Genomic DNA, 57671 nt, shown 5'->3' with positions numbered 1-57671 from the left:
ACTGTGAATTGCCAAGGGCCAATCCAGCTCAACCAGCGACTCTCAGGCGCAGAGGCGTCTTTGCGATTCAGCCACACGGAGGGCAATGGCCGGGCGTTATTGGACAAGATAAGGCTGGATTGCCAGCCGGGGCCCCACCAGCGATCGATAGCGCCAACGCCAAACACCCAGTTACCTGCAGTGGCTGCGAGATAGGAGCCATCAAAGCGGGCGCTTTCATCGTCATCAGGGTTGTGGGCATAAGCCGGGCTCAGGCCGAACGCCCAGTTTTGCCCCTGCCATTGCACGTCAAGTTTTGCTGTCGCTTCAGCCATTGGCCCGCGATCAAAGCCCTGAACCATGGCCACTTCATTTGTGCCCGCGACTTCAAATTCCGCACGAAAACCAGGGGATGCCTGCCGGGCACGTTCGAACTCAAGGTAGTTACGAGCCAGCCCAGTGACGGCATCAGGTGTGCCCTCCGCCTCATTCAGGCCATTGGTTATGGAACCCCACATTATGGGCCAGCTTGTAACCGGCCGCTGAAGTTGGCCGCGATCCGCAAGCTTCTGTACCGCAAACCGAGCGCGCACATCACCCGGCTCAAGCCAGGGTGCCGCCGTTGCTAAAGTGCTGGTCAGGCACGCTACCGCCCCACCGACCAAGGCCCAGTGTTTTAAGGTCATAGAAATAAATTGCCAGCAATAACAGGAAAAAACGAGGAGGGGACAACACGCTCCCAACTGCATCCCTGTCAGTGTGTGAATGTTCCATGTCTGAAGCGTGCCGATTCTACGGCATCGTATTGCACAAACAAGTGACAAAAAGCCGGACATACAAACCAAACCGCTGCGAGAGCGTCAAAGGTTGTCAAAGAGTCAGAAAGTCACCTAACTCGAACAGCAATCAGCCAGCGCTATCCGTTGCCACTTGGTTTCTCACCGTGGCCGCAAACTCACTCATAAACGCCACAAAAACACCCAACATGCTACCGAGCAATATTGATAGCACAACAATCAAGCTACGCTTTGGGGCAATTTTCTCAGCACTTTGGCGGCTGGTAACAAGCACCTGAATTCCCTGTAGACTTTCAAGTTTACCCTCAAGCCTTGAGCGCCTCTCTATGGCGCCAGCTATCGCTTCACCGGCGTCCTTCTCACCCTTCAGTGTCTCAATGGCACTGTCCAGCGACCCTATCTGCCGCTTAAGGCCCTGACGCTCTCCCTCAATCAAAATTTCTTGATGCCCCTTCACGCGGCTGATCAAGGCACTATGAGCAGCGCCAACGGCTTTTTCATCTCCCTTGATCGCGCTACTGCTGAAACGAATGAGCCCCGTGCTTTCGGGGTTATCGAAAGACACATCAAAAGGGAGTTTTCTGCCATGCTCTTCGCGATACGTGGTTTGTATTTCTGGCAACCAGCGGCTCTCCAACGTTGCCATTATTGTCTCTGGCGGCTGAACAAACTCTTTGCTGTCTTTTTGAGCTATCTGAATAAGGCTTGCATACTCATACTTGTCTGGCATCCACATTGCGTAGGCTAAGCCACCTAGGACAACGGCAATAAAGACCACATAAAAAACCCGGCGCCTGCGGATAAACGTCGCAACAAGATCAACCAGACTGATCTCATCGGAATAATCTGGCCGTTGAACGCCAGAGGACGTGTTTTGCGTGTCATTCATTAGACTGCAGCCCGGAAAACAAAACTTGGAATCGGAATGTATAATCTGGCGAAATCGGATCCAGTGTAGGAACGGTGTACAGTTTACAGTGTATGCCTGACCATTTCCGTTACCGGCCGGTAAGTAATTCTCGATGTCTATCGCTTTATTGCCGAAATCGGGATCTTCACAGACTGTTGTTTCTGCATAAAGCTAATAAGCACAACGGCCCGCTCTTCACCATCATACGCCTGAAAAACAGCATTAAGGCCCTCAAAGGGGCCTTCGCCTAGCTGAACCGCCTCGCCAGACCTGAGCCCACCCTGCTGTGTAACAGCATCAAGACTGTCTTTGACGTGCCGAATCACGTCATCTGCTATTGCGGCAGGCTTGTTCGCGAAACTGACAACACGAATTACACCGCGAGTGGAACGAAGCTTTGCCCATGAGGGGTCCGTCTGATCCAGGTTGACGAACAAGTAACCAGGAAAAAGCGGCTCAAGCCTCTGGATGCGCTTCCCAGCTTTGATTTTTTCTACCTGGATTTTCGGGTAGAAACAGGCGATATCCTGATTCTGCAAATGGGTAAGTGCCCGATCGCCTTGAGCGGGCTTGTGCTGGAGTGCGTACCAAGTCATACGATTCCGGTGTTAGTTAATGATGAGCCGTGATCTTAAAAACGCATCAAAAATACCAGTTTCCTGCAGCGATGAAATACGGGTTTAGCACATCTTCTTTGCCGTATTGCAAAGGCTGCCCCTCCAAAGTGTGCACATTTCCACCAGCTGCAAGCAACACAGCATGGGCTGCAGCGGTGTCCCACTCACTGGTCGGCCCCATGCGCGGATAAATATCGGCGTGGCCTTCTGCTATCCGGCAGAATTTGAGGGAACTGCCGGCCTGAATCGTTTTGTGGGCTCCGAGAGCTTTAATAAAGGTGCGAGTCTCATCATTCATATGATTTTTGCTGGCGACAACGCGCTTGGTTGCCTGGGGTTCTGTTACGCGGATGCGATGAATTCGCCCGGTTCGGTCACGCTTGTGAGCGCCCTCACCTTTAATACCCCAAAATGCTTCCTTTAAGGCCGGGGCTGTAACAACGCCCATGACCGGCTCACCACCTTCAATCAGAGCGATATTTACCGTGAACTCGCCAGAGCGTTGAGTGAACTCTTTAGTGCCATCAATCGGATCAACCAGCCAGAACCGGCGCCAGAGTTTACGCTCCTCCCAAGAGGCCTGGGCGCCCTCTTCCGAAAGAATCGGAATATCCCGGCTTATGTTACGCAGACCTTTTACAATGGTCTCGTGGCTCGCAATATCCGCAGCGGTGATGGGTGATTCGTCTTCCTTGTAGCTCACCTTGAAATCAGACTGGTAGATGTGGAGAACCTTAGTGCTGGCTTCATCCGCCACTTTGATCACTTCCGGAAGTATTGAGCTGTAGTGCATGCCTTGCATCCTGCTTCGCTGGTGTTTCTGAATAGTAGCAAATATTGACCACCGACCGTATTCAGGCTTTTCTGTGGTGGCGCTTTCAGGCAATCTTGTAAAACTCACTTCAAACGCATTCCAACCTAATCGGCAAAAAGGTCCTTTGTATATGAAACTTCGCTTCCTCGGCGGCACCGGCACGGTAACCGGTTCACGCTACCTGCTTTCCGACGACAAGCATCGTGTGTTGATTGATTGCGGCATGTACCAAGGCGTGAAAACCCTGCGCAGAAGGAATTGGGCGAAGTTTCCTGTAGACCCAAGCACTATTGATGCCGTGGTTTTGACCCATGCCCATATAGACCACACAGGTTACCTGCCAGCACTGGTTAAAAACGGCTTCAAAGGCAAAATTTACTGCACTCAGGGCACCCACGATCTGTGCAAAGTGCTCCTTCCGGATGCGGGTTTTCTGCAGGAAGAGGATGCCAAGTACGCCTTCCGCAAGAAATTCTCGAAGCACGAACATCCTGAGCCCCTGTTTACCGTGAAGGATGCCTGGGAAGCCCTGAAACACTTTGAACCCCTCCATTACCACGAAACTTTCGAGCCGGTAAAAGGCGTTGAAGTGACCTTTACCCCTGCCGGGCATATTCTGGGATCCTCTTGCGTGCATGTTCACCACAAAGCGGATGATCGCACGGTGGTATTCAGTGGCGATGTGGGCCGGCAGAGCGACCCGATCATGCGCCCGCCGGAGCCCATCAAGAAAGCCGACGTACTTGTTTGCGAATCCACCTACGGCGACCGGCTGCACGAGGAAACAGACCCGGAGACCGAGCTGGCAGAGATCATCACTCGCACCGCAGGCCGGGGTGGCATTGTATTGATACCCGCTTTTGCCGTTGGCCGTGCCCAGATGTTGCTCTATGTAATTCACAAAATCATGAAAGAAGGGCGCATCCCAAAACTGCCGGTGTTTCTTAACAGCCCCATGGCCATCAAAGCCACGGAGATTTTTTGCAAGCACCACAAAGAGCACAAACTGAGCGCCAGCCAGTGCGAAGAGATCGACAACCATACCGAGTTCGTTCGCACCGTGGATGAATCCATCAAGCTGGATTCCGTGCGCTACCCTTGCATCATCGTTTCCGCCAGCGGCATGGCCAGCGGTGGCCGAGTACTCCATCACCTCAAAACGCTGCTACCAAACCACAGAAACAGCGTGATTTTCGCGGGCTTTCAGGCGCCAGGAACCCGGGGCGATCGATTGGTGGCAGGTGTGGAGTCGGTAAAAATCCACGGGGAATATTGGCCAGTAAAAGCCGAAATACACAACCTGGGCTCCCTCTCCGCTCACGGCGACTATAATGAGATCCTTCAATGGCTTGAGCAGGGTTCCCTTGAGCCAGAGAAAGTGTACGTCACCCACGGCGAGATGCTGGCGAGTGACATAATGCGCAAGCGGATCAACGAACAGTTTGGATGGGACTCAGAGGTGCCGGATTTGTTTGAAGAGGTTGAAATTTGAAGTTCACTGCGCTCTTTTTTGGCTTTTTCTTACTGTTTTCAGCAGTTGGTGCGGTTCAAGCCCAACCCTTCACGCTCCCCGGAATACCCGGGCTTTCAGGCGGATCCTCTGGACAGACAGAGGAAGAGGACGCCTCGCCCGAAGAACTGGAGGCGTCTCTTGAGGTTACCATTCAGGCCCTGCAAGACGACGAGAGCCGGCGCGCTCTGGTAGAGCAACTCAAGGCCATACAACAGGGGCTGCAGGCTGAAGCGTCACAAACCGCAAAAGAGTCCGCCACCGACCATGGGCTACTCGGTGCACTTTCAGTTTTTTTCGGTAAGGCAGCCGGCCCGGATAGCTCTGCAGAAACATCCCTTGGGAAATGGAAAACCCATTTTCACAACGCCTACCTTGCTGCCGATAAACTGTTAACGGGCGTATCATTTCACGTACTGGCTGAAACCATAGCCGGGCTTACGGTGTGGCTAGTGGCACTTTGGGGGCTTTCACGCCTGGCCCGCCTGTTTTTTGCCTGGCGCGACTGGCCTGTGCAAATGCCAAGACAGCCCAAGACGTGGATGCTGGTCGCGCATTTCGCGCGGCGCATTTTACCCTTCCTAATTACCTTTACCGCGCTTCTGGCGGGCCTGCCGACGTTTGGCATATCGGAAAGCGCTCAAACCACGGTATTAATTCTGGCCTATGCCGCTCTCGCTGCCCGCGGGCTGACGTCATTCTTTGATGTGACTATCTCCATTTTCTCCAGTGGCCATCGCCAGACAGCCGTGCTTATCCTACGCCGGCGAATGTTGGTGCCTTTGTTTATTATCGGCGTGCTCTTCGCCCTTGGGGATGCACTTGGTACGCCGGAGCTCACCTCACTGCTCGGCACGGAACTAGCCAGTGCGCTGGCTCTGACCTTCAGCATCGCCGCCGCCCTGCTGAGCTTTTTCCTTATCGTTCGAAACCGCCGCCCTGTTACTCACCTGATCCGCAACCGACCTTACAAGCAGCGCAAGGACCAGAGCGTATGGCGGGAAGTAACCGCCCTGCTGGCCCGGCTTTGGCATATCCCGATGCTGCTGGCCATCAGTGCCTCGGTGGTCGCAGCGTTTGTGAACGATGGAGAGGCAGATGCGGCCTTGGGTAAGGCCATGATCGGCGCGCTACTGCTTGCGGTAACACTCACCATCCAGGGGCTTTTTGGCATTCAGGAGAACAGCCCCAAGCACCAGGCGCTTAGCAAGTTCAGCCAAAGGCTGGTGCGCTTTGGTTATCGCTTGCTTCAGACTGCCGCATGGCTGGCATTTTTTGAGCTGGTTCTGCAGATCTGGGATTTGTCGCTGCTGGGCATAGGTGAAAAACCACCGGTCAGTATCGGCTTAACGAACAGCCTGATCGGTGTAATTCTCACGCTGCTGATTGCCAATATCGTCTGGATTTTTATAGATGAGCTCCTGGAGCGGGCACTGCGCGGCGGCGATCGTAAGAAACGAATCAACCCGGCAAGGGCGCAAACAATTGTTCCCATTGCCCGGAACACCCTCCTGATCACGATTGTAATAGTCGCCATCTTTGTGGGCCTATCCACATTGGGTGTCGACGTAACGCCCCTTTTGGCCGGTGCCGGTATTATCGGTTTGGCTGTAGGTTTCGGCGCCCAGACGCTTGTTCAGGATTTGATCACCGGCCTGTTCATTGTGGTTGAAGACTCCATGTCGGTCGGCGATTTTGTGGAGATCAACGGCTTCATGGGAACGGTGGAAGGATTCAACCTACGAACCGTGCGGTTGCGGGATCTTGAAGGCGTTGTTCATCACATCACCTTCAGCAAAATCAGCTCCATTCACAATATGTCCCGCCAGTTTGGTATTGCGCTGATCAAGATCCGGATTCCCCGTGAACTGCCGATTGATGACGCGATCCTTCTGATGGAAGAAACCGCTGAGGAGCTTCGCACGCAGCCGGACATGCGATGGCTGATCTGGTCACCGCTTGAGATGCAGGGCATTCACTCGTTTGAGGAAGGGTGCCCGGTGTTGCGGATGCGGATGCGGACCAAACCGGAGTGTCAGTGGGATGTTTCAAGGGCTTTTAATCTGTTGCTGAAGCGGAATATGGAGGAGCGGTATATTGATGTGGCGGCGCCTAGGATTAGTGTTCAGATGGATGGGGAGGGTGGTACGCACTCGCCGTTAATAGAAGGCCAGACAAAACGATAAGATTGAGCAGGTCCAAATATTCATTGCCTGGACGACGCTCTAACCGGCTGACACTGCCAATCCAAGGTCATCAGTTTCTTCTAAGGCATTTGATTCGGGTGGCGAGGAAAATTCCCGTGAAACCAGAATCTTGGAAGCGTGCCCGCTGGCACATTTTCGTAATAGAATTCTCGATCACCTTCCATAGCTTTGTAGTATTCCGTCACCTCACTCAGCCAGTAGAGGCATAGCACACTCATGAGCAGCCCGACAAAAACCGCTGCTAACGCCCTTACTTTAGGCAGCTTGGGTGTAACCGGTCGGGATTCAGGCGAAATTAATGCCCAGAACACACAGAGCACCAGAAAACCGATCAACATCGAGCCTGGGGCAATAAATACTGCAGAGACACCAGCATGTAGTAAAGCGGCTGAAACCGATGCCGTGAATGCAGCAATTGGCAGTACCAGGTCCGTTCTTTCGCCGACACGCACTTCATCACGTAACTTCCAAAAACGCCGGACGGCCTGACTCATCAATATTAAAAGAGCACCAATCAGCAGCCAGCCGTACTCTGCGGCCCACATCAAATACATATTGTGGGGATGACCGAACTTAGGAGACTGCAGGTAGCCTTCAGTCAAGACTTCATGGGTCAGCCAAGACTGTGGTCCCATACCGAGGGGGAAATTTTCAAGGCTCATTCGCCAAGCTTCAATGAACAGTGGCACTCGGCCAGACGTATCCGCCTTCAACGCACGCATACTTACTTCATTGAGCAACAATGAAGGGACGAGTACTGAAAGAAACAGCCATGCAATTACGCCATACGTCAGATACCGTAGAAACATCTTCAACCAGGGTAGCGCCGGGCGACCAATCAGCACAATCGCAACAAGCACTCCGAACGCAAGCCCCAACATAGTTCCCCGAGAGGACGAAAGGAACACCACCCACCACCAAAGCGCCGCGCCCAGCGCAATGAAAAATCGCCACAGTCTTTGATTCTGAAGCGGCCCGATAAGCACAGCCAGAGGCAGTAATGGTATGAGCCAAGTGGCGATGTGGCTCCAATAGCGAATACTCACAAAACCCCAAGGAATAAAATTCGACAGATTTGCTACTTGGTCAGAAAGTGCAAACAGGTAAACCGTTATAGTGGCACCACCGTAAGCAGACGTTGAGGCCGCTGCAACACTAACCAAAACAACGACAAAGTATTGCCTATGCTTATCACTTCCCGGCAAACTGCCCGCCAATACGAAACCAAGAAAGAACGCGGCATATAGTCCAGGCTCCGCCCAGTTATGAGGCGCCTCGCCAAACGGCAGTGCCAACAACAAAAAACCACCAGCAACCACGACCACAGACCATACGCGCCCGAGCAAAGCCCAACCGTGCTGATAAATCAAACCCACTACTGAAAAGCTAACCACCAGTGCCAAGAGGCATGCCAATATAAACCGCTGCGAAGCATAACCACCGAACGGCAGCAATAAAAAATCTGCAAACAGAACGCTGGCAAACACCACAGCAACGAATAACCAAAGAGCGGCATTCCAGGCTTTTTGCATCACGTCCTCTGGTGTAAAGGATAAATATTGAATTTGAAATCAGACTGGCAGACTTACAATCGGCAACTGGACGGCAAATAGGACGACATCCAGCTTGTTGCTACTGCTGTATTATCAACGACACACTCCCACCGTCCTGACGCATCGCGATCAAAACGCAGAATCAAACCTGTCAAATTTGGGTGTGCATTGCCGCCCATGGTCACTTGAAGCTGACCTGACCCGTCGGGATTGAGCGTGCCTATATTGACGGCTTGAACGCCGTTAGTAAGATCCGATGGGGTATAGCCAATATCATTATTGGTAACGCTTCCACCGGAACCTGTGCGCTCTTCAAACGGGGCCCTGTAAGCTGACAACTCACCTACAGCGCGGTTTGTTTGGGTTTTTATTATATATCCCTGATAGGAAGGGATAGCAATGGCAGCCAATATGCCGATGACCGCTACAACGATCATCAGTTCTATCAAGGTAAAGCCGGTATTTTTGGTCATCAGCGATCAGTCTCTAGCAGCTGGCTCATATATTGATCAAGCAAATTCAGAGCCAAAACCTGATTGGAGAATAAATTAATACTTGGAGGGCTAACTGGGTTGCAGGATCCCTTTTCTACCACTTAATTTCCCGCTGCGCACTGCGAGAGTGTTTCTGTATGGATAAGACCGTATTACCGGGCTCAGTTACGAACATCGGCGAGCCTGAATAGAAGAACGAATTTACGGTGCCATTAAAACCGCTGCTGGGATTTGAGGGTGTAATTCGTAATGGTTTTCAGCGGGTCTTCCTATTTGCTTTCGAAGACTACCTGGAACTGGTGCACCGCACCGGGCGGATTAGCCGGGAAGACAAGCATGGCGCGATCAACAACAAAGCGCTGCCGATTCTGGAGCGGCTGAATATTGACCCCGACCCGTGGTGCGTTAGAGCAACGCGGTTTGAGACAACCTATCAGAATTACCGGCAGAAGCGGCGGCGGGCAGCCCGAGCAACTCCCCTTCCCTCTGAATACTACCCTCTGTATCTGGCAGGCTTGGCCGGAGCTTTGGCGTGTCTGGCATGCAGCCTTATTGCTGAAATTGGCCATATTTATACATCGGCTTTGACATAGCCCCAGAATACATGCCCCAGAAAAAGCAAAGGCCCGGCGGTCGAAGCCGCCGGGCCTTTGGGAATCAAGTCAGGCTGAGCTGAGCCTATCCATGATGATTAAGTCAGCAAGTAAAAAATTAAGACGCTGGGCAGCCTGCGGGTGCGTAGCTGTCTTTCCAACCATCAGTGCCATCGGTCTTACCAGTTACGGCACAATTCCAGCGACCCGACGCATCACGTGTAATCGTTACCACTGCACCGGCTACCGCAGATGAAGCATCGCCGCCCATTGTAGCTTCAATGGTGGGCGCTGCGGTAGCACCGTCCGTCACCGCCATACCATTTGTTCCAGCAGTTGAATCAAGCAGATTGGACTTGTCAGAATCATAGCCAAGTGCGATCTGGATCGGGCTTACAGTCAGATCGTCACTGTAACCCGTGATAATTGTCGCTCCTCGGTTAAGTGAGTCTTCGATATTAGTCTTGAGCGAATTAACTTCTCCAACTACGCGAGTGACCTGAGAACGAGCGATGTAGTCTTGATACTGCGGAATAGCGATAGCCGCCAAAATACCGATGATCGCAACAACGATCATAAGTTCGATTAGCGTGAAACCCTTCTGGGCGTGATTGATTTTAATGTTATTCATATTCGACCTCTATGATTGTCGTTGATCAACTCGAATTGGCCCGGGGCCGGTGGAGCCTTGCCCCGCAACCGGTTTTCTTGAGCCTGAATAGCCCCAAGCACTCCTCATGCCAACTAACAAAAATAGTATCAAAGCATTATCAATCAAGAGCCTACAATACATCATCACACCTAACGCAACATGTCAGCACGATGACTACAGAGCCGCTCCCCGTCATTCGGTGACAAAATTTGTCACACACCACCCCTTCCTACTCACTTTTGTTTGTCTAACCAATCTCAATTGGAGTCCGCAAATTAGTCACACGCCTTTCCAAACCTAAGCCAGCCATCTAAACTCTTCAATCGACAAAACCCATTTTCAGTCACTTAGGCGGCATTCTTTACTCAGTTTATGGCTACTAACCAAAGTAATATCACGCTTACCGGGCTCGCTCGGCGCTTTGTGGATGACGGGCTTCTTGATGAGACGGTCGCCAAGGACGCGTTTGTTCAGGCGTCTCAGAACCGTATTCCACTGATCACCTACCTTACCCAGAACAAGCTGGCAGACAGCTCAAAACTGGCCTTTTCCGCTGCAATGGAATTCGGGGTTTCTGTTCTGGATCTCTCGGCGTTTCTTCCGGAGATGATGCCGGACAAGGTGGTTGACGAGAAGCTGGTGCGGAAACACAACGCACTTCCACTATACAAGCGAGGCAACAGGCTTTTCATTGCGGTTTCCGACCCCACGAACATTCAGGCGCTGGACGAAATCAAGTTCAACACCGGCCTGAGCACCGACCCCATTCTGGTTGACGACGCCAAGCTCCGTGAAGCTATCGACAAGTACCTGGAGTCTCACGACACCAGCATGGGCGATCTGGATGATGCCGATTTGGAGGGCGTGGAAACTGAGGGCGGCGAGCAGGAAGATGACGGAGCCGTTTCAGCGAGCGATGTAGATGATGCGCCAATTGTAAAATATGTTAATAAGATGCTTTTGGACGCCATTCGTGGGGGCGCCTCAGATGTGCATTTCGAACCTTACGAAAAAATCTATAGAGTTCGATACCGGACAGACGGCATTTTGAAGGAGATGTCGCGCCCCTCCATTAAGCTGGCACCCAAAATTTCTGCGCGTGTAAAGATCATGGCGCAACTGGACATTTCCGAGCGGCGCGTTCCCCAGGATGGCCGGATCAAGATGAAGCTGTCCAAGACCAAGGCCATCGACTTCCGTGTAAACACCTTACCGACGCTCTGGGGCGAGAAAATCGTTCTTCGAATTCTTGACCCTAGCCAGGCAAAACTGGGCATTGACGCGCTGGGCTACGAGGAAGATCAGAAGAAACTGTATATGGATGCACTTGCTCAACCACAGGGCATGGTTCTGGTTACAGGCCCCACAGGTTCAGGTAAAACAGTATCTTTGTATACAGGCTTGAATATTCTCAACACAGCAGACATCAATATTTCCACGGCTGAGGACCCTGCTGAGATTAACCTTGAGGGCATCAACCAAGTCAACGTGAACAACCGGGTTGGCTTGGGATTCGCAGAAGCACTGCGGGCATTCCTTCGTCAGGATCCTGACGTGATCATGGTGGGTGAGATTCGGGACCTTGAAACAGCCAATATTGCCATCAAGGCGGCACAGACCGGACACCTGGTACTCTCTACCCTGCACACCAACAGCGCTGCAGAAACGCTGACCCGGATGATGAATATGGGCGTCCCCGCGTTTAACATTGCCACGTCGGTAAGCCTGATTATTGCCCAGCGCCTAGGCCGACGCCTGTGCAGTTCGTGCAAACAGCCCGGTGACGTTCCAAAAGACGTGCTTTTGACCGAGGGGTTCACACAGGAACAAATTGATACAGGGTTCAAGTTGTACCACCCAAAGGGCTGTGATAAATGCAATAATGGATATAAAGGCCGCGTCGGTATTTACGAGGTGGTCAAGGTTACCGAAAAGCTGGCCAGCATGATTATGGAAGAAGCCAGCTCCATTAAAATTGCACAGCAGGCTCAGGCAGAAGGCTTCCGGAATTTACGCCAATCAGCACTTATGAAAGTGATTGAGGGCGTGACCAGTCTTGAGGAAGCCAACCGCGTGACGAAGGATTAAGCATGGCAGAGAAAGCGCAAAAGCTGGAATCGTACATCTGGGAAGGCAAAGACCGAAAAGGCAACAAGTCCAAAGGCGAGCTTGCCGGCTCTAACCTGGCCTTGGTAAAAGCCCAGCTACGTAAACAGGGCATCATCCCCGATAAGGTCAAGAAAAAGCCCAAGCCATTGTTTGGGGGCAGCAAAAAGATCACACCTTTTGATATTGCTATGCTCACGAGGCAGCTGGCGACGATGATGAAAGCCGGTGTGCCGCTGGTTCAGAGCTTTGACATTGTTACTGACGGCCTCGAGAACAAAGGGCTGCAAGATCTCGTAATGGCTATCCGCAATGACATTGCTTCCGGTACCAGTTTTGCCGGGGCGCTTCGCAAACATCCGAAGCACTTTGACGACCTTTACTGCAACCTGGTGGATTCTGGCGAGAAAGCTGGTGCGTTGGAGAAGATGCTGGACCGTATCGCCACCTACCTAGAAAAAACCGAACTGCTGAAGAAGAAAGTAAAAAAGGCGATGACCTACCCTATAGCGGTTGTCGTCGTTGCAATAGTTGTTACCGCAATTCTTTTGGTAAAAGTTGTTCCGCAGTTTGAAAGTCTATTTCAGGGCTTTGGCGCTGAGCTTCCAGTATTCACCCAGATGGTTGTGCGACTCTCTGAATGGATGCAATCCTGGTGGTTTGTGGTATTGCTGGGTATTGTGGGTGCGATTTTCCTATTCAAGGAAGCAAATCGCCGGTCCCAGAAATTTTCGGATTTTGTGGACAAATATGTCCTTAAACTACCAATTATGGGCGAGATCATAGACAAGTCAGCCGTCGCCAAATTCGGGCGGGTTTTGTCCACGACCTTTGCTGCGGGTGTTCCCCTTGTAGACGCCTTGGATTCTGTCGCCGGCGCCACCGGCAACGCAGTTTATCGGGATGCCATTCAACGCATCAAAAACGATGTCTCCAGCGGTACCCAACTGCAGGCATCCATGCGACAGCAGGATATTTTTCCGGTGATGGCCGTGCAGTTGACGGCTATTGGTGAGGAATCCGGTAACCTGGATGAGATGCTGGAGAAGGTCGCGGAACATTATGAGGGTGTGGTTGATGACATGGTGGATAACCTTACTGCACTGATGGAACCGATGATTATGGCTGTTTTGGGTGTTCTTGTGGGTGGATTGATTATTGCTATGTACCTTCCGATCTTCCAGATGGGGCAGGTTGTTGGGTAGGTTTCCGCCCCGCCCCTCTCCCACTGGGGGAGAGGGGCGGGAGAGAAATAAAGAATCACTTAGAGCTTTTGAATGTCCACATTAAACGTTTTCCTTTCAAGTCCCTGGCTTCTATACCTCACTGTAATATTCGTTTCGTTATGCATCGGTAGCTTCCTGAACGTTGTTATCCTCCGCCTGCCGAAGATGATGCATCAGGATTGGCGATGCCAGTGCGAGGCGTTTCTTGAGATTCCCGAAGCTCAGCATAAACAGGAAGAACGCATAACCCTTTCCAGGCCAGCCTCTACCTGCCCTTCCTGCGGCCATAAAATCCGAGCCTGGGAGAATATCCCGGTGATCAGCTACCTGCTTCTTGGCGGCAAGTGTGGCAGTTGTAAGGCGCATATTTCGATTCGCTACCCGGTAATTGAAGCGGTAACGGCTCTGTTTTCCGTGATCACTTTAGTGGTTGGGGGCCCTTCAGAGTCGACATTGCTAACTCTGTTGCTGGTTTGGGCACTAGTCGCCCTGACCGTGATCGATTTCGATACCCAGCTTCTGCCAGACAGCATCACCCTGCCCTTAATGTGGCTCGGATTGATGTTGAGCTATTTCGGATATCTGGGCGATTTTAACAGCGCTTTCCTGGGCGCGGTTTTTGGTTACCTTTCCCTCTGGTCTGTTTACTGGTTGTTCAAGCTTGCCACCGGCAAGGAAGGCATGGGCCACGGTGATTTCAAGCTGCTGGCCGCTCTGGGCGCCTGGCTGGGGTGGGAGTTGTTGCCCGCAGTGATTCTGTTGTCTTCCGTAGTGGGTGCGGTAGTGGGTATCAGCCTGATGGTCTTCAAGAAGCATGGCCGTGAAGTGCCCATTCCGTTTGGCCCCTACCTTGCCGCTGCCGGGTTGTTGTGTTTGTGGTTTGGCGTTGAGATTCAGGAATTCTGGGACGGGCTGTTAGGGATTTGAAGCATCAGATGAGCATTATCGGGCTTACAGGCGGTATCGGGTCTGGCAAATCCACGGTCGCGCGTCAGTTTGGCGCTTTGGGCGTGCACTGGGTGGATGCGGACGATGTCGCCCGCGAAGTGGTTGAGCCGGGAATGCCTGCGTTGACTGCTATTGCCGATCACTTCGGGCAGGACATTCTCACAGACGACGGAGCACTCGATAGAGCACGCCTTCGGCAGATTGTATTTGAGCAGCCGGAGCAGCGTGTGTGGCTTGAGAGCCTGTTGCACCCGGTCATCCGTGAGGAACTTATTCGCCAGCTTCATCCCACCGATTATACTTTGCCTTACGTTCTGTTAGTGTCTCCCCTGCTGCTGGAAACCGACCAGAACAAACTGGTTGAACAAGTGCTGGTGGTGGATGTTCCTGTTGATGTTCAAATTGCGCGCACCATGGCCCGGGATACCAACTCCCGGGAGCAAGTTGAGCGAATTATCGCTGCTCAAATGCCCCGCGAGCAGCGCATCAGCAAAGCAAGTGCCGTAATTGATAACAACCAGCCCAAAGAAAACGTTGCAGCCGAGGTTCGCGCATTGCATGAAAGGTTCATGGTGGACTTTGGTTGATCAGCTCCGTTTGAGGCAGGGTTCGGCTTTTGCTCTAACAGTTACAGCCTTGCTCCTTTTTATCAGCACAAGCAGTTACGGCATTGAGCCAGTATTCAAGGTTCAGGAACACTCTATAACCGACACCCTGGTGCCTGCGAAACTGCCACCGTCATTCTACACGTTTGATCCGGATGAGTACTGGGCGGAGCCGAGGGACTCCTACTGGATGGGTTTCAGCAACTTCATCCTGCGCCAGGAGCGTCTTCAGGGCCCAAAAGTCCAGTCCCTTGGGAACTGGGCCGACCGAACGCTCTCCGGTGAGAGCCACAGCCTCCCGAATAACGAGAGCTACCTGCGCCTCGGCTTTGCCACCGAATCCGAATACGGCGCCCCGGCCCAATTCGAGCCAGAGATCAAGTTTCGACTGGACATACCAACCACAAAGCGCAAACTGCGACTGGTTATCGAAAGCGAAAGCGACGAGCTTATTCCCCTCGAAGAACGCCAGCGCGATCGACAATTGACGGAACCAGACCGCACAACAGGCACGGCAACAGGCGCTTTGCGGTATCTCTCGCAAATCGGAGACGCCATTAACCTGTCTAACGACATAGGCGCCCGCCTGCACTTTCCGCCGGATGCCTTCTGGCGGGCAACGGCGGAAAAATACTGGAAAGCAAACGAAGACTGGGCCTTTCGAGCACAGCAACGTTTTTACTACTATCACCAGGATGGCTGGGGTGCCCGCACCTGGTTCAGCGCTAGCCGGGATGTTGGCAACGGCTGGCGTTTCTGGACTTCTTCTGAGCTTGAATGGGTGCATAACGACAGCGAATTTGTTGCTTCGCAGATTTTCAGTACCTATAAGCGCCTGAACAATCGCTCAACACTCAATCCGCGCGTGGGCGTTCTCGGCGAGAGCAAACCAGGCTGGCGAACAACTTCGGCGTTTGTTGACCTTACCTGGCGCTACAGGCTCCACAGCGATTGGCTGTTCGCAGAGCTTATACCTGCACTCACCTTTCCGAGAGAGAAGAGCTTCAAAGATCAGGGCTCCGTTCTTTTTCGCGTAGAGATGTTCTTTTCCGGTAGCATTAACCCCGACTTCTAACTCCCAAATCTGAGGAGGCCTGCAAGCGGGGCCTTCCGGGAACCGCTTGCAGGCCTCAACCACGGAGTTCGAACCAGGACCCATGCCCAGACACCACTCTATTCCTGCCTCAGACGCCTTGGCGCTTACACCCATCGCTATTACTCGTTCATGCTTCAAAGACAAATTTGGAGTGCCCCGCCAACCAGGCCTCACTCGCTACGCCAGAGCCGACCTGATTATCCAGCCACCCTATGACCGGGAAGATGCTTTTCGGGGTCTGGAAACCGCCAGCCATCTCTGGCTGATTTTCCAGTTTCACGAAGCCGTGCGGGCAGAGTGGCGACCGGTGGTTCGGCCACCTCGCCTGGGTGGAAACCAGAAAATGGGCGTATTCGCCAGCCGTTCACCGTTCCGGCCAAACAGCCTCGGGCTATCCGTAGTCCGTAACGAGGGCCTTGTGCGCAAAGACGGCCAACTGGCTCTGCAGATAAGCGATCACGATTTGATTGAGGGCACGCCGATTCTGGATATCAAACCTTATCTGCCGTTTGCCGATTCGATACCGGATGCAGGGCTGGGCTGGGCTGAATCGGCGACTACCGAGCGCCTGGAAGTCGCTTTTCTGCCAGAAGCCGAGGCGCAGCTTGCCAACCTGCCACCAGAGCAGTATCCGGACCTGAAGCTTCTCATAACGGATATTGTGAGTTACGACCCTCGCCCTTCCTTTCGCAGGGGCCGTGATGAGGAGCGTATTTACGGAGCGCACCTTTATGATCTGAACGTGCGATTCCGGTTTATGAATGATCATTCACAGAAACGTGTCGAAGTGCTGACGGTCTGTTAGACTTCCGTTGGTGATTTAGTAGTCGACACAGGGAATTTGTGCATTGCTCTCAAATCGGTTTTTCACGCGCATGGGTATCCGGCCGCTGGCAATGCGGCTGCTTGTGTATGTGCTGCTGTTCAGCCTGGTTATTTCTCTGGTTGCCACCGGCGTGCAAATGATCGGTGAGTTTGAACGCCGAAAATCTGATCTTCAGGAGACCCAGCAACGCGCCGCAGGGCTGGTCTCCGGCAGTATGAGCAACAACATCTGGCTGATGAATTTCAGCGAGGTGGCCAATAGCCTGGATGACATGCGAGCGGTAGAGGCCATTCACTACGCCAGAGTCGTGACCTCCACCGGTGAGGAGTTCAGTACCGGCGGCTACCCGGAAGGCCGTGTTATTTCGCAAACCTTCCCGTTGATATTCAATCGCTCAACTTTCCGTGGCCCGGAAGACATGGGCACGCTTACGATCACCTCATCGGTTGAGCAGGTCTATTCGGAGCTACGCAACAGTGCACTGATTAACCTGCTGTTTCAGTCAATTGTTGTGATGCTGGGCACGCTGGGGCTTGTGGTCATCGTGCGCCTCACCCTCTCTCGCCATATGGAATCCATGGCAGACTACGCTGCGCGGCTGAACCTGGATGCGCTGGTGGACCCTCTCAAGTTGAAGCGCAGGCCTCCCAAACACCCGGATGAGCTTTCAGAGCTTGAGCAGGCGCTAAACAAGATGCGGCTTCAGATTCTGGAAGATACCCGATCACTCCGGCAAACCACCCTCCAATCCCAGGGTGAGCGGGATGAGGCGATACGAGCCAACCGCGCAAAAAACCAGTTTCTCGCGAATGTAAGCCACGAGCTGCGTACGCCCCTGCAGTCTGTTCTCGGGTACGCCAATCTGCTGACTGACACGCCACTTGACCAGGAGCAAAGCGAGTACGTACACACCCTGCTCAGCGCCTCTGAAAGCCTTTCTGCCATCATCAACGACCTGCTGGACATTTCCAGCATGGAAGCTGAAAAGCTTGTACTTGAGGACATTCCTTTCGATCTGCGGGAAACCCTCAACGACCTGGTACACATGCTGGGCGACCGGGCACGGGAAAAAGGGCTGGCACTGGAGTTACGCATTGACGAGGAGCTGCCTTGGGCCCTTCGGGGTGACCCGGTGCGGATTCGCCAGGTGTTGCTGAATCTCGTTTCCAACGCGATCAAATTTACAGATTCCGGGCATGTGCTGATCAGTATTGAGGTGTTAGGGCGTCGGGATGAGAAGGTTCGTTTGCGTCTGGCGGTTGAAGACACTGGCATTGGTATAAATCCGGAAGACGTCCCGCTGGTGTACGAGCCTTATGTGCAGCTGGGCCAGAGATTCCAGCGCCAGCTGCCCGGTGCCGGGCTGGGGCTGACCATCTGTCGCCAGCTGGTCAATCTGATGCAAGGCTCTCTGGATCTGGAAAGCCGGCCCGGCGAAGGTTCTACATTCTGGATTGAACTGACGCTGCCCGCAGCGCCCGAGAGTGGATCGCGCATGCGCCCGGATACGCGCATGTTGAAGGGCAAGCGCGTGCTGGTAGCCGATTCCTACGAGCTGTCCCGTAAAATTACGCTGGAAATGCTGTCGCGCCATGATGTCCACATCGAGGCTGTCAAATCCGCCGGAGAGGCCCTGACATCGTTACGCCTGGCGTTCGACAGCCAGGAGCCATTTGACGCGATTATCCTCGACGGCTTTTTGCCGGATATGGACAGCGATCTGCTATGCCGCCAGGTGCGCAGCAACCCTCTATGGGCGGATATGCGTCTGTTGATTCTCTCATCCAACCCGCAGCGTGGCGATGCCGAGCATTTCCGCCAGGCCGGGGCGGATGCCTTTCTCAGCAAGTCCCTGCGGGAATCTTGCCTGAGCCCCATTCTGAACCAACTGTTCGAAGACGCCACAAAGGAAGATCGGTGCTTCCTTACCCGGTTCTCCCTGCAAACCAGCGATGATACTGAAAAGCGCCGTGAGCTCACCTCCCGCCGTATGAAAGTGTTATTGGTCGAAGATAACCCGGTAAACCGGACGTTGACCCGAAGGCTGCTGGAGAAACTGGGGTGTGATGTGATGACGGCAAATGATGGTGAGGCTGCATCCAGCTTGTGGCAATGGCACCCTTTTGATTTGATATTTATGGACTGCATGATGCCCAGAATGGACGGCTTTGAGGCCACCCGGCGCCTGCGCGCCTGGGAAGAAGCCCGCAAGCGACCACGGGTGCCAGTCGTCGCTCTTACCGCCAGCGCTATGGAAGAGGATGAGGAGCGCTGCCGTCGGGCCGGGATGGATTCATTTGTCGCCAAGCCTGTCAATATTGAAATGCTACGGGCAGTACTGGAACAATACGCCCATGGCGCTCCTGCAAAAGCCCCTGTATAACGCCGCCAAGCTCTATGCGGCAACTGCACACACGATTAACGATTTGAAAGGTCCACATGAACGTAGAATGCCCCACCTGCAAAAAATCCGTGGAATGGACGGAGTCCAATCCTTCAAGACCATTCTGTTCAGAACGCTGCAAGCTGATTGACCTTGGCGCCTGGGCCAACGAGGAATACAAGGTTCCGGCGGAGAACGCGTCTCCGGACGATCTGGACCAGGGCGGCGAAACAACGCGCCATTGAGTCTGTAGGCCCATTTGAATAATTCTGTCCAAGGGCTTACATGCTTGTAAGTTGTGGTACCCCGGGTAGCCCGTTACCATTCGCCCACAATCAATACCTGCACGCAATCAAGAAGGTAAAAGAATGAAAGTATCCCGTATTTCCGTGTTGGCTCTTTCTCTGGCTGCTGCGCCTGTATTTGCCAGCGACCTGGACCTGAGCCTGACCAACGATTCCGTAAAGGGCCAAGTGAACTTTTTCGGCAACAACAACGACCTTCAGCTCGGCGCCGGTTATACCTACCATGAAGGTAGCCGCCATATTGGCAACGTGGATTTCCACGCCCAAGGCCGCACCGCGCTGGGCAACCTGCCCACAACCGCCGGTATCGGTATGCGCGCGATAGGCTGGGACGACGATCGCCTGGATGGCGGCGCAGTGGGCCTTGGTGGCTTTGCGACTGTGAACATTCCCAACGTTCCGGGCCTTTCCTTCACTGGCGGCTTGCACTATGCACCACGAATCCTCTCGTTTGGTGACTCGGAAGAGATGACCAGTGTTGAACTGCGCGGCAGCTACCGGGTTATCCGCAACGCTGAACTGTTCGCCGGTTACCGGTACTTGAATACCGAACTGGACTCGCCGTACAGCGGTGACATCAACCTGGATGAAGGCGTTATGGCTGGCATGAAGATTTTCTTCTAAACCCGCTTGCCTATCTGGTACGGGCGCCCTCTCCGGGCGCCCGTTTCGTGTCCTCCCTCACGCTTTCCCGAAACCTGCACTGCTAGACTGGCTACCGTTTTTTAGCACGGACTGCCAAATATGCGACTGAATCCCGGGTTACTTATCCTTTGTATTATTTCGCTAACCACTGCCTGCGGAGGCGGCGAAGACGCCATTGACGACGTCCGCAACCAACCCAACAGCTTTGGCGGCACCAACAACCCGGTGGATGATTTCAGCACCGGCAGCACCGGCGATTCCGGCAACAGCAGCGGGCTCAATGCCAACGAAGTCCGAATCACTCTCGAGGTACCTGGCAATCTCGCGCCAGACGGCGAGCCAACACGGCGCAACCTTCGCATTGTTCAGCCAGACACCATCAGCGTGTACCGAACCAACCGAAACCTTCAGAACCTTGGCACTTTGTCCTACACCACACGCCAGGACAACAACGGATTTACGATAATCCGCTTCCAGAATGGTCAGCCTCAGGCGCCAGACGTGATCATTGAAGCTCAGTATGGCAATACAACCCTGCGGGCTCTGGCGGCCGACGCCGACCGGGATGTGAAGATCAATCCGTTCTCCGAATACCTGGTGCGCAACACCATTCCCCGATACACCCCCGGCGAGTACCAGAGAATCCTTGATTGTGTGATGGAGACCAATAACGCCCTGTGCCTCAATAAATATGTCTGGCCCACCCTGGTTGACCAGGTGCACGATTTCGAGATTGATATTCCAGGCAGCGCCAGCATTGAAAGCGCGCTTGACCTGCTGTCGCTGCGTGCAGACTTTGCCAGCTATGTCGCCTCCATGGCCGATTACGCCTTGCTGGATGACCAGTCCTCCGGAAAAATAGCCGCCAGCTCAGCGGACTATAACTCGGTTTTTATGGGGATCGAGCTGGGGCAGACGTTTCTGGAGAGCAGTTTTACCGGATCTGGCCAGTGGGGCGTACGTCTTGGGCGGGAGGAGCAAACCGGTACCGGTGATGAACCCGCGTATCGATATCCGGGGCTGACCCTGGCGAGCTTTGATATTTTCAACATCAAGGTAACCTCACTTGCCACGCAGATTCCGTACGACCGAAAAACCCTTGTGCACAAACGGGGGAATGAATTCTATACCCGGGGTGCCGAAACCTGGGCCCTGAACACGCATTCGTCCTCGCCTGGTGCCGCCACATTGGATGATGATGCCCGGCTGCTGGCTGGCCGTGCGCTTTACCAAAGCATTACAGACCGGAACAGTGCCAGAACAATCGGCTGGACGCGTAACCCCTACTTTCTGGATGCCTATACCGGTGGGGCCGGCAGTGCCAATCTCGGACCGGATCGCGCTCTGGCCGGCTATTTCAGTGCGGGCAAAGCCATTGCCCTGGAATCGGAGGTCGACAAACTCAAGCGCAAAGAGGAACTGGAAGCTCATTATCTCTCAGCGCTGGAGCTCAACCTGTTGCGGGAAGAAGACTTTGATGCAGGAGTCCTGAATGGCCGTGAGTACAACACGGTTTACCTTGCAGCCCGGTTTTCACAATCAGCGACTCCGGTGCAGGTGGAGGCAGGATCTGGCCTGTGGCAGGTCAGTGCGGCTTCCGGCAGCAGCTCTATCAGCCAAACCCAGGCATTTACCACACTCAGCCGAGACAGCTCTGGCGCCGTCTCGGTGAACGATACAGGCACTCGCACAGATAGCTGGACAATAACCCCGCGCTCCGCCCTTCTGAGCAGTGGCAGCCAGAATATCGGCCGGCTTAATCTCGACGTTAACAACCCGGCAGGACCATTTGGCCAGCCAGACCTGGGCGTGGGTGCCAGTGTGCCAAATGGCTCGTTGCTGGCCTTTGCGCTGGCCGACGCTGCATCTCCTGGTGGTGTGATAGGTGACGGCTTGCTTGTTGCTGCAGAAACAACCAACTCTGCGGCACCGAGTTCCGGGCGTTACAGAGTCCAGGGTTTTGTTCTCGCCATGGAAGACGGCTTCAATCGGCTCGTTCACCTCGATAACGGCGTACTGGAGCTTTCAGGCAGCACCGCAAATCTCGATAGCAACACCCTGGAAGTGCATCATTCTGTGGATGATGAAAGCGTCTCCCCGCCAGCTTCGGGCCAACTGGTTGCCAACTTGGCATACATCGACCAAGGCGCCGGCAAGGTTCGCTTAAGCGCCGGAGACATAATTCTGGAAGGCTTCGTGACGGCCGATCTGAGCCAGTTTTTTCTCACGTACCGGGATCGTGTTAACAGCGAGAGGCAGCTCGGTCTTTTGATCGCAACCCAGCTGCCGTGAACCCTCCGCTAACCCTGCTCGTACAACCTGTTATAATTACCAACACTATCGCCCGAATCGGCCGAAATTGCAGGCTCGCCGGGCACACAGACAGGTTGTGACGAGAGGTTTTATGTCCGCTGCAATGCGTTCGCTGATGCTGGTTGTTCCCTTATTCGCTTTTGCCATCGGGGGCGGCCTTTACGTTCCACCCGAACGCTCAGCCAGTGACAGTAATAACGGTTCGGAGCCCGCCTTGAGCTCACTACCTCCACTGCCCGCATGGGCTCGCGACGACCTCCCGGACTTCTCTGGCTATCAGGACACCACTGAGAGGAAGGCCGCGTTCTTTTCGTTTCTGTACCCGCGCATCGTGCTTGCCAATTCCCGCATTCTCATTGAGCGGGACTATCTTGACAGTCTTGCGAGCAAAACCACGCTGTCAAAAAAGGAGCATATTTGGCTCGCCGCTCAATCCAAACGCTTACGGGTGGAGGAAGAGCCTGGTAGCCCCGAGCAATTTGCCCTGCTGGGAAAGCGCCTGGACGTTATCCCACCGTCACTGATTCTGGCGCAGGCGGCCAATGAGTCGGCCTGGGGTACGTCGCGCTTTGCGCTTCGAGGCAATAACCTGTTTGGCCAGTGGTGCTTCTCCAAGGGCTGCGGCCTGGTTCCCCTTAGCCGTGTAGAAGGTGCCAGCCATGAAGTGGCCTCCTTCCCATCGCCCTACCACTCCGTAAGGGCCTACATCCAGAATCTGAACCGACATACGAGTTATCAGGGTCTGCGCAACACTCGCCTTGATGACAGGCAGTCCGGCGATCCGCTTTCCGGGCTTGCCCTTGCCCGCGGATTGGTCAGCTATTCCGTGCGCGGCGAAGAATATGTTAATGAAATTCGTTCAATGATTCGCTATAACAATCTGGAATTCTACGATACCGAATTCAGGAAAACTCTAAGCGATCGCAGCCCATCGCACCTGAAGGATCTGGCATCGGCAAGTGCCGAGGAAGCCCTGCTCCCGGGTCATATTGCCGGTAAGAACGTGGGTGAGAGCACCCGCACTTCTGCCGAGGGCTGATCTCCGATGAACCTCTGATAACCTGAGACTTTCCCGCATGCTTTATTTTCTGCCTGCGCCGCTGAAGGGAACCCTGGCGGCCCTGTCTGTACTCGTCAACACCCTCGTACTTTTTCCGTTTCTGATGTTGTTCGCGCTACTCAAGCTTGTGCTCCCCGTGGTTGCTATTCGCAAGGGTTGCACCGTTGTGCTGAATAACATTGCCAGGTTGTGGATCGGGGTCAACAATCTGGTGATGGATGTTCTGCACAAGGTTGAGTGGGATGTGCGGGGTGCGGAACACCTCAGCCGTGAGCATTGGTATTTTGTCACCTGCAATCATCAGAGCTGGGCTGACATTCCGGCCATACAGTACGTGCTCAACAGCCGAATCCCCCTGCTTAAGTTCTTTCTGAAAAAACAGCTGATATGGGTCCCCTTTCTGGGGGTTGCCTGGTGGGCGCTGGACTTTCCATTTATGCACCGCCACACCAAAGAACAGATTGCCCGGAAACCGGAACTGAAAGGCAAAGACATTGCCGCTACCCAGGCTGCGTGCGAGAAGTTCCGTTATACACCAGTGACCATCTTCAATTTCATGGAAGGGACACGCTTCACCCCCACCAAACACAAACGTCAGAACTCACCTTACAAACACCTTCTCAAGCCAAGAGCGGGTGGCACGGCGTTTGTTCTGGGTGCCATGGGCGACATGCTGCATACCATGCTGGATGTGACGATTGTGTACCCCGGTAAGCAACGTAGCATAGGCATCTGGGATTATCTGAGCGGGCGTATCCGCACCATTGTGATCGACATCCGGGTGCGGGAAATTCCAAAGCAGTTTCTTGGAATGGATTATGAGAATGGGCGCGAAACGCGGGTGGAATTCCAGCGCTGGGTCAGTGGATTATGGGCCGAGAAAGACGCCCGCATAGAAGCCATCAAAAACGAGAACCGGGCCCAGCCTTGATCCGGTTCATCATTGCGCCTCTTGGGCTTTACAGCAGCCCCAGCTCCCGGGCACGAACAGTCGCCTGGGTGCGGGAGCGCACGTCCAGCTTGGCGTTTATACGCCGGGCGTGAGTCTTTACCGTGTGCAGCGAAATGTGCAGCTTGTCGGCGATTTCCTGATTCGATAAACCATTGGCGATCAGCTCGAGCACGCCCTGTTCCCGATCACTGATGGGTTCGGCCAGCAACGCAGGCAAGGTCTTTCCCGCCATGCCAAACAGCCGGCCCAAGGCATCCCGGAACGGGGTGTCAGGCAGCTGGCTGTAGGTCTTCTCCATTAGCTCCTTGAGCTCAAGGTTGAGCTCTGCGAACGGACTTATGAAGTGTTCCTTTTCCGCTTCGAATACCACACCTACAAGAATTTTCTGAGCCGCAGTAACGCCCTTATCTTCGCTGACGAGCAGAGCATTCAACAGCCGCATGTGTATGTCTACGCCCCAGGGAATCGCCTCATCATAGCGTTTACGTATGTTCACGAGCGTTTCACGGGCCCTTACGGTTTCGCCGCGAGCGAGATCCAGGCGTACCTGAAGGCAGTCCAGCAACCCGGGCATCATCGGGAAGAGCTCCGGAACGCATTTGGCTTTCCGGTAGGGCTCCAGCCTCGCAAGTGCCTGAGCGACACTTTCAAGCTGATTCTGAGCCAGCCAGCAACTGGCTTTCAGGGCTTCAAGCACTGGAACATAGAGGGATTCATCCACCTGCCAGGTGTGCATGGTGCGCTCGGCCCGTCCGATCCACACAAACGCATCCTCCAGCCGGCCCTGAGAGCGACACATTAACACCCGTATCGCCATCGCCAGCAGTAATCCGAGATCCCGGGTCTGCTCCGCATGGCGACCACAGGTAACCAGCAGCCTATCGGCCTCCGCGTCGCGCCCCTGATGCCAGAGTACGAGCACCAGATTCAACTGGAGCCGCGTTTCGCCGATTCTGGCGGGTCGGGCGAGCTCCTGTACAACGGTATCCAGGCCGGTCCGCAGCAACTGCTCTGCATGCCGGAGCGCACCTTTGCCCAATTCAATCCGGGCGTGCGCGTACACCGCCAATGCTTCCGAGCCGGAATCTCCTGCCTCCCTGGCCAAGCGCGACGCTGCTCGATTGGCTTCCCGGGCTTCTGTGAAACGCCCGGATGCGCACAACGCACTGGCACGCACCATCTGAGTGACCAGCTGGCCCTGGGTTGAAAGCTCTCGCCCTGAAAGCGCACGTTCAGCCATTTCCAGAGCCGGTGCAACCTGCCCTTCGCCGCGCAGTATAAACGCTCTGAGCGCGCAGATTCGTGTTTCATGCTCTTGTCGGGTTTCATCGTCCATGCCCTCAATAAGGGCCCGCGCCTGCTGGAACTGGCCGCCAATGGCGTGCACCCAACTGTAGACAATTCTTAGCCTGGGGCTGCGTTCAAGCAACGGTGCAGGAAGGCTTTTGCGCAAGCGTAGCAACGATGCCGTGTCCTGCCCCAGCAACAACGCCTCGGAACCCTCAGATGCAATGCGGATAACTTCTTCCGCATCCCCTGCCAACAACGAGTACTTCAGAGCTTCGGGAAACTGGTTGCGGCTGCCAAACCATCGGCTCGCTGCCGCCATCCTGTCGGAATAGCCCGCCATTACAGGTGTTCTGAGCCACTCCATTAACAGCGGGTTGAGCCGGTACCAGCGACCCCAGCCCGGCATGATCTTTACGGGCAGCCCGCGTTCAAATGCCTCGGATGGCAGCAACACACCGTCTGGAATCAGGGATTCAAATGCGAGTAGCAGCTCGTCTGAGCACAGCCCGAGCTCTGATATGGCTCTGAGGGAGCGGACCTGCCCGGGTGTCAGGCTGCCCAATACGGATTCCTTTAAAAAGCGCTCAACACTGGGTGTATCTGCAACAGCGTGTCTCTCCGAGCTTTGACGGATATCCCGGCGATAAAGCGCAAGTGGCGTGGGCCAACCCTCGGTAAGATCGTACAAATGATCAACTGCCACACTGGTTAGCTGCTGATCACCCAGAACATCCCGGAAGAACTCAAAGGTTTCGCTTCGGCTGAACTCCAGCTTTTCGGTACCTAGGCGGGTAAACCGGTTTTCCAGCTCCAAAGCGTGGGTTTCATAGGGCAACGCCTGCCGGGAAAGCATCACAACTGAAAAATGAGGCGGTATATCGGCTACCAACTGCTGAAGCAAGGCAACAACCGCCGGGTTCGTGATGTGATGAAGGCCATCCAGGACCAGAATGGAAGGCTGCGGCGCCTGCACTTTTCTCAGGCCCATGAGCATTATCGCAAGCGCATCAGGAAAGGTAGCGCCGCCTTGCAGGCTGCTTTCAGAGGATTCGGGAATATCCAGTGCTACGGACAACAGATTAAGGAAACGGGTAGGCGCGTTGTCCTGTGAGTTCAGGGGCAGCCAACGGACATTTTCCCCACTGATCCCGGTAGCCTGGATTCCCATGGCCAAGGTATGGGATTTCCCATACCCGCAGGGGGCTTCCACAAAAATCACACCGCGCGGCATTAATGCATCGGCAATCAAAGCATTGAGGTGATGGCGCGCCAACGAATCAGCTGGAACGATCGGTGCCTGTAATCTTTGCTTCAGCAAATCTCTTACCAGTTCGCCACGCTGAAGTCCGCTGTTTGCTGACTGGAATTCGTCATTGGCTGCATAGCCATCGTGGAATGATTTCACACACTGCCCCGGTACGCCTTTAGTATGATAGTGAGGTTAAACCAATTGAGGGGCTGGCTGCAAAGTTTTGACATGAAAGGTGTTTTTTTGGCGGCAGTTTTTTATCACAGAAACATAAACGGCGGGCCGAGGCCCGCCGTTTATGTAGATCAACACGCCCGTTTAACGGGTTCCGGCCCTGCGCAAAGCAGCCGGTGTGTAATCTCTGGACTGGCGCTTGACGCCAAACTGATACGGATCGACTTCCTCGTTTGTCAGACCCAGAACCAGATAGCGGCCAGACAATAGATCGTACAGGGTTTCAACCGCATACCAGGGAACGATCTGATCATAGAACTGCATGGAGTGGGCTTCTGCCACACGCCAGAGCTCACCACGGCCGTCATAGTGGTCAATGACCGACGCCTGCCAGGTGTCTTCGTCAATATAGAAGTCACGCTTGGCGTAGATATGACGCTCGCCCTCTTTCAGGGTTGCGCGCACGTGCCACACACGGTGAAGCTCGTAACGGGTCAGATCCTGATTGATATGGCCAGGCTTGATGATCTGCTCGTAGCTCACACTCCGGTCAACCAGCTTGTAGGAGTTGTACGGAATGTACATTTCCTTCTTGCCAACCAGTTCCCAGTTGTAACGGTCTGGTGCGCCGTTGAACATATCGAAGTTATCTGACGTACGCATGCCGTCAGACGCAGTACCCGGTCCGTCGTAGGCAACCTGAGGTGCACGGCGAACACGACGCTGGCCAGCGTTGTATACCCAGGCGCGACGTGGTTCTGCAACCTGATCGATGGTCTCGTGAACCAGCAACACGTTACCAGCCAAACGCGCCGGAGCGGTGATGGCCTGCTTGAAATAGAACAGTACGTTGGCATCTTCACCCGGGCTGTAATCTTCCAGATAGGTCCTCCAGGTCAACTCATCCTGAAACTTCACGATCGAGTAGGCGCCGTTGGCGGTAGGCGTTGCCTGACCTACGTTGCGCTGTACGGAACCACCACGATATCGCGTAATGTGGTTCCAGATTGCTTCCAGACCATTCTGCGGAATCGGGAATGGCGTTGCATTCTGGTAGTTGCCCAGACCGTTGCCGTCCTTGATCAGCTCTGTACCGGTCGCATTCTTGACCGTTTCATCCATAACGTCTTTCGGGTAAGCCGCTGTACGGTGAGTCTCGTAAACCGGAAGCACGTAGTTCGGGTATTGCTTGATCATTGCTACCTGCCCGGGGGACAGCTTGTCTGCATATTCAGCAACGTTGCTCTGATCAATAGTGAACTGGGGCGTCTCATTCGGGAACGGGTTCACATAGATCCCGTCTCCCTTATAGCCGGCAGGAGGCGTTGTCAAACCACCTGTCCAGGCAGGAATAGCGCCGCCGTTACCGGCCTTTTCCGCGCCCATTGGTGTCAGGGAATCACCGAGTTTGGCGGCTTCTTCGGAAGAAACTGCACCCCAAGCCTGGCCTGCGACAAGACTCGCGGCCAAAACGCCTGTAGCCAGTAATTTCTGGTTTAGTTTCATTTAAATTACCTCGTTAAACGAATTCTTGGCGATTCAGAATGAGTAGGAAACGCTGGCACTCACGAAATCACGATCAGTCAACTCATTATACGGCTTGCCGCCGAAAAAGTTCGTGTAACCGATGTTGCCTGTAATCTTGTTCTGGTAAACCGCTTCAAGGGATAGACCGATAGCCTTGCTACCCTCGTTGAAATTGCCACCCGGCTGTGGGCTGTAACCTTTTACATCATGACTCCACGCCAGTTGCGGCGACAGGTTGATGCCTGCAAAGGCATTCTGGTAGTTCCAGACCAGACGGGAGCGGTAGCCCCAGGAGAAGTCTGTGGTGAAGCCGTCATTGGTGCAATAGCTAGTATTGATGTTTTCAGCCGTACCGCCCTCGCCTTTGCACAGGTCGCCATTGGCAAGAGGCAGAGTGCCGATACCGAAGGTGCCTGAACGACCGTAACGGGCCTCATCGAGGCTTGGCAGATCATGAACATACGTTGCACCAAACTCCGTGATCAGAGACAGGCGACTTGCACCCATTACCTGGTCGAAGAACTTGATCAACGTAAACTGAGCTTGAGATACACCAAAGCGGTCATTACCGGAAACCTTCGAGCCCGGTACTATAGCTCCAAGCTCTTCCAGACGCTGCTGTTCGAGTTTGCTCAGTACTTCTCCATTGGGACCACGTTTCTGCAGACCACCGAAGATCAGCTCGAAAGCGTTCCATTGCAGCGGTACATTGTCACGATAGGAGTATTCTGCACCCAAAGACCAGCCACCCGGGGTGTTGGTGTTGATGCTGATACCATAAAGATCGATATTTTCGGGGTACTCTATGAAGTACGATGGGAACGGGCTACTTCCGTCCTTGATGGTGCCACTCACATAGGGTAAGCGGCTATTATACTTGATGTAATAAAAGCCAAGCTCGGAATCGTTCAACGCAGGAACATACCAGCGCATTGCAACCCCGAACTGATCTTTCGAATCTGCTTCAACATCTCCAAGGCGCGGCGCTATGAAACCCTGGGCCTGAGCCTGGGAATCCGGCAACTGGCCCGCAAGTAGTACAGGTCCACAACCATCGGAGGCAAAGTCGTTGGTGGAGAAGAAAGTGCCGCAATCATCCGGGCGAACGGGTGCCCAGTCTGTTTGCACAAACGCCTCAATCGATATATTTTCCGTGACACCCGCCGACATGTAGAGCATTTCAACTGGTAACAGAGCATCTTTAAGCTCGGAACCTGGAGCACGAAATGCTGGCACGTCAACAGGGTTGATTGTGTTTATACCACCCTGAATAAAGGTACTCTCGCCCCAACTGACGACCTGCTTGCCATAGCGAACGCTCAGGGGGACATTACCAAGGTACCAATCAGTGAACACGTATGCGTCAAGGATTTCACCACCCGACGCATTAGCTTTCGCCTCGCTGTTCAGTTCCCGTTGCTGCCCCACGTAATCGACAGCGCGGTTCTCGTCTTTGAGTTCAAAATCATACCAGTAGCGACCTCGAACCAGCGCACCCACACGAGTCAGGGTATCGCTGTTCACATCGTAGTTCAGGAACAGCTCGCTGTTGCCTTTAACGATCTTGGAGTAGGTATCGCCTTTATCGAAGTTCAGGTTGCCATCGTCGTAGTTGTTCGTCGACGCACCTGTGGTGGTGTTGGCAAACTGCGGACCAAGGTTGCCCTGCGCAATCAGGCGTTTGTCGCGCTCAGAAACCCTCCAGCCGACACCGGCGGACAGCGTGGTGTTAAACTGGGTTTCTACATCCCCGAGGTAAAAAGAATAAGCAGATGCTTGACCAGACATACCGGCCGCCACTGCCACGGCGAGCGGTAATTTTGTCCAACGCTGCCATTGATGGATTTTTCTTGTCATTGGAAGGCTACTCCATTTGTTGTTCTGAGTCGCTGCTCTGATTATTGGTGTTCACGATGTATAGGAGGCTTCATGCACAGTGCTCGTGATCTAGGCACTATAGCTAACGCTGTCCAGTGCTTTGATCAGTCAAAAGTATGATTTTGCCCTCACCACCCGCTCACCACCCCGATCGACGCCGGGTTTCTTCGTACTGCGTTCACTATAGACAACAATTCTGGATGCAACCACTTTGCTTTTGATCGTTTTTTGCTCCAGCTATGGCTTGTGTGGAGCCTCCAGATATTCCTGGGACTGCATTTCCAGAAGACGCGATTCGGTGCGTTCAAATTCAAAGCTCAGACGCCCGCCGGAGTATAGTTCTGTTATCGGAGCCGCCGCTGAAATAATAACCTTCACATTGCGATCGTAGAACTCGTCTATCATATTTACGAATCGGCGCGACTGATCGTCTTTTTCACCGCCGAGGACGGGGACATTACTGACAATGATCGCGTGGAATTGGCGAGCCAACTCAATGTAGTCGTTCTGGCTACGGGGGCCGTCGCACACGTCTTTGAAATCAAACCAGACCACATCATCAGCGTGGGCCTGCGCGGGAATCTTGCGTCCGTTGATCTCCATGGACTTGCTGTGTTTACCCGCCTCAACTGCCAGAGCATCAAAACTACTGCGCAGGCTGGCATCGGCTTCTTCGTCCAGGGGCGAGTGGTAGAGCTCCGCCTGCTCCAGAGTCCGCAGGCGGTAATCAACGCCGCCATCAACGTTCACCACATCGGTGTATTTCTTTACGAGCGCGATGGCCGGCAAGAAGCGCGCCCGCTGCAGGCCATCTTTATAGAGGCCGTCGGGCACTATGTTGGAAGTGCACACCAAAGTGACGCCACGCTTGAACAGGCCACCCATGAGAGTTGCGAGAATCATGGCGTCGCCAATATCGGACACAAAAAATTCGTCGAAGCAGATCACGCGGGTTTCATCGGCAAACTTTTTAGCCACAAGATCCAGCGGATTCTTTTCGCCTTTGAAGTTTTTCAGCTCCTGGTGAACCCGTTGCATAAAACGATGAAAGTGCACGCGCATCTTGCGCTTGAACGGCAAGGACTCGAAGAACGTGTCCATAAGATAGGTTTTGCCACGGCCAACACCACCCCAGAAATAAAGGCCTTTGACTGGCTCTTCCCTGCCCTTTCTTAACTTGCGCCGCAATTTGGCCATTGCTTTGCCGCGTTCGCTTTCCGCTTCCACCAGTTTGTCGTAAAGTGTCTGAAGGCGTTGCACAGCATCAGCCTGAGCGGCATCCTTGAGAAAGTCCGAGCGCTCAAGATCCGTTTGGTAGCGCTGCCATGGCGTCTGGTGCGCAGGCGTTTCAGAAGGCATAGAAGCTGTCATCAGGAAATCCCGGGGTCTGATCGTTGATTTTGGGCGGCGAATTATCGCGTATTTCCGGTTTTTTCGCCATGCTGAACAGCGGCTGGGCAATACGACGATTGGCGCAGCACTCAAGCATGGGCTGATGAGGCTGCGAGCGTTATACTGACTCACATAGTTTGGTTCATTTTTTCGGCAACAGGACGACACAGCATATGACAAACCTGATTCTGGCAGCGATTGCCGCACTGATTGTTGGCATTGTCATCGGAGCGATTGTTGGCCGCTCGGGGCAAGGATCCACGCTCCGGCAACGCCGTGCGGAGCAACAGGCAGAAGAACTGCGCAACGAGTACACCCGTTATCAGGCCCAGGTGAACGAGCATTTTATGGAGTCAGCCCATTTGTTGCGCCAATTCAATGACGCGTACCGCGATGTGAACCAGCATATGGCTCGCGGTGCGAATCGCCTGTGCAACGATGAGGACTGGATGGCCGAACTTGCTGAGCAAACATCCCGCAAGCGCCTGGAGGAAGTCAGCGAGGATGGCGCTGAGCCACCCCGGGATTACGCCCCCAAGACTTCGGGCACGCTTTCTGAAGACTTCGGTTTAAAAAAGGGCGAGAAAGCAACGCAGGCTTGATCAGACTGGATTATCGCAATCGATAAACCGATGACTGATACCAAATCCCTTTTCTAACGCTGCACCGAGCGCTTTTACACCGTAGCGCTCGGTCGCGTGGTGCCCGGCGGCGTAATAATGAATGCCACACTCTCTGGCGGTGTGGGTTGTCGGTTCGGAGATTTCGCCGCTGATGTAGGCATCGAGGCCTGCATCAATCGCGGTGTTGATAAACCCTTGCGCCGCCCCGGTACACCACCCTACCCGTTTGATATCTGCTTTGCCGTCGCCAACGATTAACGGTTCGCGGTGGAGCGCTCTGGCAATGTGCAACCCGAACTTCTCACGGCTCATTGCTTCCTGAAGCTCTCCCTCCCAGACCAGCCCGTTTAACGGTCGCGGGTTCCTGACATCGAGGATATCTGCAAGCTGCCGGTTGTTGCCGTATTCCGGGTGATCATCCAGCGGCAGATGGTAGGCGACGAGGTTGATGTCGTTATCCAGCAGGCGCTTGAGGCGTTCACGCTTCATGCCTTGAATGCGCTGGTCTTCGCCTTTCCAGAAGTATCCGTGGTGAACAATTAGCATGTCTGCGTTTGCGGCGATGGCAGCTTCGATCAGTGCGCGGGAGGCGGTTACGCCGGTGACGATGATATTAACGTCGCGCTTGCCTTCAACTTGCAGACCATTTGGACAGTAGTCTTGAAAGTTCTCAGGCTGGAGCCATTCATTGAGTTTCGCGAGAATGCTGTCACGATTTGCCATGTGCTTTCTCCTCCTGTTTTGACCTGGACTCTGGAGTTACCGGCCGGCAGGGAAAGGTCTTCCGGGAACCGCTACAAGCACATCCGTGTGCGCTTGACTCCGGCCATCCATGGCCTCCGACATTCCCGGAAGACCCTTCCCTGCCGGCCTCTATCGAACTTTTCTCGTTTACAGGGAGTTAAGGCCTGAAATCAGTGAATTGTTCTGTTCAGGAGTGCCAATGGTTATTCTCAGGAAGTCGCTAATTCTGGGCTTGTTGAAGTGGCGAACAATGATGCCTTGCTCCCTCAGAGCTTTTGCCAGACTTTCACCAGACTTCGCCCTGTGACGGGCGAACACGAAGTTCGCTTTAGAAGGTAAAACTTCAAAGCTCAGGCCTTCCAGACTTTTCGTCACGCGTTCGCGTTCGGATATCACACCTTTGCAGGACTTCTGGAACCAGGCTTCGTCTTCGTAAGCGGCTTTTGCGCCAGCCAGGGCAAGCCTGTCCAAAGGATAGCTGTTGAAGCTGTTTTTAACCCGGTTCAGAGCTTCGATCAGATCCGGATGACCGATGGCGAAGCCAACGCGCAGGCCCGCCAATGAACGGGCTTTGGACAGCGTCTGGCTGACCAGCAAGTTGGGATATATGTCGACGAGCTTGATGGCAGATTCGCCACCAAAATCCACGTAGGCCTCGTCCACCACGACCACGCGCTCCGGGTTGGCCTGCAAGATTGCTTCTACGTGCTCGAGCCCGAGGTAACGGCCGGTGGGCGCGTTGGGGTTGGGGAAGATGATTCCGCCGTTGGGTTGTTTGTAGTCTTCCGGGTTGATCTCGAAGCTGTCTGTGAGGGGTACAGTTCTGCCTTCTATCTTGTAGAGGCCGCAGTACACCGGATAGAAGCTGTAGGTGACATCCGGAAAGAGAACGGGCTGGCCGTGCTGGAACAGGGCGTAAAAAATGTGGGCCAGAACTTCGTCGGAGCCGTTGCCCAGGAATACTTGCTCGCGCGTTACGCTGTGATATCCGGCAATGGCCTGGCGCAGGCTTTCGCCTTCCGGATCCGGGTAGAGGCGCAGGCTGTCATTGAGTTCGGCCTGTATGGCTTCGATGACTTTTGGTGAAGGGCCGAAGGGGTTTTCGTTGGTGTTCAGCTTTACCAGATTAGCCATTTTGGGCTGTTCGCCTGGTACATAAGGAACCAGGCTGCTGACCAAAGGACTCCAGAATTTACTCATCGTTTTTAATCCTGTATTCAGCTGAACGAGCGTGAGCCGTCAGCCCCTCACCCCTTGCCAGAACAGAAGCGACACGCCCCATTCGGTCGGCGCCCTTAGCGCTGAACCCGATAATTGAGGAGCGTTTCTGGAAGTCGTAGACACCCAACGGAGATGAGAACCGGGCTGTTCCGCTTGTGGGCAATACGTGATTTGGTCCAGCGCAGTAATCGCCTAAGGCTTCGGCTGTGTAGCGGCCCATGAAGATAGCGCCCGCATGGCGGATTTCTTCCAGTAGGGCTTCCGGATCCTCCACGGATAGTTCCAGGTGTTCCGGAGCTATGCGATTGGATACTCTGGCGGCTTCGCTGAGGTCGGCAACGTGAATCAGGGCTGCGCGATCGGTCATGGAGGTGCGGATAATGTCGGCGCGCTCCATGGTGGGCAGCAGTTTGTTGATGCTGGCTTCAACCGCATCAAGGAAGTCTGCGTCCGGACTGACCAAGATGGACTGGGCCTGTTCGTCGTGCTCGGCCTGGGAGAACAGGTCCATGGCGATCCAGTCCGGGTCGGTTTTGCCGTCGCAGATCACCAGGATTTCCGAAGGGCCGGCGATCATGTCGATGCCGACGGTGCCAAAGACTTCACGCTTGGCGGTGGCAACGAAGATGTTGCCGGGACCGACGATTTTGTCTACAGATGGAATGGTTTCTGTGCCGTAGGCCAGAGCACCAACGGCCTGTGCGCCACCCACGGTGAATACACGATCAACACCCGCGATGGCTGCTGCGGCCAGTACCAGATCGTTCACCACGCCATCCGGAGTGGGAACCACCATAATAACTTCTCTCACACCGGCTACTTTCGCAGGAATCGCGTTCATCAGAACAGACGATGGATAGGCCGCCTTGCCGCCGGGAACATAAAGCCCTGCGCGATCCAGCGGCGTTACCTTTTGGCCCAGCACAGTGCCGTCTTCGTCTAGGTACTGCCAGGATTTCTGGTTCTGCCGTTCGTGGTAATCCCGAACCCGGTCCGCAGCCTGTTCCAACGCCACGCGCTGATCTTCCGGGATTGCTTTCAGAGCCTGCTGCAAACGGCTCGGGCTCATCTCCAGCTCTGCAACACTGTCCACGTTCAGCCGATCAAACTTTTCCGTGAACTCCAAAACCGCCTGATCACCGCGGGTTTTCACTTCATGCAGGATATGACGCACCGATTCGTTCACCTGATGATCAACACTGTCATCCCAAGCCAGCAACGTAGCCAGCTCACTGTCAAAGTCACTTTGGGAAGCGTTCAATCGTTTGATGCTAACGGTCATTTCTCAAATCCTGCTTTGGATTACAAACTCTATCTGCGTTTTTCGACGGCAGCCGCCATCTTCTCAATGATGGGGTTAATCTGCTCGTGTTTCATCTTCATAGAGGCACGATTCACCACCAATCTGGTGCTGATATGGTCGATCAACTCCCGCGCTTCCAGACCATTGGCCTTCAGCGTATTACCAGTATCCACAATATCGACAATCTCGTCGGCCAAACCAAGAATCGGCGCCAACTCCATCGCGCCGTAAAGCTTGATGATATCGGCCTGCCGCCCTTGCGCAGCGTAATAGCGGCGAGCCATGTTCACGAACTTGGTGGCTACACGAATACGCCCTACCGGCGGCGCTTCACCTTTGGGGCCAGCGGTCATCAGACGGCAGCGAGCGATGTTAAGATCCAGAGGCTCGTAGAGGCCTTCCCCGCCATGTTCCATCAACACGTCTTTACCCGTAACGCCCAAATCGGCACCGCCATACTGCACGTAGGTAGGCACGTCGGTCGCGCGGAGAATGAGCACGCGCACACTCGGATCCGTGGTGGGAAACACCAGCTTGCGGGATTTCTTGATATCGTCGACCAGTTCAATCCCGGCTTCTGCCAGCAGCGGCAGGGTTTCTTCCAGGATTCGCCCCTTCGACAAAGCGATGGTGATGGAATCTGTCATGCGTCCTTCCGGTATCCCGTTTGTGTCGGTCACGCTGGCAGGCGGCGAATACTTCCACCAAGCAGCTGCAGTTTCTCTTCAATACACTCATAGCCACGATCGATGTGGTAGATACGATCGATAATGGTATCGCCGTCTGCCATCAAACCTGCAATGACCAGGCTCGCGGAGGCACGCAAGTCGGTTGCCATCACTGGCGCACCGGTCAGATGGTCAACGCCTTTAATAATCGCGGCATTTCCTTCCAGGGTGATATCGGCACCCATGCGAGTCAGTTCCTGCAGGTGCATAAAGCGATTCTCGAACACCGTCTCGATAATCGTGCCAGTACCCTCTGCCACAGCATTCATGGCGGCGAACTGGGCTTGCATATCCGTCGGGAAAGCCGGGTAAGGTGCCGTACGAATATTGACCGCTTTTGGGCGCTGACCTTTCATATCCAGCTCAATCCAGTCAGGACCAGAGGTGATATGGGCGCCGGCTTCTTCCAGCTTGAGCAGCACGGCGTCGAGAAGGTCCGCGCGGGTATCTTTCAGTTTTACACGGCCGCCGGTCGCAGCTGCCGCCACCAGATACGTGCCAGTTTCGATACGGTCTGGCAACACGTTGTAGTGGCAACCGTGCAGGCGCTCAACCCCTTCAATTTCAATGGTTGAGGTGCCGTGCCCGGTGATCTTGGCCCCCATGGCAATCAGGCACTCGGCCAGATCCACCACTTCCGGCTCGCGGGCAGCATTTTCGAGGATGGTTTTGCCATCCGCCAACGTTGCGGCCATCAACAAGTTTTCCGTGCCGGTTACCGTTACCACATCCATGAAGATGTGCGCGCCCTTCAAGCGCCCGTTGGTTTTCGCCCGGATGTAACCGTTTTCCACCTTGATATCTGCGCCCATCTGCTCAAGGCCCTGAATATGAAGGTTTACCGGCCGGCTACCAATGGCACAGCCACCGGGCAGAGATACTTCTGCTTCACCAAAGTGCGCAACCAGAGGTCCAAGTACCAGAATGGAGGCACGCATGGTTTTGACCAGCTCGTATGGCGCGTGGAAATGCTTGATGGTGTTGGCGTGAATCTCCACGCTCATTTTCTCATCAATCATCAGCTCCACACCCATGCGGCCAAGCAGCTCGATCATGGTGGTAACATCGTGCAGATGCGGCAGATTGCCTACGGTAACCGGTTCGTCGGCCAGCAGCGTTGCCGCAAGAATAGGAAGGGCAGCGTTTTTTGCACCGGAAATCCGGATTTCGCCGTCCAGAGGCTTACGGCCCCGGATCAAGAGTTTGTCCACAATAGTAATCCTGTCGTGTGCGAGCGGTTCAGCCCCAGTGTCCTGTCTGGCTAATTACTTAACCTACTGAGCCACTGAGGGCTTTGAGAGCTAGGCGCGGTGGCGAAGATTTGGTGGTTCCAAATCGAGACGGCGCAACGCGGCTATCAAAGCCCTCAGCGCTACGCAGTAGGTTAAGTAATTAGCCAGACGGGACACTAACGCGCGGCCCATTCAGCCGGTGTAAACGGTTTCGGGTGAAGGGCGTGAATAGTGCCATCCATGATTTGCTGGAATAGCGCCTTGTTGATCAGTTGCTGCCGCTTGATGCTCGACAGACCTTCAAAAACCTCACCTATGACCACTACCATATAATGGTTACCGTCGATCTTTACCTGCACCTCACAATCGGGCAGTGCTTTTTTGACCAGCTCGGTGACTTCGGTGGCGTCCATAGTAAATCCTCAGGTATTTTTGAAATCAGGGGCGGGATTGTAACCAATCCTCGAGGTTGCTCAAAGCGGCAAGAGAAATGAGGCGCTCGGGCGCATCGCTGAAAGACAGCGAAACACCCTGTTTTTCAGCCAACCGACTCCAGCACAGAAGCATGGAGAGAGCAGCACTGTGGGTGGTAGACAAGCCTGACAGATCAACCACCAGACTTTTCAGGTTCTCGCTGGCCGTTTTGATCAGTCGCTCGCCCTCAGCCCGCAGCGGTATCACTGTGTGGGCATCGATAGCGCCGGAGACCGAGAGCACGCCCTCTTTTAACTCGGCCGTCGGAAGCTGTGCTTCCGCGTTCATGACTTGCCCACTTCTTCTTCCAGGTTGAGGGATTTTACCGCATCGCTCCATCCGTCAATCACTACCTGAACCTGCCCTCGGTTGGCTTCCATTTCCTGCGTAAAACGATCCCGGAAAGAAAGGCCGATGTTGACCCCTTCTACAATCACGTTCTCCATCATCCAGTTACTGCCTTCCTTTCGGTACATGGAATAAGTGACTGAGTGGCGATTGCCGGAGGCAGTAATTACCTCCATGGCCACAGAGGCGCGGTTGTCGTCCTGCGGGTTAATGGTGGCGTCGTTAACCTTGATTTTGAAATCTTCAGCGCTCACCAATGCCTGGGCGTAGCTGTCAAACAGGCTGCGTTTGAACTGGACTACAAACTCGTCGCGCTGCTCAGGTGTTGTCTGGCGTGCATAGCGGCCCATTACCCGGGCGGCAATCCTCCGAAAATCCACAAAGCCTTCCAGCGCGTCATCCATGCTCTGGTAGAAGGCTTCCGGGTCACGCTCGTAGAGCCCGCGCTCGGCATTGAGTTGGTCTACCAGGCGCTGGGTGTTTTCATCCACATACCGCTGCAATTCGTCTTCTGGGCCCGCCTGAACCGATGCCACGCATAATGCCATCAGTGTCAGTGCGAGAAAAAATCGCTGTGTTAAAGCAATCACGTGGTTTCTCCTGTTCTGTCGCAAAGCCGGCTTACTTGCCAGACGCAAAGTTGCTGATCAACCGCTCAATGTTCATAGCGGACTGGGTGGAATAAAATGTATCGCCCGGCTTGAGGGAGTCCATTTCGCCGCCGATCGATATATCAATGTACTGCTCACCCAGTAGGCCGGATGTACGTATTACTGCAGCGCTATCGGCTGGAATATTATCCACATCGCCATGAATGGACATGGCAACCCGCGCCTGGAAGGTTTCCTTGTTCAGGGTGATGGAGTCGATGCTGCCCACCGTCACGCCCGCCATGGAAACTCTGCCCCGGGGCGTAATGCCACCAGTGTCGTTAAAATCCGCGTAAATGGTGTAGGTGCTTTGGGCCGACTTGGGGGACAGCCCGCTGACCTGAAGCGCCAGAAAAAGCAGTGCAGCCAATCCGGCAAGCATAAACAGGCCAACTGTGATGTCCGTTGTTCTTTGTGTCATTACCGGCTCCCGGTGTTATCTCGTCAATCGTTAATCAGAAGTTGCCGAACATTACGGCAGTCAGCACAAAATCCAGTCCCAGCACAGCCAGCGAAGAGTACACCACGGTTTTCGTGGTGGCCGAGCTGATTCCCGCTGATGTGGGCACGCAATCGTAGCCCTGGTAAACCGCAATCCACGCGCAGACAAAACCGAAGACCACACTTTTGATCACGCCGTTTACTACGTCGTCCCAGAAGTCCACAGAGGCCTGCATGTTGCCCCAGTAGGAACCTTCAAATACACCGAGCCACTCCACGCCTACCAGCATACCGCCCCAGATACCCACCATCGAAAAAATGATGGCCAGCACGGGCATGGCTATAAAGCCCGCCCAGAGTCTGGGCGCAATAACCCGGCGCAGGGGGTCCACGCCCATCATTTCCATACTGGAGAGCTGCTCGGTCGCCTTCATCAGGCCGATTTCAGCGGTCAACGCAGAACCTGCGCGCCCGGCAAACAGCAATGCGGTCACCACAGGCCCGAGCTCGCGCACCAGGGTGAGCGCAATCATCTGCCCAATAGCCGCTTCGGAGCCAAAATCGCTAAGAATGGTATAGCCCTGAAGGCCCAGCACCATACCGATAAACAGACCAGAAACCACTATGATCGCCAGCGACAGTACTCCAACCGAGTACAGCTGTTTCATCAAAAGCGGAAAACCGGTTGCCGGGCGCGGAACGCCTGACAGCACGCCAGCGAGAAAACGCCCGGCGCGCCCGAGGGAAATAATGAGATCTGCCCCGCTGCGCCCGAAGGAAGCGATTCTGTCGATCAAGAAACACCTCCAGAAAGACCAAAGTCCTCAGAAGCCGCCGAGGATGGGTAATGGAACGGCACTGGGCCATCCGGATGCCCATTCAAAAATTGCTGCACCTGCTCCGACGGGTGATCCTGCAACTCGGCGGGAGTACCTGCTCCAATCACTTTTCCATCCGCGAGGATGCAGGCGTAGTGGCAGATGCTCAGGGATTCTTTAACGTCGTGGGATACCAGAACGCTGGTGAGCCCCATGGAACTGTTGAGATCGCGAATCAGCTTCACCAGCACGCCCATGCCAATCGGGTCCTGCCCAGCAAAGGGCTCATCGTACATAATCAGCTCCGGGTCCAGAGCGATACTGCGGGCCAGGGCCACGCGCCTGTTCATGCCGCCGGAAAGCTCCGACGGCATGAGTTTGCGGGCGCCGCGCAAGCCAACCGCTTCCAGCTTCATCAACACGATGTCGTGAATCATATCTTCCGGCAGTTTGGTGTGCACGCGCATCGGGAACGCCACGTTCTCGTATACGCTCAAATCGGTAAACAATGCACCGCTCTGAAACAGCATGCCCATTTTTTCCCGGAATTTGTAAAGCTCCTTGCGGCGAAGGTCAGAAATCGAGTGACCATCCACCATGACACTGCCAGAGTCTTGCCGAAGCTGGCCGCCGATCAGGCGCAACAAGGTGGTTTTCCCGGTGCCGCTGGGACCCATAATGGCGGTAATTTTGCCACGGGGAATCTCTACGGAAACGCCATTAAAAATACGGCGACCAGAGCGGGAAAATACAACATCCTTCAATGAAATGTACGAGCTCAAACCCATATTCCTTACCTTTCAGCCCATAGCCTTTAGCTTTCGGCCCCTTGCGTTCAGCTCTTCAAGGCACACCACTTGGCTCTCAAAGAGCGGCTACATTATGCCAAGGAGCCCTCAAGCTCAATCAGTGGTACCCAAAATGAATTGATAGCAATGATCAAATTGGCTGATCGTTCCAATGAACTTGCCGTAACCAGGCGGCGCTGGTCACGGGAAATGTTATACTTCGCCAACTATATCGCAATCCCGTACCTTAACGAGAAAGCAGGCCCTTTGCCCGATGACTGAGCAAAAAACATACGACTTCCGGAACCCCGCACTCCAGGCCATTCGCATTGAACGCGATGCAATAAGCGCCCTGGAAAACCGCATTGATGATCACTTTATACGTGCATGTGAAGTCATCATGGCATGCAGAGGCCGGGTTGTAGTGACCGGCATGGGCAAATCCGGTCACATTGGCCACAAAATTGCCGCTACTCTGGCCAGCACCGGAACACCTTCGTTTTTTGTTCATCCCGGGGAAGCCAGCCACGGCGATATGGGTATGATTACCAGCCAGGATGTGGTTATTGCCATTTCGAACAGCGGTAATACCAGCGAAGTGGTTACCATTTTGCCACTTATCAAACGCATGGGTGCGCCGTTGATCAGCATGACCGGCAATCCAACTTCCACTCTGGCGAAAGAAGCGGTTGCGAACCTGGACGTCAGCGTTGAAACGGAGGCTTGCCCGCTCGGCCTGGCGCCGACATCCAGCACAACCGCAACGCTGGTGATGGGCGACGCCCTGGCGGTGGCCTTGCTGGAAGCCCGGGGCTTCAGCGCAGAGGATTTTGCGTTTTCGCATCCCGGCGGCAGCCTGGGCCGTAAACTCCTGCTGCGCGTATCCGACATCATGCATACCGGTGACCGCATACCCATGGTAGATGAAGGCACCACTCTGAGCGGTGCTTTGCTCGAGATATCCCGCAAAGGGCTGGGCATGACCACCGTCGTGAACGCTTCCGGCGCGATGACTGGCATTTTCACAGACGGCGACCTGCGTCGCACCCTGGACAAGTCCATTGATGTGCACACCACCCCAATACGGGATGTGATGACACGCAATGGACGAACCATTCAGCCGGACCAGCTGGCTGCGGAAGCTCTCAACGTTATGGAAGGCCTCAAGATCAGCGCACTCCCGGTTACCGACGGGAACGGCGCTCTCGTGGGCGCCATCAACATGCACGACCTGCTCCGCGCGGGCGTCATTTAAGAGGCAACATGATGGGAGAACTGAAAAGCCCTCTTCAGGAAGCCTGGCCAGAAGCCCTGCTGGCTAAAGCTGCGCGCATCAAGCTTGTTGCCCTGGATGTTGATGGCATCATGAGCGATGGCAAGATCTACTTCAGCGCCAAAGGCGATGAACTGAAAGGCTTCAACATTCTGGACGGCCTGGGCCTGAAGCAGATTATGGCCGCAGGCATTACGATAGCCGTGATCACTGGCCGCAGTTCACCACTGACTGAAAAACGCATGGGAGACCTGGGGATTCCCCATCTGATGCAAGGACGGGAAGACAAGAAAGTCGCTTTGCAGGAGCTGGTGGACAAACTGGACATTCTTCCGGAAGCTATCGCCTATATGGGCGACGACTTGCCGGACCTGCCCGCCATTCGCTACGCAGGCCTCGGAGTTACGGTGCCGAACGGATACTGGCTGGTGCGGGAGCACGCGGATTACTGCACCCTTGTTAACGGTGGCAGCGGCGCTGTACGCGAACTTTGTGATTTGCTGCTGACAGCAGGAAATCACCTCAGCGCAACCCTGATGCCTTACCTGGAATCATAACCATGGCAACGAGCAAAAAGACCAGCCTGCTTTCCGCACTGGCCATGGCAAACAGGCCCCGGCTTCGTATGTTGGCGCTTGCGACCACAATTGTGGCTGCAGTTTTCCTGCTGTGGCAAAGTGACGAGTCGCCAATGACCAGTTATAGCGACGCAAGGCAACTGCGGGGTGATGCCGAACCCGATGGCTTTGTGGTCAACGGCAACTATACCTCTTACGATGAAACAGGCCAGCGCAAGATCGTTTTCACAAGCCCTCGTATCGAACAGTTTGAAGACGAAAACCTGGCGACCATGAAGTCGCCCAACGCAGAGCTATTCAGCGCAACCGATCCCGAGCCCTGGATTCTCGAAGCCGATAATGGCAGCCTGCTTCGAAATCAGGACCTGCTGGACCTTACCGGCAATGTTCGTGTAGTGCGGACCATTGGTGACCGGACAGCAACGCTGAATACTGAAAGCCTGACCTTGGATAATGATCAGGGCATCGTCTATACCGATGATCCGGTGGTCATTGTCGACAGCGTTGGTACTACCCGGGCAAAGGGTATGAAAGCGTGGATCAATGAACGCATTCTGGAACTCAACTCCCAGGTGGAAGGACGCTATGAAACCGTTAAGTAAACCCACGCTCAGGCTTCTGGCCACCATTCTGGCAGTAGGCCTTGCTGCTCCGGCGGTGGCCTTTGACCTTAACTCCGATAAACCGATCACCGTTAGCGCCGACAGCGCCCGCCTGGACGACGGCAAGGGCATTGCGACATACACAGGAGCGGTTGAACTGATTCAGGGTAAAACCCGCCTGACGGCGGAACGGGTCGTGCTGTACCGCAGCGCCGACGGTCTCAACCGCATTGAAGCAAATGGCTCACCCGCCCGCTACCAGCAGCCAGTTACCAGCGGCGAAGGTGAAACCGACGCCAGAGCCCTGAACATCACCTGGTCGGCCTCAGACAAGCGGCTCACCTTTGAGCGAGAGGCGGAGATTGAGCAGAACGGCAACGTGTTCCGCGGAGACATCATTCATTATGATACCGAACAACGTGTCGTCACGGCTGAGGGAAGCGAGGATACCGGCTCTGGCCCGGGACGAGTTGAGATGGTTATCCAGCCAGGCAGTGGCACTATCAACAACAGCGACTAGCCAAGAGCAACAGCAATCAGCAGCAACTCCGGCAATTAACAGCAGATTACGGTAAACAGGGATCCGATGGCAGTTCTCAGAGCAAGTAACCTGGCAAAAAGCTACAAGCAGAAAAAAGTGGTCATCGATGTCTCGCTGGAAATTCGCAGCGGTGAAATCGTCGGCCTGCTCGGGCCAAACGGTGCCGGCAAAACCACTTGTTTCTACATGATCGTGGGTCTGGTGAACGCCGACAACGGCCGCATAACCATCGACAGTCAGGACATTACGCCATTACCCATGCACGGGCGCGCCCGTAAAGGCATCGGCTACCTGCCGCAGGAAGCCTCGGTATTCCGCAAGCTCTCGGTGCGGGACAACATCATGGCGATTCTGGAAACCCGCAAGAAACTCAGCCGTGCTGAGCGTCTGAGCAAACTCGAGCAACTGCTGGAAGAGTTCCACATTACCCATATTCGCGACAGCTTGGGCATGGCGCTTTCCGGGGGCGAACGCCGCCGGGTTGAAATTGCCCGCGCTCTGGCAATGGAACCTGCCTTCATTCTGCTGGACGAGCCGTTTGCCGGTGTAGATCCTATCTCCGTCAGTGATATCAAACAGATTATCCGCCATCTCCGCGACAAGGGCATCGGTGTTCTGATCACCGATCACAACGTGCGCGAAACGCTGGATATCTGCGAGAACGCGTACATCGTATCCGGTGGCCACATTATCGCTTCCGGAAACTCGGAATCCATTCTGGCCAACCAACAGGTCAAAGAAGTTTATCTTGGCAACGAATTTCGCCTGTAAACCCTGTTTTCAACACCGGGGTAACCCCGTTAGATTGTTTTGCTGACCCGGAGCAAGTAAACTCGGCAAAGAACTTGCTAGGGCGTTCTTGAGTGGCGGCAAGTAGCCGCCGTACAAAGATTTTTTAGCTGGCGCAAGAAATTCAGAACGGGTATGAGTGACGGATCCTGAGCGATGGTTATGAAAGCCTCATTACAATTAAAGCTGGGTCAGAGCCTGACAATGACGCCCCAGCTGCAACAGGCGATCAGGCTTCTGCAGTTATCAACCCTCGACCTTCAGCAGGAAATCCAGCAAGCACTGGAATCCAATCCCCTGCTGGAAACGTCAGACGATGATGACCAGAGTCAGGATAGCGCCCCCCGACGACAGCACTGCTGATATCTCTGGCGATAACACGACTGATACGACTGCTGACGCTGCCAGCACCGACTGGGATGAGAGTGAAACCGGCCCGGACTGGCAGTCTGAAAACGAAATCCCGGATACGCTTCCCGATGATCTTCCCGTTGATACAGCCTGGGAAGACGTTTACCAGTCCGCCCCTGCTCCGGCCGCGCGGAATGACGACGAGAACGACCACGATTTCGAGACCCGGAATTCACCGGCCGAAACTCTCAGGGATCACCTTGAGTGGCAGCTTAATCTCACACCTCTGAGTGAGCGGGACCAGGCCATTGCCCACGCATTGATGGATGCCGTAGACGAGCGCGGGTACCTCACCAGTTCTCTTGACGAGATATACGCAGGCCTGACCGACGAGACCGATGAAGATCCCCTTGAGATGGATGAGGTAGAAGCTGTTTTACGCCGGCTACAATACTTCGATCCACCGGGTGTTTTCGCCCGGGACCTTCAGGATTGCCTGTTGATCCAGCTAAACCAGATGCCCCCGGACACCCCCTGGCTGGCCCAGGCGCGCCTGGTTATCACCCATTACATAAACCTGCTGGGCAATCGCGATTATGCCCAGCTGCTTCGTCGCAGCCGCCTTAAAGAGGAACAACTGCGCGACGTTCTGGCGCTGATCACCAGCCTCAACCCGCGGCCTGGTGACATCATTGATCGCACGGAACCCGATTACGTCATTCCCGATGTCATCGTCCGCAAACACAACGGCCGCTGGCGCGTGGAACTGAATCCGGAAATTGCTCCGCGCATACGCGTGAATGCCAGCTATGCTTCATTAATAAAGCGCGCCGATAGCAGTGCTGATAACACTTACCTCCGCGACCAGCTCCAGGAAGCGAAGTGGTTCATAAAGAGCCTGCAAAGCCGTAACGAAACACTGCTGAAGGTTGCCACTCGTATCGTTGAATATCAGCAGGGTTTTCTCGATTACGGGGAAGAAGCGATGAAACCGCTGATCCTCTCGGATATTGCCCAGATTGTGGAAATGCATGAATCCACCATTTCCCGCGTAACCACGCAGAAATACATGCACACGCCCCGGGGCATTTTTGAACTGAAGTACTTTTTCTCCAGCCACGTCAGTACCGACGAGGGCGGCGAATGTTCTTCCACGGCGATCCGAGCAATGATCAAAAAGCTGATTGCGGCCGAAACACCGAAAAAGCCGTTGAGTGACAGCAAGATTGCGGCCATGCTGGGCGAACAAGGAATTAACGTGGCGCGGCGCACGGTTGCCAAGTACCGCGAGGCGATGCACATTCCGCCCTCGAACGAACGTAAACGCCTGGTTTAAATCGGCACAGTTTAACGGTTCACAAGAATTTCGCAGGCGCAGCCACAAGCGCCCGCACTCAGGCCGGCTCCCCGGAGCTGGAACGGATGACAACAGGAGACGTCTATGCAACTCAACATTTCAGGCCATCACGTAGAACTGACTCCCGCCCTGAAGGATTATGTATCCGAGAAATTTGAACGACTGGAGCGGCACTTCGACCACATCAGTAACTGCCAGGTAACCCTGGAAGTCGATAAGGTTCGTCAGATCGCGGATGCTACGCTCCACGTGGTGGGTGGTGAGATTCACGCAAAGGCGGAAAACGAGGACATGTACGCAGCGATCGACGGCCTCGTCGACAAGCTTGACCGACAGATCCTCAAGCACAAAGAGAAGAGTCTGGACAGGATGCAGGGGAACACCGCCCGCTAGGCGGTAGTTTTCAGGCATGTCATCTAATCAGGCTGCGGCGCGGACAACGTGCCGCAGCTTTTTTTAAACGGAAGCGCGGTCGATTCATGAGCGACACATCCCTGACGATAGACAACATTCTTGCACCGGAACTGACCCTGTGTAAGGTACCCGCATCAAGTAAAAAGCGGGCTTTGGAGTTCATTGCCGAGCAGATCCGTCAGCACAATGATTCACTCAGCGAAAGCCAGATCTTCAACAACCTGATCGCTCGCGAGCGGCTGGGCAGCACGGGAATTGGCCAAGGGATCGCCATCCCTCACTGTCGTCTGGAAGGGCTGGAACACGTGATTGGCGTTCTGATGACTCTGGAAGAAGCGGTCGAGTTTGACGCTATTGACAACCAGCCGGTGGATCTTGTGTTTGCGCTTGTTGTGCCTAAAGAAGCCACCAGCGAGCACCTTGAATTGCTCAGCCAGCTCGCCGAAAAATTTAATGACCGCACCTTCTGCGACCACATCAGGCAGTGCGAAGATGCGGATACGCTTTACCAACGCATGACCGCCGTAAGCGGCTGATATCCACTCTGGTAACAGGCTGTTTCATCATGAAGCTGATCATCGTCAGTGGCCGGTCCGGCTCCGGCAAGAGTACCGCTCTTCACGTACTGGAAGACCTCGGATACTACTGTATTGATAACCTGCCAATCGGGCTTCTGTTCCCGCTCACCCGGGAAGCCGCCAACCAGAGCGCACCGGGACGGCTCGACAAAATGGCGGTCAGCATTGATGCCCGCAACCTCTCCGGGGAGCTAGCTAATTTTGAGGAGATCTACCGCAAACTTCGCAGAGACGAGATTCAGGTAGAGATCATCTTTCTGGATGCCGATGAGCAGTCCTTGCTGCAGCGTTTCCACGCCACCCGGCGCAAGCATCCGTTGAGTGATGACAAAACCTCTCTCAAAGAGGCCATCAACAACGAAAAGAGCCTGCTCGAACCTCTTTCCAAGCTCTCGGACCTCTACATCAACACCAAAGGGCTGTCGATGTACGAACTCCGGGATATGGTGAAACAGCGTGTGGCCGGCCGGAAAGAGCAGGAACTGGCCCTGCTTTTCCAGTCTTTCGGTTTCAAACACGGCGTACCACTGGATTCCGATTACGTGTTTGATGTTCGCTGCCTGCCCAACCCCTACTGGGACACCAGCCTGCGCAAATTTACCGGCCTTGACCAGCCGGTTATCGAGTTTCTTGAGAAAGAGCCTGCAAGCCGGAAAATGGTAAACGACCTTATTGCGTTCCTGGAAAACTGGATTCCCTCTTTTGCAGACAGCAATCGCAGCTACATGACCATTTCCATTGGATGCACCGGCGGCCAGCACCGCTCGGTTTATATCTGCGAGCAACTGGGACGGCATTTCCGGGAGCACAGCAGCAATGCCCAGGTACGTCATGCCGAGTTGCCGCATTTGCAGGCCCCTGATGAGGCCTGATACAGCGTGATACGCCAGCCGATTGTTATTATCAATAAACTTGGCCTGCATGCCCGGGCCACAGCCAAACTGGTTGCCACCGCATCGGCGTTCCCTTGCTCCGTGAGGGTCTGCGGCAAGGGTCGTGAGGTGGATGCAAAAAACATCATGCAGGTGATGATGCTCGCTGCCAGTAAAGGCACAGAAGTGGAGCTTGTGGCGGATGGCCAGGGTGAGCAGGAAGCTATTGAAGCCTTGGTCACGCTGATCAACGACTATTTCGGCGAAGGCGAATAAGCCGCCATTTTTTACAGCACATCCCCGCAACTCTTTCTCACGTGCACCGCCTAACTCCGCTATAATGCAGGCGTTTTCTGACTGCAGGTGATTCATGTCCGAGATTCCGGAGAAAAGCCAGGCCCGCCAGCGTTTACGCTCACTGAGCGAAGCGCTGGACAGTGGCGCCCTGAAACAGGTCGCACGAATTCTCAATGGCGGTCTGAGCCCCAGTGATATCGCTCACCTGCTCGAATCTTCGCCACCGCGTCAGCGGGCCCTGCTCTGGAATCTGGTCGACAAACAACTGGAAGGCGATGTTCTCCAGTACCTCAACGAGGACATCCGAGCCGAATACCTGAGCCGGCTGAACGCCCAGGAACTGGCAGACATCATCGAGGACTTCGAGTCCGACGATCTCGCCGACCTTCTGCAACAGTTACCGGATACGGTGATCCAGGAAGTTCTGGACACCATGGACGAACAGGACCGGCAACGGGTCGAAGAGGTGCTTTCCTACCCGGAAGACACCGCTGGCGGCCTTATGAACACGGACACCATTACCGTGCGACCGGACCTCAGCATTGATGTTGTGTTGCGATACCTTCGCCGGCACCGGGCTCTGCCGCCGATGACCGACAGCCTGATTGTTGTAAATCGCCGCGACGAATTTATCGGCATGCTACCTATTACGACAATGCTGGTATCCAACCAGACGGCAACCGTGCGGGAGGTCATGGATACCGATATAGAACCAATACCCGTCACCCTCTCCGACACCAAAGTAGCCCACCTGTTTGAGCGCTACGATTTGATTTCTGCACCCGTAGTGGACGACGAGGGGCGCCTGCTGGGCCGGATTACCATCGATGACGTGGTGGATGTTATCCGCGAGGACGCGGACCACTCACTGATGAGCATGGCCGGCCTTGACGACGACGAGGACACCTTTGCACCGGTCTGGAAAACCACCAGGCGCAGGGCTGTGTGGCTTGGCATTAATCTGCTCACCGCTTTTATTGCGTCTGGCGTGATCGGTTTGTTCGAAGACACCATCGACAAAGTCGTGGCCCTTGCGATACTGATGCCTATTGTGGCCAGCATGGGAGGCATCGCGGGCAGCCAGACCTTGACCCTGGTAATCAGGGGTATGGCCGTGGGACAGATCAGCGGCGCCAACGTGGGCTGGCTGCTGAACCGGGAGTTTCTTGCCGGTATTCTAAACGGCCTGCTCTGGGCAGTGTTGGTCGCGATAGCCGCCATGGCCTGGTTTCAGGACATAATGATCGGAGTGATCATTGCTGCCGCGCTGGTGATCAACCTGGTTGCCGCCGCGCTGGTGGGCACAGTACTGCCGCTGTTCCTGAAATCCCGCAACATAGACCCGGCACTGGCAGGCAGCGTTATACTGACAACCGTCACCGACGTGGTGGGCTTCACATCATTTCTCGGCCTTGCCGCCCTCTTCTACGCCTGACCCGAAAAACCTGGAAGGAACAATGATCGACAACGACCAAGACAACCAAGATGAGGCCCCGCAATATTCCGGCCCCAGCAAATCCCAGCTCAAGCGGGATATGCACGCGCTCCAGAACATTGGCAAGCGAATGACAGAGCTGAGCAACGAGCAGCTTGATACGCTGACCATCAGCGATACTCTTAGAAGCGCCATTGAGGAATCCCGCAGGATTCGCCAAAACGAAGCCAAACGGCGCCACTTGCAGTACATCGGCAAGATCATCCGGCAAGAAGACGATCCGGAAGCAGTGCAGCGAGCTATCGATGCTTTTGATTCAGGAAGCGAGGAACACACTCGCCGTCACCACCTGGCGGAGCGCTGGCGTGACCGTATGATTGCAGAAGGGGATTCGGTGGCCGGTGAGTTCTTCAATTATTGCCCTGGCGCTGATATACAGCACTTGCGCAACCTGGTTCGCAACGCGCGCCGCGATGTGGAAAAGCAGAACAACACCGGTCAGACCCGAAAACTGTTCCGTTATCTGCGGGAGTGCGTTGACGAAGCCGAGGCGTAAAACTCAGGCCTAAAGCCGTCGATGCTCCCACACCGGCATCCGGGAACGGGTTTGCTCCATAAGCTCCAGATTCAACTCTGCAGTAACAACACCGGGGCCTTCGTCGATCTCGGCAACCACTTTACCCCATGGGTCACAGATAAGGCTGTGCCCCCAGGTGGTCCGCTGTGAGCTGTGCTGACCGCCCTGTGCCGGTGCGACCACCCATATCTGGTTTTCAATAGCCCGGGCACGAATCAAGGGGTGCCAGTGTGCATTGCCTGTTTGCCAGGTAAACGCACTGGGCAGACACACCCACTCCGCGCCCTGCTCCCGAAGTGCCCGAAAGAGCTCAGGAAATCGCAGGTCGTAACAGATGGCAAGGCCCAGTTTACCCGCCGGCGTATCCACTGTGACCACCTGACGGCCTGATTCGAAGGTATCTGATTCGCGGTATTGGCCATGGGCATCGTCTACCACTGCATCGAACAGGTGTATTTTATCGTAACGTCCTACTTCCGCGCCCTTATCATCAAATACCAGGCAGGTAGCCCGTACTCGCCCGTCAACCAGGGCTCCGTCGGGGCGCGTCGCCATAGGAAGAGAGCCGCCCACTACCCATAGTTTGTTACGGCGGGCCTGCTCTGAAAGAAAAGTGCGAATAACAGGGTCTGGTCCCGCTTCGCGCTGACCACAGGCGATCATCTTGCCTGTCGCCAACAGGGCAAAATTCTCCGGCAAAACGGCCACAGATGCGCCGTCTCGTGCCGCCTGAGCCAACAGCTTTTCAGCTTTCGCCAGGTTCGCCGACATATTGTGCGTAGTTACCATCTGGATAGCCGCAACGCGACTGGAAACCGGACTACTCATAGGCACCCCCATCATTTACCGGTATCAAATACCTGCCTCAGATCCACTTTGGGATCGTCCCAGGTGCCGGTAACGTTATAGGTGGCGCTGGTCAGTTTGCTCAGTGGATCGCCCAACACCTTGTCCAGTACAAAAAGAGCGCCACCTATCGGCGCGCCTGCCCCCATCAGCAGCGCTGCCAGTGGCAGATTCTGAGTCAGCGGCAGCACGACGACAAGGCGCATATCAAGAATCTCATTCGCCATATCGGTAGTGCCGCTGAGCTTGAAGGCGCCTGATGGCCCCACCACCTGAAGTTCCGGGTCCATGGTCAGCAAGCCATCACCGAGCTTGGCCGTTCCTGAGATGGCATCAAATGCGACACCTCGTTCATAGAGATCCGAAAAGTCCAGCTTCAGCCTGCGCCATAGCGTATCGGAGTTGAGCAGGTTGAAAATCCGGAACACCTGGGCGCTGTTGTTGCTCTGCAGGATCACGCCATCGTCCAGACGAAAGCTGACTGAACCGCTAAGACTCGCCAATTCAAACTCATCCGGGCGCCCCGGCCAGTCAAGATCCAGCTCGATATTCGTCTGCTTGTTGGAAAGTGGAATCTCCGAATCGAAAAGCTCCCCCAGATCCGCCAGCGCCCCCCCGGATATGGACCCTGAAAACTTGCTGGTCTCCCGGTTGTCTATAACCCCCCAGGTCATGTCGCCCTTCAAGACGAGAGAATTGAGCTGACCTTCGATTCCTGTGACATTGAGCTGTTGATGCTGAGGCCGAAGTTGGAGCGACCAGCGACCCAGGCTGTCGTCATTGAGGAGCAATTCGGATATCGTGATATCCACATCTGGCCAGTTCACCATATCCATTGCCCGAAAAGCTTCCAGCTGTTGTTCTATGGTCAAAAGCTCCGGTGTATCTTTCGCACTGGTATTATCCCTAAGGAGCCTTAGCACTTCGAAATTTGCGGTGATCGCGCGGTCGTCGTCGGGAAAAACGATTCGGCCAACAGCACGTTCCGAATTGGTGGTAAGTACCCAGCGATCACCCAGGTCCAGTGCTTCAAGGTGGATGTTCGTCAGAGTCTGATCGCCGAGGTAAAGCTCGTCGAACGTCAGCTCTACGCCAGAGGCTTTCAACAACAGGTCAAAAGTCGCGCGATCCTCCCAACTGCCGGTGATCCCGACACCGTTTGCTGATTCGGGATCAATGCGGGCGACCAGCGGAGCTGCTTCTTCCGACTTTTTCGAAAACGGGCCTGGCCATTCGATGGACAGCCCTTCAAGGCTGGAGCGAACGGTAATGCGGGCCGCTGTGCCCGTCGCCACATCCAGTTCTGCAGAGTAATCTATGCTGCCTTTCAGGCCGTAACTTTCCTTACCATCGCCACTGCCGGATCCGACATCGGATCCCGTCAACCCAGCTTGGCGAAGCGCGCTCGGCACAGAAATGGTGCCGATCTGACGGATAGTGAGTATGTCTGGGCCAGACGCGTTACCCGACAAAGCCTGGCCGAACATCACCCTGACCGGTTCGCCCAAAAATTGGGCGCGAAGCGGGTCTCCGGAAAAACCTTTGCTCGTGTGATAGGTCAGGGAGCCGGAAATACCTTCCCAACTCAAATCCGCGTCCGGATAGCCCACATAACCATTCGAGGTACTGACATCGGCTTTTACTTCGACTTCCTCAGCGCTATCCAGTGGCAGGTCAATGTCCAGATCAAGCGCGTAATCGCCACCGTACTCCAGGCTTGCGGCTTGCTGCCCTGCCATTGCCCCAAAGGGGCTATTGGCCATCCAGAACGCCACGGCATTGCCCGGCACCGGCGCTGACGCATGTACTCGGACAAGACCTCCGTTATCCCCGGGAACCACTTCAACCGTGCTCGGGTTCAGTACCAGGCCGCCCGTTTTCCCGGCCTCAAGGGAGACAAGAGTGTCGCCATTTTGTACAACGACGCGCCCTTTCGCTCCCGTTACCTCCGGCCACGCTTCGTCATACCGCACGGTGCCATTTTCAAACTCATACCACATGGACGAAACAAATGAGCCGGGCGGCGCGTCCGCACCGATCTGGCCATGGCCGTAATAGACGCCTGATGTGATATCAGCCTCCTGAATTGCGCTCGTGAGCCAGTCGTACAAGCCCGCATCTACCAGTTTTTCAGGCACGAAATCTGCCAACATGGAAGCATCTGCATTCTCGACACCCACTCTCAATCCCAGATCGTCTTCACCTTGCTGGTTGAGCTTGAGATCAAAAGCTCCGTTGAACCGGGCGCTTTCACCGTAGCTCAACCGTATATCGTCCGAATACACACGAGTGACCGGGCCATCCAGTTGCCAGGCGACGGTGGCATCCAGTTCAGGCAGAGACCACTCACTGCCAAAGAGCTCGGGAAACGCGAGAGTAACGGGTTGACTACCAGAACGGGCTTTCACATAGCCAGAGCTGTCATCAACATAAATAAAGCCATTCACATTATTTGCCGCCGGCGCACCGCCATAAGCAGCAGCCCCAGCATTCCTCATACGCCCGGACAACTCGAAACGGTTGCCATCCGTACCGGGAATGTTGAGCGTCATACTGTCAAGAAATCCAACCGGCCGATAATCTTCCAGCGCCTCCCGGGCCACGTCCGGAAGCAGTGGCAGCGCCCCTGCAAAGCGTCTTAGCGGACGCAGAGGAAGAGCATCAGCCGTTACTGAGAAACCCTCCAGCTTGGGGGCCAGCAGCAGGCTGAACGGGGGGACACTGTCCCCATTCCAGGTCCAGGCGAGCTGTTTCAGGTGCCATTCTCCAATGGTTGCTGATTGCTCGCCTTCGTCATCCGGTTCTCCCATTACCGCAGAATGACGGCGCCAGCCGAAACGGGCGCTGATATCCTCCAGCGGTGCCAAGGATTCACCGGCAACACCAAGCTGCAGATAAGGCGTTCTTACCGTTCCGTTGACTTGCTGCAAGAGACCTTCCCGAAAGGTAAGCCAGGCCTCGCCGCCCAGATCAAACCCCTCTATACGCATGTCTCGCCACTGATATTCATCAATCAGCCCGTCGAACAGTCGCCCGGAATCGAGATCGAGATACAACTGGCCAGTAAAGTCACCGCGAAAGAACTGCTTTCCTACCAGAGTAAAACTGGCAAGCTGTTGGGTTGTTGCAGATTGCAGGGCGCGCCCGGACGCACGGAAAAGACCCTGATGATAGAGAAGATCAAGTTGGGGGATATCAAGGTGTCTGAGCTGGCCCTGGTTATCGCGAATGCCAAGACTGACGCGCGTCACTTTTATGTAGGGTTCCGATAACCATTTCCCGGACACATCCAGCCAATGCCGGAACCGGTTGTTCAGGGGCTCTGGCAAGTCGGCGCCTCGAACCCCAACGTCGCCACTATCCTTCTGGTTCAGTGTCAACTCAAGCCCTTCGGCTTCAAAGTCCTCAAACACAATTCTGAAACGCATCAGCGACGCCAGGGCGTCGAAACGAATAGTAAGGTGCTGCAGGCTCAGCACCTGCACCCCGGAGTCGGGGTTCGTCACTTCTATGTTTTTCGCGGTAAAGGAGGGGTCCAGCCAGAACCAGCGAGATGAGAGATGATCAATGCGCACATCGTGCCCGAGGCGGGCAGAAAGCTCACGGGAAAGGTCCTCCCGGAAAGCATCAACGTTCTGGGTGAGTTGTCGGCCAATCCCGGCATAAAGCGCAAACAGCACCAGAACAACCACCAGAAACCACCAGATGGCACTGCTAAGCAGCGCTATCAGACGGGTAGGCAGGCGTTGAGAGGCAGGCATAGGGAATATTACTCCCTGCGCCGGTGTATCGCCCCGAAATCAGAGCAAAACGACATCGTACTGCTCCTGACTGTAGAAGGGTTCTACCTGGAAACGGACCGTCTTGGCAATGAAGGTTTCAAGATCCGCCACGTTGTCGGATTCCTCATCAAGAAGTCGATCTACCACGCTCTGGGAAGCCATCACGAGATAGCTTTCTGCGTCGTAGGCACGGTTTACCCTCAGAATTTCCCGGAAAACCTCGAAACACACGGTCTCGCTGGTTTTCAGGAAACCTCTGCCATCACAGATCGGGCAGGGTTCGCACAAAACCTGGCCGAGGCTTTCTGTGGTTCGCTTACGTGTCATTTCCACAAGGCCCAGTTCGGACACGCCGGTAATCTTGGTTTTGGCGTGGTCCCGTTCGAGCATCTTTTCCAGCATTCTGTGAACCTGGCGTTTATGTTCTGCATCTTCCATATCGATGAAGTCGATGATGATGATGCCGCCCAGGTTACGCAGGCGCAGCTGACGGCTGATCGCTCGGGCCGCCTCCAGGTTGGTTTTGAAAATGGTCTCTTCCAGATTCCGATGCCCCACAAACGCGCCGGTATTTATATCGATTGTGGTCATTGCCTCAGTCTGATCAATGATCACGTAGCCACCGGATTTGAGCTGCACCTTGCGGCTAAGCGCCTTCTGGATCTCGTCTTCCACCGAATAGAGGTCAAAAATCGGGCGCTCGCCAGGGTAATACTCAACCTTGTCGGCAAACTCAGTCACAAACTCGTCAACAAACTCCATAACCCGTTGGTGGCTCTCGCGGCTGTCGATGCGCACTTTTTCTGTCTGCGGCCGGATGAGATCACGAATGGTGCGGATGAACAGCGGCAAATCCTTGTACACGGCTGCAGGCGCCTGCGCTTTCTCAATCCGCTCGTGAATGGACTGGCTGAGATGATGCAGATAGTTCATGTCTGCCATCAGCTCTTCTTCCGATGCAGCCTCAGCCGCGGTGCGGATGATATAACCGCCCTTCACATCAGGGTGTGCCGCTGCGCCCTCTTCAACGAGGGATTTTAGCCGGGTACGTTCGGCATCGTCTTCGATCCTCTGGGAAATGCCCACGTGACTCACATCGGGCATAAAAACCAGGTAGCGGGAGGGGATGGAAAGCTGGGTGGTGAGGCGGGCGCCTTTTGTACCGATAGGGTCCTTGGTAACCTGCACTACCAATGACTGTCCTTCCCTCAACAAGGTACGGATATCCGGAACCGCTTTCGGCCCGTCGCTGGAATCTGCAGTGCTTTGCTGGCTTGAGACCACATCGGAGGCATGAATAAAAGCAGCCCTTTCCAGGCCAATGTCTACAAACGCCGCCTCCATACCGGGAAGCACGCGTACAACCTTGCCTTTGTAGATATTACCGACAATGCCCTTGCGACTGGCGCGCTCGATATACGCTTCCTGCAGCATACCGTTCTCGACCAGCGCGACCCGGGTTTCGACCGGCGTTACGTTGATCAGGATTTCTTCGCTCATGATTGGCTCTCCCGACTACTCGGCCAGTGTGTCCAGACAGGGCAGCCGGCATCTGCCAGCAAGGCAGCTGTTTCCTGCAATGGCAGGCCAACAACCGCACTGTAGCTCCCTTTAAGTTCTTTCACAAAAATACCACCAAGACCCTGAATTCCATAACTTCCGGCCTTATCCATGGGCTCTTCCGTGGCTACGTAGGCTGCAATTTCTTCGCTCTGCAACGTGCGAAACGTAACTTCGGTTGTCACCAGGCAAGATGTACATACACCGTTTTGGGCCAACGCGATGGCTGTCATAACCTGATGGGTTGAGCCAGAAAGCCGACCTAACATGGCCCTCGCTTCACGGTGGTCAGATGGCTTACCAAGGATCTCACCGTCAAGCACCACCGACGTATCGGAGCCAAGAACC

Annotated in this window: 53 protein-coding genes and 1 pseudogene (2 of these 54 running past the window's edge); 28 read left to right on the top strand and 26 right to left on the bottom strand. The window is 54.7% G+C overall.

What is annotated here, in order from left to right; all coding sequences use genetic code 11:
* The 4 genes from FFI90_RS01590 to cysQ form a co-directional block, all read right to left on the bottom strand.
* Positions 1-665: the 5' end (the start) of a capsule assembly Wzi family protein gene (locus FFI90_RS01590; RefSeq protein WP_144775890.1), read on the bottom strand. 826 nt of this gene lie to the left of the window's left edge; the window shows 665 of its 1491 coding nt (coding positions 1-665); its start codon is at positions 663-665; its stop codon lies off the left edge, out of view.
* Between the two features lie 220 nt (positions 666-885).
* The gene (locus FFI90_RS01585; RefSeq protein ID WP_144775888.1) at positions 886-1665 is read right to left on the bottom strand and encodes a Wzz/FepE/Etk N-terminal domain-containing protein; all 780 of its coding nucleotides are present in this window, start codon (positions 1663-1665) and stop codon (positions 886-888) included.
* Positions 1666-1802: 137 nt separating this feature from the next.
* Positions 1803-2282, bottom strand: coding sequence for a transcription/translation regulatory transformer protein RfaH (gene rfaH, locus FFI90_RS01580; protein WP_144775886.1), 480 nt, complete (start codon positions 2280-2282; stop codon positions 1803-1805).
* Positions 2283-2328: 46 nt separating this feature from the next.
* Positions 2329-3096, bottom strand: coding sequence for a 3'(2'),5'-bisphosphate nucleotidase CysQ (cysQ, locus tag FFI90_RS01575; RefSeq protein WP_144775884.1), 768 nt, complete (start codon positions 3094-3096; stop codon positions 2329-2331).
* A gap of 151 nt (positions 3097-3247) precedes the next feature.
* On the opposite strand from cysQ, the gene FFI90_RS01570 reads away from it, so the two are divergent.
* Together FFI90_RS01570 and FFI90_RS01565 are read left to right on the top strand one after the other, a co-directional pair.
* Entirely contained in the window at positions 3248-4609 is a 1362-nt protein-coding gene (locus tag FFI90_RS01570) for an MBL fold metallo-hydrolase (protein ID WP_144775882.1), read from the top strand.
* The gene (locus tag FFI90_RS01565) at positions 4606-6813 is read left to right on the top strand and encodes a mechanosensitive ion channel domain-containing protein (RefSeq protein ID WP_144775880.1); all 2208 of its coding nucleotides are present in this window, start codon (positions 4606-4608) and stop codon (positions 6811-6813) included. Before FFI90_RS01570 ends, FFI90_RS01565 begins: the two co-directional genes overlap by 4 nt.
* Positions 6814-6893: 80 nt before the next feature.
* Here FFI90_RS01565 and FFI90_RS01560 read toward each other — a convergent pair whose 3' ends face one another.
* Together FFI90_RS01560 and FFI90_RS01555 are read right to left on the bottom strand one after the other, a co-directional pair.
* Positions 6894-8366: an O-antigen ligase family protein gene (locus tag FFI90_RS01560; protein ID WP_144775878.1), complete on the bottom strand. Its 1473-nt coding sequence runs from the start codon at positions 8364-8366 to the stop codon at positions 6894-6896.
* 53 nt (positions 8367-8419) lie between these two features.
* Positions 8420-8860 carry a pilin gene (locus FFI90_RS01555; protein WP_144775876.1) on the bottom strand — a complete coding sequence of 147 codons (441 nt, stop codon included), beginning with the start codon at positions 8858-8860 and terminating at the stop codon, positions 8420-8422.
* A 227-nt stretch (positions 8861-9087) separates the two neighbouring features.
* On the opposite strand from FFI90_RS01555, the gene FFI90_RS01550 reads away from it, so the two are divergent.
* Entirely contained in the window at positions 9088-9474 is a 387-nt protein-coding gene (locus FFI90_RS01550) for a hypothetical protein (protein ID WP_246123273.1), read from the top strand.
* 118 nt (positions 9475-9592) lie between these two features.
* On the opposite strand, the gene FFI90_RS01545 is transcribed toward FFI90_RS01550, so the two are convergent.
* Positions 9593-10105 carry a pilin gene (locus tag FFI90_RS01545; RefSeq protein ID WP_222120464.1) on the bottom strand — a complete coding sequence of 171 codons (513 nt, stop codon included), beginning with the start codon at positions 10103-10105 and terminating at the stop codon, positions 9593-9595.
* Between the two features lie 393 nt (positions 10106-10498).
* Between FFI90_RS01545 and pilB the strand changes: the two genes are divergently transcribed.
* From pilB to FFI90_RS01485, 12 genes are all read left to right on the top strand, one after another.
* Entirely contained in the window at positions 10499-12214 is a 1716-nt protein-coding gene (pilB, locus tag FFI90_RS01540) for a type IV-A pilus assembly ATPase PilB (protein ID WP_144775874.1), read from the top strand.
* A 2-nt stretch (positions 12215-12216) separates the two neighbouring features.
* Positions 12217-13437, top strand: coding sequence for a type II secretion system F family protein (locus FFI90_RS01535; RefSeq protein ID WP_144775872.1), 1221 nt, complete (start codon positions 12217-12219; stop codon positions 13435-13437).
* Positions 13438-13509: 72 nt separating this feature from the next.
* On the top strand, positions 13510-14385 hold the full coding sequence (locus FFI90_RS01530) for a prepilin peptidase (RefSeq protein ID WP_144775871.1): 876 nt from the start codon (positions 13510-13512) through the stop codon (positions 14383-14385).
* A gap of 8 nt (positions 14386-14393) precedes the next feature.
* Positions 14394-14993: a dephospho-CoA kinase gene (gene coaE, locus FFI90_RS01525; protein WP_144775869.1), complete on the top strand. Its 600-nt coding sequence runs from the start codon at positions 14394-14396 to the stop codon at positions 14991-14993.
* Entirely contained in the window at positions 14965-16086 is a 1122-nt protein-coding gene (locus tag FFI90_RS01520; RefSeq protein WP_246123271.1) for a hypothetical protein, read from the top strand. The genes coaE and FFI90_RS01520 overlap by 29 nt, the downstream gene beginning before the upstream one ends.
* Before the next feature lie 82 nt (positions 16087-16168).
* A complete protein-coding gene (gene tsaA / locus FFI90_RS01515) occupies positions 16169-16912 on the top strand; it encodes a tRNA (N6-threonylcarbamoyladenosine(37)-N6)-methyltransferase TrmO (protein WP_144775867.1) in 744 nt (247 codons plus the stop codon).
* A 70-nt stretch (positions 16913-16982) separates the two neighbouring features.
* Positions 16983-19316, top strand: a complete 2334-nt coding sequence (locus FFI90_RS01510; RefSeq protein ID WP_144777175.1) for a response regulator — start codon at positions 16983-16985, stop codon at positions 19314-19316.
* Positions 19317-19372: 56 nt separating this feature from the next.
* Positions 19373-19561: a DNA gyrase inhibitor YacG gene (yacG, locus tag FFI90_RS01505; RefSeq protein WP_144775865.1), complete on the top strand. Its 189-nt coding sequence runs from the start codon at positions 19373-19375 to the stop codon at positions 19559-19561.
* Between the two features lie 123 nt (positions 19562-19684).
* A complete protein-coding gene (locus tag FFI90_RS01500; RefSeq protein WP_144775863.1) occupies positions 19685-20245 on the top strand; it encodes a YfaZ family outer membrane protein in 561 nt (186 codons plus the stop codon).
* Positions 20246-20365: 120 nt separating this feature from the next.
* A complete protein-coding gene (locus tag FFI90_RS01495; protein WP_144775861.1) occupies positions 20366-22558 on the top strand; it encodes a hypothetical protein in 2193 nt (730 codons plus the stop codon).
* A gap of 112 nt (positions 22559-22670) precedes the next feature.
* On the top strand, positions 22671-23618 hold the full coding sequence (locus FFI90_RS01490) for a glucosaminidase domain-containing protein (RefSeq protein ID WP_144775859.1): 948 nt from the start codon (positions 22671-22673) through the stop codon (positions 23616-23618).
* Positions 23619-23655: 37 nt separating this feature from the next.
* Positions 23656-24570 (top strand): acyltransferase, encoded by a 915-nt coding sequence (locus FFI90_RS01485; protein ID WP_144775857.1) that lies wholly within the window; start codon positions 23656-23658, stop codon positions 24568-24570.
* A gap of 28 nt (positions 24571-24598) precedes the next feature.
* Here FFI90_RS01485 and FFI90_RS01480 read toward each other — a convergent pair whose 3' ends face one another.
* The 4 genes from FFI90_RS01480 to zapE all read right to left on the bottom strand — a co-directional run bounded on the left by FFI90_RS01480 (position 24599) and on the right by zapE (position 32068).
* Positions 24599-27286: a LuxR C-terminal-related transcriptional regulator gene (locus tag FFI90_RS01480; RefSeq protein ID WP_144775855.1), complete on the bottom strand. Its 2688-nt coding sequence runs from the start codon at positions 27284-27286 to the stop codon at positions 24599-24601.
* Positions 27287-27448: 162 nt separating this feature from the next.
* Positions 27449-28810 (bottom strand): DUF1329 domain-containing protein, encoded by a 1362-nt coding sequence (locus tag FFI90_RS01475; protein WP_144775853.1) that lies wholly within the window; start codon positions 28808-28810, stop codon positions 27449-27451.
* A 33-nt stretch (positions 28811-28843) separates the two neighbouring features.
* Positions 28844-30688 carry a DUF1302 domain-containing protein gene (locus tag FFI90_RS01470; protein WP_144775851.1) on the bottom strand — a complete coding sequence of 615 codons (1845 nt, stop codon included), beginning with the start codon at positions 30686-30688 and terminating at the stop codon, positions 28844-28846.
* Positions 30689-30946: 258 nt separating this feature from the next.
* Positions 30947-32068, bottom strand: a complete 1122-nt coding sequence (gene zapE, locus FFI90_RS01465; protein WP_425463082.1) for a cell division protein ZapE — start codon at positions 32066-32068, stop codon at positions 30947-30949.
* A 206-nt stretch (positions 32069-32274) separates the two neighbouring features.
* Between zapE and FFI90_RS01460 the strand changes: the two genes are divergently transcribed.
* Entirely contained in the window at positions 32275-32703 is a 429-nt protein-coding gene (locus FFI90_RS01460; protein WP_144775847.1) for a Z-ring associated ZapG family protein, read from the top strand.
* Here the strand turns inward: FFI90_RS01460 and FFI90_RS01455 are convergent, their stop codons facing one another.
* The 11 genes from FFI90_RS01455 to FFI90_RS01405 form a co-directional block, all read right to left on the bottom strand.
* Entirely contained in the window at positions 32704-33447 is a 744-nt protein-coding gene (locus FFI90_RS01455; RefSeq protein WP_144775845.1) for a Nif3-like dinuclear metal center hexameric protein, read from the bottom strand. It abuts the gene before it with no gap.
* Between the two features lie 168 nt (positions 33448-33615).
* Complete coding sequence (gene hisC / locus FFI90_RS01450) at positions 33616-34668, bottom strand: histidinol-phosphate transaminase (protein WP_144775843.1); 1053 nt, start codon at positions 34666-34668, stop codon at positions 33616-33618.
* Positions 34661-35971 (bottom strand): histidinol dehydrogenase, encoded by a 1311-nt coding sequence (hisD, locus tag FFI90_RS01445; protein ID WP_144775841.1) that lies wholly within the window; start codon positions 35969-35971, stop codon positions 34661-34663. The genes hisC and hisD overlap by 8 nt, the downstream gene beginning before the upstream one ends.
* 29 nt (positions 35972-36000) lie before the next feature.
* The gene (gene hisG, locus FFI90_RS01440) at positions 36001-36639 is read right to left on the bottom strand and encodes an ATP phosphoribosyltransferase (RefSeq protein WP_144775839.1); all 639 of its coding nucleotides are present in this window, start codon (positions 36637-36639) and stop codon (positions 36001-36003) included.
* A gap of 29 nt (positions 36640-36668) precedes the next feature.
* Positions 36669-37931 (bottom strand): UDP-N-acetylglucosamine 1-carboxyvinyltransferase, encoded by a 1263-nt coding sequence (murA, locus tag FFI90_RS01435; protein ID WP_144775837.1) that lies wholly within the window; start codon positions 37929-37931, stop codon positions 36669-36671.
* 197 nt (positions 37932-38128) lie between these two features.
* Positions 38129-38365 (bottom strand): BolA family protein, encoded by a 237-nt coding sequence (locus FFI90_RS01430; protein ID WP_144775835.1) that lies wholly within the window; start codon positions 38363-38365, stop codon positions 38129-38131.
* Positions 38366-38390: 25 nt separating this feature from the next.
* Positions 38391-38714 (bottom strand): STAS domain-containing protein, encoded by a 324-nt coding sequence (locus FFI90_RS01425; RefSeq protein ID WP_144775834.1) that lies wholly within the window; start codon positions 38712-38714, stop codon positions 38391-38393.
* Positions 38711-39322 carry an MlaC/ttg2D family ABC transporter substrate-binding protein gene (locus FFI90_RS01420; protein WP_144777174.1) on the bottom strand — a complete coding sequence of 204 codons (612 nt, stop codon included), beginning with the start codon at positions 39320-39322 and terminating at the stop codon, positions 38711-38713. The genes FFI90_RS01425 and FFI90_RS01420 overlap by 4 nt, the downstream gene beginning before the upstream one ends.
* A 73-nt stretch (positions 39323-39395) precedes the next feature.
* Complete coding sequence (gene mlaD, locus FFI90_RS01415; RefSeq protein ID WP_144775832.1) at positions 39396-39845, bottom strand: outer membrane lipid asymmetry maintenance protein MlaD; 450 nt, start codon at positions 39843-39845, stop codon at positions 39396-39398.
* Between the two features lie 34 nt (positions 39846-39879).
* Positions 39880-40662 (bottom strand): lipid asymmetry maintenance ABC transporter permease subunit MlaE, encoded by a 783-nt coding sequence (mlaE, locus tag FFI90_RS01410; RefSeq protein ID WP_144775830.1) that lies wholly within the window; start codon positions 40660-40662, stop codon positions 39880-39882.
* Complete coding sequence (locus tag FFI90_RS01405) at positions 40659-41471, bottom strand: ABC transporter ATP-binding protein (RefSeq protein ID WP_144775828.1); 813 nt, start codon at positions 41469-41471, stop codon at positions 40659-40661. Before FFI90_RS01405 ends, mlaE begins: the two co-directional genes overlap by 4 nt.
* Positions 41472-41745: 274 nt before the next feature.
* On the opposite strand from FFI90_RS01405, the gene FFI90_RS01400 reads away from it, so the two are divergent.
* The 12 genes and pseudogenes from FFI90_RS01400 (at position 41746) to yjgA (ending at position 51114) form a co-directional block, all read left to right on the top strand.
* Positions 41746-42726 (top strand): KpsF/GutQ family sugar-phosphate isomerase, encoded by a 981-nt coding sequence (locus FFI90_RS01400; protein ID WP_144775826.1) that lies wholly within the window; start codon positions 41746-41748, stop codon positions 42724-42726.
* 8 nt (positions 42727-42734) lie between these two features.
* Entirely contained in the window at positions 42735-43301 is a 567-nt protein-coding gene (locus FFI90_RS01395) for a KdsC family phosphatase (RefSeq protein WP_425463071.1), read from the top strand.
* Between the two features lie 2 nt (positions 43302-43303).
* Positions 43304-43924: an LPS export ABC transporter periplasmic protein LptC gene (gene lptC / locus FFI90_RS01390; protein WP_144775824.1), complete on the top strand. Its 621-nt coding sequence runs from the start codon at positions 43304-43306 to the stop codon at positions 43922-43924.
* On the top strand, positions 43908-44444 hold the full coding sequence (gene lptA, locus FFI90_RS01385; protein WP_144775822.1) for a lipopolysaccharide transport periplasmic protein LptA: 537 nt from the start codon (positions 43908-43910) through the stop codon (positions 44442-44444). Before lptC ends, lptA begins: the two co-directional genes overlap by 17 nt.
* Positions 44445-44510: 66 nt before the next feature.
* Positions 44511-45236, top strand: a complete 726-nt coding sequence (gene lptB, locus FFI90_RS01380; RefSeq protein ID WP_144775821.1) for an LPS export ABC transporter ATP-binding protein — start codon at positions 44511-44513, stop codon at positions 45234-45236.
* A 180-nt stretch (positions 45237-45416) separates the two neighbouring features.
* A pseudogene (locus tag FFI90_RS01375) lies at positions 45417-46941 on the top strand (RNA polymerase factor sigma-54).
* A gap of 105 nt (positions 46942-47046) precedes the next feature.
* A complete protein-coding gene (hpf, locus tag FFI90_RS01370; RefSeq protein ID WP_144775819.1) occupies positions 47047-47355 on the top strand; it encodes a ribosome hibernation promoting factor in 309 nt (102 codons plus the stop codon).
* 86 nt (positions 47356-47441) lie between these two features.
* Positions 47442-47912 carry a PTS IIA-like nitrogen regulatory protein PtsN gene (gene ptsN / locus FFI90_RS01365; RefSeq protein ID WP_144775817.1) on the top strand — a complete coding sequence of 157 codons (471 nt, stop codon included), beginning with the start codon at positions 47442-47444 and terminating at the stop codon, positions 47910-47912.
* A gap of 29 nt (positions 47913-47941) precedes the next feature.
* Positions 47942-48826, top strand: a complete 885-nt coding sequence (gene rapZ, locus FFI90_RS01360) for an RNase adapter RapZ (RefSeq protein WP_144775815.1) — start codon at positions 47942-47944, stop codon at positions 48824-48826.
* Positions 48827-48832: 6 nt separating this feature from the next.
* The gene (locus tag FFI90_RS01355; RefSeq protein ID WP_144775813.1) at positions 48833-49102 is read left to right on the top strand and encodes an HPr family phosphocarrier protein; all 270 of its coding nucleotides are present in this window, start codon (positions 48833-48835) and stop codon (positions 49100-49102) included.
* A gap of 94 nt (positions 49103-49196) precedes the next feature.
* Complete coding sequence (mgtE, locus tag FFI90_RS01350; RefSeq protein WP_144775811.1) at positions 49197-50558, top strand: magnesium transporter; 1362 nt, start codon at positions 49197-49199, stop codon at positions 50556-50558.
* A 22-nt stretch (positions 50559-50580) separates the two neighbouring features.
* The gene (yjgA, locus tag FFI90_RS01345) at positions 50581-51114 is read left to right on the top strand and encodes a ribosome biogenesis factor YjgA (protein WP_144775809.1); all 534 of its coding nucleotides are present in this window, start codon (positions 50581-50583) and stop codon (positions 51112-51114) included.
* A gap of 9 nt (positions 51115-51123) precedes the next feature.
* On the opposite strand, the gene FFI90_RS01340 is transcribed toward yjgA, so the two are convergent.
* The 4 genes in view from FFI90_RS01340 to FFI90_RS01325 are tightly spaced (at most 39 nt apart) and all read right to left on the bottom strand, a layout consistent with a single transcriptional unit that may run on beyond the window.
* Positions 51124-51963, bottom strand: coding sequence for a carbon-nitrogen hydrolase family protein (locus tag FFI90_RS01340; protein WP_144775807.1), 840 nt, complete (start codon positions 51961-51963; stop codon positions 51124-51126).
* Between the two features lie 11 nt (positions 51964-51974).
* Entirely contained in the window at positions 51975-55742 is a 3768-nt protein-coding gene (locus FFI90_RS01335) for a YhdP family phospholipid transporter (RefSeq protein WP_144775805.1), read from the bottom strand.
* Between the two features lie 39 nt (positions 55743-55781).
* Entirely contained in the window at positions 55782-57263 is a 1482-nt protein-coding gene (rng, locus tag FFI90_RS01330) for a ribonuclease G (RefSeq protein WP_144775803.1), read from the bottom strand.
* Positions 57260-57671 carry the 3' portion of a Maf family protein gene (locus FFI90_RS01325; protein WP_144775801.1) on the bottom strand. Its footprint extends 191 nt past the window's final position, so 412 of the gene's 603 nt are visible here — the last part of the coding sequence; its start codon lies off the right edge, out of view — the gene reads right to left on this strand; its stop codon occupies positions 57260-57262. Before FFI90_RS01325 ends, rng begins: the two co-directional genes overlap by 4 nt.

Source organism: Marinobacter maritimus (assembly GCF_007671675.1).
Taxonomy (GTDB): domain Bacteria; phylum Pseudomonadota; class Gammaproteobacteria; order Pseudomonadales; family Oleiphilaceae; genus Marinobacter; species Marinobacter maritimus.
This window is presented reverse-complemented; position numbering and strand designations above follow the sequence as displayed.

What these genes read in the sequence shown, in the direction of transcription:
- FFI90_RS01585 (WP_144775888.1), bottom strand. Translation starts at nt 1,665, where the DNA reads ATGAATGACACGCAAAACACGTCCTCTGGCGTTCAACGGCCAGATTAT.
- rfaH (WP_144775886.1), bottom strand. Translation starts at nt 2,282, where the DNA reads ATGACTTGGTACGCACTCCAGCACAAGCCCGCTCAAGGCGATCGGGCA.
- cysQ (WP_144775884.1), bottom strand. Translation starts at nt 3,096, where the DNA reads ATGCACTACAGCTCAATACTTCCGGAAGTGATCAAAGTGGCGGATGAA.
- FFI90_RS01570 (WP_144775882.1), top strand. Translation starts at nt 3,248, where the DNA reads ATGAAACTTCGCTTCCTCGGCGGCACCGGCACGGTAACCGGTTCACGC.
- FFI90_RS01560 (WP_144775878.1), bottom strand. Translation starts at nt 8,366, where the DNA reads ATGCAAAAAGCCTGGAATGCCGCTCTTTGGTTATTCGTTGCTGTGGTG.
- FFI90_RS01555 (WP_144775876.1), bottom strand. Translation starts at nt 8,860, where the DNA reads ATGACCAAAAATACCGGCTTTACCTTGATAGAACTGATGATCGTTGTA.
- FFI90_RS01545 (WP_222120464.1), bottom strand. Translation starts at nt 10,105, where the DNA reads ATGAATAACATTAAAATCAATCACGCCCAGAAGGGTTTCACGCTAATC.
- pilB (WP_144775874.1), top strand. Translation starts at nt 10,499, where the DNA reads ATGGCTACTAACCAAAGTAATATCACGCTTACCGGGCTCGCTCGGCGC.
- FFI90_RS01535 (WP_144775872.1), top strand. Translation starts at nt 12,217, where the DNA reads ATGGCAGAGAAAGCGCAAAAGCTGGAATCGTACATCTGGGAAGGCAAA.
- FFI90_RS01530 (WP_144775871.1), top strand. Translation starts at nt 13,510, where the DNA reads ATGTCCACATTAAACGTTTTCCTTTCAAGTCCCTGGCTTCTATACCTC.
- coaE (WP_144775869.1), top strand. Translation starts at nt 14,394, where the DNA reads ATGAGCATTATCGGGCTTACAGGCGGTATCGGGTCTGGCAAATCCACG.
- FFI90_RS01520 (WP_246123271.1), top strand. Translation starts at nt 14,965, where the DNA reads ATGAAAGGTTCATGGTGGACTTTGGTTGATCAGCTCCGTTTGAGGCAG.
- tsaA (WP_144775867.1), top strand. Translation starts at nt 16,169, where the DNA reads ATGCCCAGACACCACTCTATTCCTGCCTCAGACGCCTTGGCGCTTACA.
- FFI90_RS01510 (WP_144777175.1), top strand. Translation starts at nt 16,983, where the DNA reads ATGGGTATCCGGCCGCTGGCAATGCGGCTGCTTGTGTATGTGCTGCTG.
- yacG (WP_144775865.1), top strand. Translation starts at nt 19,373, where the DNA reads ATGAACGTAGAATGCCCCACCTGCAAAAAATCCGTGGAATGGACGGAG.
- FFI90_RS01500 (WP_144775863.1), top strand. Translation starts at nt 19,685, where the DNA reads ATGAAAGTATCCCGTATTTCCGTGTTGGCTCTTTCTCTGGCTGCTGCG.
- FFI90_RS01495 (WP_144775861.1), top strand. Translation starts at nt 20,366, where the DNA reads ATGCGACTGAATCCCGGGTTACTTATCCTTTGTATTATTTCGCTAACC.
- FFI90_RS01490 (WP_144775859.1), top strand. Translation starts at nt 22,671, where the DNA reads ATGTCCGCTGCAATGCGTTCGCTGATGCTGGTTGTTCCCTTATTCGCT.
- FFI90_RS01485 (WP_144775857.1), top strand. Translation starts at nt 23,656, where the DNA reads ATGCTTTATTTTCTGCCTGCGCCGCTGAAGGGAACCCTGGCGGCCCTG.
- FFI90_RS01475 (WP_144775853.1), bottom strand. Translation starts at nt 28,810, where the DNA reads ATGAAACTAAACCAGAAATTACTGGCTACAGGCGTTTTGGCCGCGAGT.
- FFI90_RS01470 (WP_144775851.1), bottom strand. Translation starts at nt 30,688, where the DNA reads ATGACAAGAAAAATCCATCAATGGCAGCGTTGGACAAAATTACCGCTC.
- zapE (WP_425463082.1), bottom strand. Translation starts at nt 32,068, where the DNA reads ATGCCTTCTGAAACGCCTGCGCACCAGACGCCATGGCAGCGCTACCAA.
- FFI90_RS01460 (WP_144775847.1), top strand. Translation starts at nt 32,275, where the DNA reads ATGACAAACCTGATTCTGGCAGCGATTGCCGCACTGATTGTTGGCATT.
- FFI90_RS01455 (WP_144775845.1), bottom strand. Translation starts at nt 33,447, where the DNA reads ATGGCAAATCGTGACAGCATTCTCGCGAAACTCAATGAATGGCTCCAG.
- hisC (WP_144775843.1), bottom strand. Translation starts at nt 34,668, where the DNA reads ATGAGTAAATTCTGGAGTCCTTTGGTCAGCAGCCTGGTTCCTTATGTA.
- hisD (WP_144775841.1), bottom strand. Translation starts at nt 35,971, where the DNA reads ATGACCGTTAGCATCAAACGATTGAACGCTTCCCAAAGTGACTTTGAC.
- hisG (WP_144775839.1), bottom strand. Translation starts at nt 36,639, where the DNA reads ATGACAGATTCCATCACCATCGCTTTGTCGAAGGGGCGAATCCTGGAA.
- FFI90_RS01430 (WP_144775835.1), bottom strand. Translation starts at nt 38,365, where the DNA reads ATGGACGCCACCGAAGTCACCGAGCTGGTCAAAAAAGCACTGCCCGAT.
- FFI90_RS01425 (WP_144775834.1), bottom strand. Translation starts at nt 38,714, where the DNA reads ATGAACGCGGAAGCACAGCTTCCGACGGCCGAGTTAAAAGAGGGCGTG.
- FFI90_RS01420 (WP_144777174.1), bottom strand. Translation starts at nt 39,322, where the DNA reads ATGGCATTATGCGTGGCATCGGTTCAGGCGGGCCCAGAAGACGAATTG.
- mlaD (WP_144775832.1), bottom strand. Translation starts at nt 39,845, where the DNA reads ATGACACAAAGAACAACGGACATCACAGTTGGCCTGTTTATGCTTGCC.
- FFI90_RS01405 (WP_144775828.1), bottom strand. Translation starts at nt 41,471, where the DNA reads ATGGGTTTGAGCTCGTACATTTCATTGAAGGATGTTGTATTTTCCCGC.
- FFI90_RS01400 (WP_144775826.1), top strand. Translation starts at nt 41,746, where the DNA reads ATGACTGAGCAAAAAACATACGACTTCCGGAACCCCGCACTCCAGGCC.
- FFI90_RS01395 (WP_425463071.1), top strand. Translation starts at nt 42,735, where the DNA reads ATGATGGGAGAACTGAAAAGCCCTCTTCAGGAAGCCTGGCCAGAAGCC.
- lptC (WP_144775824.1), top strand. Translation starts at nt 43,304, where the DNA reads ATGGCAACGAGCAAAAAGACCAGCCTGCTTTCCGCACTGGCCATGGCA.
- lptA (WP_144775822.1), top strand. Translation starts at nt 43,908, where the DNA reads ATGAAACCGTTAAGTAAACCCACGCTCAGGCTTCTGGCCACCATTCTG.
- lptB (WP_144775821.1), top strand. Translation starts at nt 44,511, where the DNA reads ATGGCAGTTCTCAGAGCAAGTAACCTGGCAAAAAGCTACAAGCAGAAA.
- hpf (WP_144775819.1), top strand. Translation starts at nt 47,047, where the DNA reads ATGCAACTCAACATTTCAGGCCATCACGTAGAACTGACTCCCGCCCTG.
- ptsN (WP_144775817.1), top strand. Translation starts at nt 47,442, where the DNA reads ATGAGCGACACATCCCTGACGATAGACAACATTCTTGCACCGGAACTG.
- rapZ (WP_144775815.1), top strand. Translation starts at nt 47,942, where the DNA reads ATGAAGCTGATCATCGTCAGTGGCCGGTCCGGCTCCGGCAAGAGTACC.
- mgtE (WP_144775811.1), top strand. Translation starts at nt 49,197, where the DNA reads ATGTCCGAGATTCCGGAGAAAAGCCAGGCCCGCCAGCGTTTACGCTCA.
- yjgA (WP_144775809.1), top strand. Translation starts at nt 50,581, where the DNA reads ATGATCGACAACGACCAAGACAACCAAGATGAGGCCCCGCAATATTCC.
- FFI90_RS01340 (WP_144775807.1), bottom strand. Translation starts at nt 51,963, where the DNA reads ATGAGTAGTCCGGTTTCCAGTCGCGTTGCGGCTATCCAGATGGTAACT.
- FFI90_RS01335 (WP_144775805.1), bottom strand. Translation starts at nt 55,742, where the DNA reads ATGCCTGCCTCTCAACGCCTGCCTACCCGTCTGATAGCGCTGCTTAGC.
- rng (WP_144775803.1), bottom strand. Translation starts at nt 57,263, where the DNA reads ATGAGCGAAGAAATCCTGATCAACGTAACGCCGGTCGAAACCCGGGTC.